Raw genomic sequence first — 56382 nt, 5'->3', positions numbered from 1 at the left:
AAGAAGACCTACCGGATTTATTGCGAGGAAGGTTTGAACTTGCGGCGCAAGCGGAGGGTGGCAGCCGCGCATCGACAAATCCGGCCGGCCGCCTCCAATTTGAATGCGTGTTGGAGTATGGTTTTCGTTGTCGATCAGCTGTTCAACAGCCGGCAAATCCGGGCCTTAACTGTTGTGGATAATTTTAGCCGGGAGAGCCTGGCGATCACGGTGGATTGCGCGCTGAAAGCCGTGGACGTGGTCGCTACGATGCGGCATGTGCAAGCCTTGCGCGGGACGCCGCAACGGATTCAGGTCGACAATGGCAGCGAGTTTATATCGATGGCGCTAGATCAATGGGCATACGAACAAGGTGTCACGCTGGACTTCTCGCGGCCAGGCAAACCCACGGATAATGCTTTTATCGAGTCGTTTAACGGCAGTCTGCGGGATGAGTGCCTGAATATGCATTGGTTTCTGTCGCTGGATGACGCACGTGACAAAATCGAGTGCTGGCGACAGGATTACAACGAATTCAGGCCTCACAGTTCGCTGGGCGACCAGATTCCGAGCGAGTTCCGACTTGCTCACCTTGAAGCCGGAAATCGCTAGACTAGACCGCTCGGTTAGTCGGGAGGAGGTCAATAGATAGGGAGGGGGTAAGTGGAATTGTAATTGGAAAGGCTGGGTATTATCTCCCAGTTTTTGCCTTTTGTGCTGCGTGAGGTTAAATTAAAAATTATCGCCAGATGCCCCTGAGAGAGCGATGTGTTGAAAGGTTGATTTTTCTTGTTTTTGAACAGGAAAGTCTCTCCAGGGTGCATGCATAGACTTTAAAACATCTGCTTGATTCCAACCAGTAGCTGGCTTGAAATTTATCTGATGCCCTTCATTCCCTCGATATGTATCTTCTACTGAGAATGCCGTGCTATGAGTCAAAATAGAAGATACGGTATTTTTGCAGATTTGAATGTCGCTAACTTTTCGATTTCCAATGCATATTGATAGGGAAATGCTTTGGTTTTCGCAAGAAAGAGCATCTAGCAAAGAGTTGTCAAATACGAGTTGAAAAGATTGTGACATTTCAGGTCTGCCTAGTAGTGTTTGGATTAGGGTAAATGTACAACCTAAGAGAAGGGATGTCCAGTTAGTAACTCTTACTAAATCTTACTAAGCGTTATTTGTTATTGTTGGCCCTTAATGGATATGGTTTAAGTTTCCTCTTGCGTGCTTGTGGTGTCTTGCCTGGAAGTATGTGGAAGTGCAGGCATATTTATGAATGAGAGTAAGAGCGAAGTTTTGTAGGAAATCAATTCTAGTTGAGAATGGAAATTGTTAATAAGTCGTCGTATCTTTAATTAAACATGCTAACTGTTTGTCTTTATGTGAAGTTGATTGTTTGGGTTGTTTGGTACAAAATGGCTGCCCCAAAAAATATAGTACCATCGGGCGGGAGTTTTGACAGGGGGTGTTTGCATTTTGGAGTAAGGGGTGAATTATAATCTATAATGAATACGAGATGATGTTGAATTGGGTGCTGGTCAATTTGGCTGATTAATAGAATGTGAGGAATTGTAGAATGACACCTGGGAAGTGGTTAATTGAGAGTAAGGTTATTTACGATTGTTCTGATGGCTATTTGCAAGCAGAGAGTGGGGAGCGTATTGAGTTGAAGTATAATGAAAATCTTCTTCTTGCTCAATTGATTAGAGGAGTATTTGAAAAGGCTAGTCTCATAGATGCTATTTGGGGAAAAATAATTGTAACTGATTCAAGCTATCATAAGCTAATATTTGAACTGAGAGGTCAGTTCGAAAAGGTTGGCTTGGACCCAAAACTGATTAAAACAGTTCCTAGACGTGGATGCGTGTTCACTGGGGTTTGCGAGCTTAAGGGTGATTCGTCTATTGGCCATATAGAGTCTGTACCTCAGAAGTCAGATGAGAGTCAATTGGTTGAGGATGTGTTAGAAGGTGAAAATGATAAAGTAAAAGTGCACGAGGAATTAAAGGGGGCTAGGAATGTTGGTGGCCTAGTTTATATGGTGAGTCAGTTTATACTTGGTTGGAAAGATAGTGCTGCACTGGCTAATTTTTTTGTTTTTATTATTGTTGGGAGCTTGGGGTTTGCTCTGGGATGGCAGATTTCTAACTTCATGCCTAGTTTTTATGTGCATAAAATCAATTTGGGGAGTAGTAGCTTTTATACAGTAGGCGTTGTTTATAAAGATGTGCCGAAGATAGTCAAGTCAAGTGGTGATGTATTTTATATAAAAAGTCGACGTAGTACGGCTGTATATCTTTGTGATAAAAAAGATAGGAGTGATTTGAATTGCAAAAATCAAATAACCTTTTAATTGCTTTGATTTCATTTTTGTCTTTCATTTTTGTGGGATATGCTGCCAATAATTATCTATTCGATAGTAGTGTTGTTTGTACGGCTAAAATATCTGAAATGAAATTTCCCCGTAAAAATGGGATGGAGGCCATGGTAAGCGGTTTTATTGACTTGGACATGAAGAATGGAACTGCACATTTTTTCTTTCAATCTAAAACGGGAGATTTTGTTAATAGGATATTGCAGTTTTCGCCAAGCTACGCCATGAATGGTGAGGCCGTGTCATTAGTTATTGAGAGAAAAAATATTTCTAGATCAGAGTATGGTGGGTTGGCTGATGAATATCATCTTTTTGATGTTGGAACGAAGCATTTGATGAATTTTATCCCTGTGACAGATCATGTCACTCAAGTTAATTTTGGTCCTTTAAGTTTTTTTTGTGAGAATGAAGAGCGTTTGTAGAATATTGTTGGATTTTATATTTCAACTTTAAAGTTGCTATTGCTAAAGTGGCTTTTAATGCTCTGGCTAATCATTTTTCCATAATGCGCAAATGTCATTCATGTGATCTATCTGCTTTTATATATACGGTGAACTATTCATCACTTTATTGGGATGAATGTTAGCCTTGCTTGAGCTGCTTTTCTCATTGATCTGTCTGCGCTTAATAGATGGGTCTGAACGTTTTCGTCAAATACGACCGTAGGTATGATTTTTCTGCGTATATGCCTTTTTCATAAATGCGGCAGCTACCTTTACGGGGTGAGTGACCTGGCGATAGGGAGCTTTTGGCGCGCGACTGGAGGCAGATATAGAGCATTTAGCGATGTATGCATGGTTTAGCAAAAAAAGATAAACTTATAAAATTTGCTAAAAATGACATTTGCTTAAAACATTTAATTATTAAGTGTCATAAATTGATTAATTTTGATAACCAGCACCAGATGGTTGTTGGGTTGCTATGCTCGGCTGTCGTTAGCTTGCTTTGCTACTTTAGCTGTACAGCTAAATAAATGAAAAAGCCTAAAGTAACACGCCCACATGTGCTAAAAATAGCATGCCTTCCTGCCTACCTTAATGTTTGATAGCTCTGGCTGGCGGGCTGTTCAATTCGCGAGCATTGAGGACTGCGAGGGTGTGTTCGATGGCAGGACGTCTTGCCTCCACTCTGATGGTGAGCTGCGGATCCAATGCATGTGCCGAGTCAGTCCAGTGAGGCTCTTGAGGTGTCTAGGAAAGGAGGGGCGATTCAGTGGGTTCCATTGGCTGACGTCTCTAGCCTTGGCCCTGTCGTTGCTTTCAAAATGTCTTCTTTTCTAAAAACATAGCAACAGTGCTTGTGAATCCAAGGACCTGCGACAGGTTTGGCACCTTGGTGTATCAGGTTGGCCGCTGCATGGAGACGGTCAATCCCAGTGGCTTGTGCCAATCTCTCTCCCCACAAGTATTGCCTCTGTAAATCGACCAAGGTGGCTCTTCGAAGCCCCGGAATATGTTTTCCAAAGCGATAAAGCCGATGTTCATCCAAGGCCAGTAGACCTGCTTGGACAAAGTAGTAAATGGTGCAGTCGTCGATATGCAGAAATCGGGCTGCATCCGGGATGCTCATGAGTTCTTGTTCGGCGTGTAGATGGTCGAACCAGGCACGAAATTCGAGGCGATGGAGTAGTAATGCTCGGATTCCAAATTGATCAGGATCTCTGCCTGCAGCCTTCAACTCCCCGCGGGTCAGAGCAGTGATCAGATGTAGGAAATTTTCGTCGCCGCGCAGCCACTGCTTCCCAATTCGCCATACGCTGATCAGGTCCGTGCTCTCGGCATATTGATGGCATTCATCATGGCTGAGCAGAGCCAGGAACGTGTTGATGTCCTTACCGTAAAGGGTGAGGTGTTTCGACAGATGCCCTCTGCCTGGGTACGCAGGGCGCAGCAGCCCTTCCTTAACCAATAACCGTATGCGGGGAGGGCTGATTCTTAAGATTTTGGCTGCTTTTCTGAGAGGGATCTCTTCTCCTTTGTACTGCTTGAGGGCAAGGACACTTGTACGGTCGACAACTAGTTGCTTGCGGCCATGTGAGCTGGTTGTCCCTGTGGCTTGGAGCTCTCCTTCGGCGATGAGCCGTTTGAGGTAGCGAATATCGACTCCGAGAATCTTTGCGGCCTCTGCTCCCGATATCATAGGGTGCTCGTGTTTGAGCCCTTCGGCGTAGAGGAAAGCCTCCCCCCAGCGCTCGTGGACATAGCGTTCAAATTCGATCTGTAAAAAGTGTAGTTCAGGGTGTTTCAACAGTTGGAATAGGGCTTGATGGATCACCCCTAGATGGACGCGCAAAGATGCGGTGCAGCCCTGGACGGGTTTGCTAAAGCGATCAATGAATGCATGGAAGTGATGGGGCCAGTCCTCCAGGATTGACATTGACATGGTTACTAGTGGTAGGACGACCGAGATGCTTCCATGCTGTGTGATCTTCTGGGGTTTGATGGCACGAGGGTGATATAGATAGGCGCCGAAAAACCAGAGCAGCGAGCAAAGCTGGCCCAGATGGATTGCTGCCAACAGGCTGTGGTCACGAAGGGTCGTCGATTCCGATTGAGAGTCTGCAGTACTGGCGGTTTGGTTGAGTGCTCGGCGTAAATGATGGGAGCTTTGCAGAGCGGGGGGAGTTGCCGAAGATGTTTGGATGCAACGGAGATCCTGCCCACATTGGCAGTGCGTCAGGTCGCCGGCAGTCCATGGAACATGCTTTCGGCAGCTAGGGCATATGTCAATCAGCAATGCATTATGCGTTTCACAGGCAGTAGCAAGAGCCAGCGCCCAGTAAGCTCGCCAAAACGGCTGCTCACAGAGGCATTGGGGGCACCAACGGCGATGGGACTTAATCCAGAAGGTGACAGTGAGCCCTTGCTCCCAGGCTTCTTGATGTTCGAGCCAAGCAGGGGCGGGGCCGCGCAGATGGGAGAGGGCCTGTGCGGTGTGGCCGGTGATGATTGTGAGATTAGGCATTTGTTGCTGGGAGGCAGCGTAGCGATGAAGTCCACGGAGTCCTCGTAAGCCGTTCACCTGAGACAGGCGTAAGCAATACCCATAGACGCTTTCTTCTGGAAGAGCGGTTGGATGTAGTAGCAACCGGTGAGGCATGTTTTCTCCTACGATTCGCGTAGGTTTCGAGCCAGTCATTACCTGGCAGGGATAACCCGTGTGATCGAGTGCCAACGATTGATGGGAATAGAGGGCCCATCCTTGATGGCAGGCCCTCTATGGGTTCCTGTTAAGTCGCCGTAGTAAAGATACCTTTGCGCGTAAACCTAGTCGGCTCGAAGGGTTCGCCTGCCTGGTTTAAACGCCGGAAGGTAAATGCAGGGTTAAACGGATTCATCTCACCACGGCCCTCGTTCCAGACATAACGGATGAAGGACTGCTCGAGCATGTCATCGCTAAGCTCCGTGGCACCTGAGCGAATCATGAGCTCTAAGGCTCCAATAATGACTTTGGATGCATATCCCAGGCGCCCATTGCTGGCATAGTGCATCCGTCGCACACGTTCCCACTCTGCGAGTCCCCATATCGTACGGCCTTGGTTGATTTGCGTATCCCAGGCGTGAAGTACGTCGCGGAACAGCATCTTGTCTTCGGTTTTCGAAAAATCGATTGGGGGCAAGGTGACCCGTGCAGCAAACCGCCGGCGGAGCTGCTCATTCGATCGCAAAATCAGTTCGCACTCGGGCAGCCCAGACAGAACGGTCGGGATCGACATTGCGTCGATCAGGATTTTTAGCCACTCGGTAACCTCCTCAAAGGTACGGCGACCCGAATCGACAAAGTGATGAAACTCATCCAGAAACAACATTTCGGTCCGACAGCCGCGGATAAGCTGAATCACCTGATTTGTCTTTTCTTGGGCACTGCTCCGCATTTGCTGGCTTGCCCCCAGAGCAATGAGGATCGCTTCGGCTAGGCCCTTTACCGTCGGATTGGCTGGTACCCGCACATACACGGTTGGAAGATACTGTCCCTCCATGGTCGGTCTGTTGGGGTGTTGACTGGCAAAGGTCTTTAGCACAGAGGTTTTGCCTGTCCCCGAGTCTCCGACTAATAGCAGATTCCTGGGGGCAGATCCCGCAAGCCATAGGGTGTGAAAATCGGTCAATCGCTCGAGAGCAGCGGCAAACTCAGCATGCATGACCTGGATGTTTTCAGCCCTGCGCAGGTCGGCGATGGTGTAGGGGCGATTATTCATGACTGTCCTCCCTATCCAAGGTAATTACTGCAAGTTCTGCTGGCGGGATATCGGGCATGAAGGGGGCATCCCAATTCGTTTCAGGCAGGGTGTAGGGGCGAGGGTGAAGTGTTTTCAGGCTCGAGTTAGATCCCTTCGCCTTGGCACCTTTCTTGCGATCGTTTAGTTTGTTGCTGCGAAGCAGGTTGCCGACGATGTCCTGCATGTGTTGTTTGGCCTTCGCCAGCGCTAGCGGGTCGGTTACCCGCAGACCCTCGCGGCGAATAGCCTTCTGTATCAATTGGTGCTGATACAAACGCAAGCCATTGGCGTACTCGGGTGTGAGGCAGGGGACCGGGATAGGTTCTTTGGTGAGAGGATGAAGAACGTTCACCAGGCCCAGATCCTCTGGGTCAAATCGCACTTGGATCTTGAGGCGATGACCCAATTGCTTGCGTAGAACGAGCATGTCCTCATTGTTATATCGGAGGCCGTGAAGCTCGATGCCTGCGTGGCCAAGAACCCGATTTGCTTGCTGAGAAAGCGCCAGAGTCAGCCGCTCAGTCGCAATCTTTCTTGGGGTGCAGAGTTCTTCACCCTTTTTCCAGGCCGCATAAGGCGTCTGCTTGATTCCTCGGTGATAAGTCTGCGCGTAGACGTCAATGATCCATACATGTAGGGCGTGAACCAGCTCGGGCATGGTCACCACGCCCTCTTTGAGCGGGTCGTAGCCATAACGGTCGAACCAATTTGCGAAGCTGGTGCCTGGCATCAGGTGGGCGAATTGCTCTGCCAGCGATCTCAAAGAACGCTCAACTATTGGCTTAAACCAAGGCGTGCGTGGTGGGCAGAACTGGTAGTCGATCTTTAATTCAAATGTGGCTCTACGCAGGTCTTTTGAATGAAATTCAAGGCCGTTGTCGACCACCACCAGTTTTGGTATTCCATAGCATGGCCAGTCATGGTTGATATCTGGATAATGCTCCCGCGCATACCTTTTGTTTTCGAATCCATGTTTCATGCATCGAAACACGGCATCAATGCTTGGTGGTGCGAAAGAGATGTAAAAGCCCAGAATCATTCGGCTATAGCAGTCGATCATCCAGGTCACATAGGGCCTCCCTAGGGCCAGGAAGGTCTCCTCATCAATCACGAATAAATTCAGAGGAGTGTGATCGATCTCGACTCGCTCGAGCAGATAGGTGGCCAGCGGACTAATGCTGCTATGTCGGTATTTTTTCCGGGCGTATTCCCGACCGTAACGAGCCAAATCAACATCGTATTTTGGTAGGGATCGGATGTACCGTTTAATGGTTGCGTAGGAGGGTAGGGTTAGCTGGCGATTGCTGGACCTTGTCGTATTTTCTTGTGCCACTCGGATTCGCAATGCCTCCATCACCGAGGTCATCGGGCGCCTCTGTAGCGTGAGGTAAAGCCGGCTGATAACATCATCCAGCAACGCCAATATCTCATCACTCATGCGATGCCCATGACCGCCTCGCGCATCGAATCGTGGAATCAATACTCGCAGATCATCTGGGTTTTTAACGAGGGCCCTATGCCAGCGATAAAGCGAACTGGCAGAAGGCGGGCGTGAGTCTCCGATGGTTTGAGCCACTCGCTGGATAATCACCTCCAGTCTTGATGTGGTGTAACTGACAGATGCCTGGGCGCAGAGCGCGTCGACGTAGGCTCGGCGTCGCATTGCCTCTTCCTGTGTGCTAACAGGGTAGGAGTCGAACGGGCGACTAGAACTAACAGCGATTGTTTGCTGTAGCGCTTCAGTTGGGGAGCCCTGAGGCTCCCTGAGAAAATTCGGGAGCCTCATAATTAGACCCTCCTCATCAGAGAGTTATCAGTGAGTTCGGCTGAGCGAAAATCTGTTGTTATATGGCCCTGGGCGATGGTTGCCATCACTGTAGCGCGGCACCCAATTAAATCAACCAACAGGCCGAGCCGGATGCTGCCATGGCGTAAGTGTCCCAAAATTTGACTCAATGCGACGGCAGGAACGTCCAAGTGATTGTGGCGTTCTACAAGAGACATGTTCCGTTGAAGGATTGGGGAGCAAAGAGACTCCTCCGTGAGGACAGCAAAAATTACTCCAGCGGCCTCAAGGACTTCCTGAATCGCCTCGAAACGACGGCGGTTGAAATCATAATTGGCCGCCTTTAGGCTCTTGATCTCAACTACGGAGCGTCGATCGTCGCGTAGATGCAACAGGTAATCTGGAGTATAGCGGTAGACTTTTCCGTCCAGGATGTATTCCATGGTGAACGGCTCGCTGACGATAAAGACTACCTCTGGCGCCAGTTCGAACAGTCTGAGTGCCTGTCTGGCTAAACCAGATTCGAATGGGATGGCGCCTCCAACTCCCTTGTTTGATGGGTTTAGTCCACGAAACGAGCTCCCATGCGAGTGGTATGCGTCACGCACGGAACTGCGTGAGTTAAGTTGCTCGAGGACTTTCGCGACCAGTAGTTGAAAGAGGGTTGGTTTGTTCATCTTGACTCCCGCTCGGTCGTTTTTAGGGCGCATGTACCCCTCTCGCGACCGAGAAAATTGAAAAAGGGCATGGGGATGGCTTGACCGGCGGGAGCCCGCGAACGATACTGACTATGTCAACAGTTGTATCGTGTGGTCTCCCCACGCTGCCGGCAGGGCATCCCCCCAGGATGCCCTGTTTGCTATCTGGCGTTCGCAATAGTGCGATCTTGCTTTGCGGTGCTTACGTCATGACGATCCTTTCTTTTCTATTCCTCTGTTTCATATTGATTTTCCTCATTTATCAGATTAGTTCTAAAGGTTGTCCCTTTCTATGCGGGTAGGGCCGCGCGCGCCCAAATTCCGATTATTGTCGGCAGTGAAAAATCTCCTTTGGGGTGATAAGTACATGATCTATTTGGCTGTTTGTAAAAATTCTGATGGCTGCTTTATGTTTCTCCTTTCGCTGACGAAAAATCGATACTGGATTCTAGGCGAGAGTCCAAATAAAGTTTCTCTGTGAATCAGGGGTTTTTTGGGCTAATTCCGAGGTTTTGAGTTGCCGTACGTGGGGAAAAGAGGAGGGGGCTTGAAGCTTTAAAGGGATGTGAGATGCTGATCAAAAGAAAAAGGGCCGCAACCGAAAGCGGTCGAGGCCCTGATTAGAAATTTATGAGCTAAATATTTAAAAAACAAAAAGCCCTTACCAAAATCAGGAGAGGTTTTCAGAATTCTGAAATCCCTTAAGATTTAGTAATGAAGAGACTTACTACGACAGCATTGAGGCTGTGTAAAAGTCAGGTTATGGCTTTAGTGCTCGACGTTGGTCTTGGGCTAAATAGCTAGCCTTAATTCAAAGTCCTTCAGTTGTTCTTGGTATGCACCACTATGGTGCGTTTTCATTAACTTTGACCAAAGCCTTCAGTTACTCTGACCGCCTACACGTCTGGAACGCGGAAGCGCTTATTCTTCCGGCACGTTCAAGGCATTGACGCTGTAGCCGGCGTCGACGTAGGTGATCTCGCCGGTGATGCCGGAAGCCAGGTCGGACAGCATGAAGGCGGCGGCGTTGCCCACTTCTTCCGTGGTCACGTTGCGGCGCAGGCAGGCCTGGCTGGAGGCCATGTTCAGCAGCTTGGAGAAGCCGGAGATGCCCGCGGCGGCCAGGGTCTTGATCGGACCGGCGGAGATGCCGTTGACGCGGATGCCTTCCTTGCCCAGGCTGGCGGCCATGAAGCGCACCGACGCTTCCAGGCTGGCCTTGGCCAGACCCATCACGTTGTAGTTCGGGATCGCGCGCACCGCGCCCAGGTAGGACAGCGTCAGCAGCGCGGCCTTGCGGCCCTGCATCATCGGCCGCGCGGCCTTGGCCAGCGCCGGGAAGCTGTAGGACGACACGTCGTGGGCGATCTGGAACGCTTCGCGGCTCAGAGAATCCAGGAAGTCGCCTTCCAGCGCTTCGCGCGGGGCGAAGCCGATCGAGTGCACCAGGCCGTCCAGGCCGTCCCATTGCTTGGCAAGGTCGGCGAACAGCTGGTTGATCTCGTCGTCGTTCTGCACGTCGCAGCGGTAAACCAGCTTGGAGCCGAAGTCGGCCGCCATTTCACGGACGCGGTCTTCCAGTTTGTCCACCACGTAGGTGAACGCCAGCTCGGCGCCTTCGCGATGACAGGCCTGGGCGATGCCATAGGCGATCGAGCGGTTGGAGATCATGCCGGTGATCAGGATTTTCTTGCCTTGCAGAAAGCCCATTTGGTGTCCTTCTCATGTAAACAGCCGGTCATTATACCGAATGCCGGCGATTTGCAGCAGCGTCGTCGAAGTCAGGCGCTCGTTTATGCGAGGATAACCCCTTGAACGAAGGGGGAAGGGAACTTTGTGCCGCAGGTTGCCGCCCGCTCCGCCGCTTGCTACCATCCCGAATTAAGCACACCCAATTTTGACGAGGAAGCCATGAGCGATCTGATCCTGCACGTAACCGACGATTCTTTTGAAAACGATGTCCTGAAGGCCGACAGCCCGGTGCTGGTCGACTACTGGGCCGAATGGTGCGGTCCGTGCAAGATGATCGCTCCGATCCTGGACGAAGTGGCCAAGGAATACGAAGGCAAGCTGAAAGTCGCCAAGCTGAACATCGACCAGAACGAGCAGACTCCGCCCAAATTCGGCATCCGCGGCATCCCGACTCTGATGCTGTTCAAGGACGGCCAAGTCGCCGCCACCAAGGTGGGAGCGCTGTCCAAGAGTCAGCTGACCGCCTTCATTGACAGTCAACTGTAAAGCGTCTATTCTCCACGCACAATCTTTCATGACGGGTGGCATAAACAAGCCGCCCGTTTCGTTTACGCTTCCACACCCCCGATAGGCGCTCCGCCTCATTACTACCGAGTCGACCTCACGACCGCTATGCACTTATCTGATCTCAAACATCTCCACGTATCCGAGCTCGTTGAAATGGCCATTTCCAACGAGATCGACGGCGCCAACCGGTTGCGCAAGCAGGATCTGATCTTTGCGCTTTTGAAGAACCAGGCCAAGAAGGGCGAGAGCATTTTCGGCGAGGGTACGCTGGAAGTGTTGCCGGATGGCTTCGGTTTCCTGCGCAGCCCGGATACCTCCTATCTGGCGGGCCCTGACGACATTTACGTCAGTCCCTCGCAGATCCGCCGCTTCAATCTGCATACCGGCGATTCGATCGAGGGCGAGATCCGCACGCCGAAGGATGGCGAGCGCTATTTCGCGCTGGTGAAAGTGGATAAGGTAAACGGCGAGGCGCCGGAGAATTCCAAGCACAAGATTCTGTTCGAGAATCTGACGCCGCTGTTCCCGACCGAGCAGTTCAAGCTGGAGCGCGACATCCGCGCCGAAGAAAACATCACCGGCCGCATCATCGACCTGATCGCGCCCATCGGCCGCGGCCAGCGCGCGCTGCTGGTGGCGCCGCCGAAGTCCGGCAAGACCGTGATGCTGCAGCACATCGCCCACGCCATCACCGCCAACCACCCCGACGCGGTGCTGATCGTGCTGCTGATCGACGAGCGTCCGGAAGAAGTGACGGAAATGCAACGCTCGGTGCGCGGCGAAGTGGTGTCGTCCACCTTCGACGAGCCGGCCACCCGCCACGTGCAGGTCGCCGAGATGGTGATCGAAAAAGCCAAGCGCCTGGTCGAGCACAAGAAGGACGTGGTCATCCTGCTGGACTCCGTCACCCGTCTGGCCCGCGCCTACAACACCGTGGTGCCGGCTTCCGGCAAGGTGCTGACCGGCGGCGTGGACGCCAACGCGCTGCAGCGTCCCAAGCGCTTCTTCGGCGCCGCGCGCAATGTGGAGGAGGGCGGCAGCCTGACCATCATCGCCACCGCGCTGATCGACACCGGCAGCCGCATGGACGATGTGATCTACGAGGAATTCAAGGGCACCGGCAACTGCGAAATCCATCTGGACCGCAAGATGGCCGAAAAGCGCATCTTCCCGGCGATGAACATCAACCGCTCCGGCACCCGCCGCGAAGAGCTGCTGATTCCGCAGGACCAGCTGCAGCGCATCTGGGTGCTGCGCAAGCTGCTGTACCCGATGGACGACCTGGAGGCGATGGAATTCCTGCAGGACAAGATCAAGGCCACCAAGTCGAACCAGGCTTTCTTCGACTCGATGCGCCGCTGAGCGATATCCGCCAGCCAAGATGCCAGACCATGCCGGTCTGGCATTTTTTTTGGTACATTGGAGACATGTCCGCCGCAAGAGCGGGCGCCGGGAGACAAAAGGATAACGATATGTGGTCCATGGAGGCAGACGAGGCCGCCGCGATGATCGCCGGACGGCTGCAATCCTACGATTTCACCGGCAGGGTGGCCGATTTGCCCTATCGGGCGGCATCGCCCGGCTTGAAGGCTGCCGCGGTGTTGGTGCCGCTGGTGTGGCACGCGGACGGCGCCACGGTGCTGTTCACCCGCCGCACCGACCACCTGTCCAGCCATCCAGGCCAGGTCAGTTTTCCCGGCGGCAAGCTGGAGAGCGGCGACGCGTCGGCCCAGGCGGCCGCGCTGCGCGAGGCGCGCGAGGAGACCGGCCTGCCGGAATCGTCGGTGCGGGTGCTGGGAAGCTTGCCGGAATACGTGACGGTGACTGGTTATCTGGTCACGCCGGTGGTGGGGCTGCTGCATCCGCCGCTGGCGCTGGCGCCGGCGCCGGACGAGGTGGCGGAGGTGTTCGAAGTGCCGCTGCCGCTGCTGCTGGATCGGCAGGCGTACAGCCGCCACGACTATGTCCGCGATGGGGTGGCCGGCCAGTATCTGTCGCTGCAATGGGACCGGCACACCATCTGGGGCGCAACCGCGGCGATGATGTGGATGCTGGCGGACGCGCTGGGCGGCGCGTCTTTCTAACGCCGGATTCGCCGGCTCAAGCTTCTTCCTGATCCGACAGCACCACGTTGCGGCCCGACTGTTTGGCGTCGTACAGCAGCTTGTCGGCGCGCGACATCATCAGCGCCGGGTTGTCGCCTGGCCGCCAGTCGGTGACGCCGCCGCTGAAGGTGATGCGTTGTTCGACAAAGGGGAAGGTGGTGTGGGTCAGCGCGATCTGCAGCCGGCTCATCACTTTTTGCGCGTCGCGCAGCCGCGTGTAGGGGAAGATCACCATGAACTCTTCGCCGCCGATGCGCGCGTTGATGTCGGTGTTGCGGGTGGTGTCGCGCAGCGCGTTGGCGACGGCCACCAGCACGTCGTCGCCGGCCTGGTGGCCATATTGGTCGTTGAAGCGCTTGAAGTGGTCGATGTCGAACACCGCGATGGCCATGGTCTGGCCGTAGCGCTCGCAGCGGCTGATCTCGTCGCGCAGCACCATGTCGGCGTGGCGGCGGTTGTACAGGCGGGTCAGGGGGTCGGTGACCGCCATCTCGGCCAGTTGTTGATTGCTTTCGTGCAACTGCTGTTCCAGCAGCTTGCGGCCGGAGATGTCATACAACGCGATCAGCGCCGACGGCTGGCTGTCGTGCCCCAGCCGGCGCAGAGAGGCGATCGCCCACAGCCGGCTCTTGTCCTCCAGCTCCAGCTCCACCTCTTGCTGCAACGCGTCCTCTCCCTCGCGCAGCCATTGCTCCACCGGCTGCAGCTTCAAGGGCAGGTTCAATTCATTGTCGGCGGCCTGCTCGGGATCGCGCGGCGGCAGGCCCAGCATTTCCCGCGCCGGTGAGTTGGCGTGGCGGATGCGGATGGTCTGGGGGTTCACCAGCAGCAGCGCCAGCGGAGCGGTGTCCAGGATCAGCCTGGCCTGCTCCTCGCTGGCGCGTATGCGCTCGTTGCCTTGCAGCAGCAGCTGGTGCTGGCGCAGATTGGACAGATGCTTGCGCAGCGCCAGCAGGGTCAGCGCGGAGAGGAACAGCCAGCCCGGGATCGCCAGCCAGGCCTTGTCCCAGACGTAGCGCGTGAAGTCGCGCCGCGACAGGCCCACCGCCACCTGGAACGGGTAGTTGCCGGTCTGGCGCATGCTGTACAGCCGTTCGCGGCCGTCGAAGCTGGATGGCGCGTCGAACAGCATCTGCCCGGGGTCGTGGGACAGGATTTCGCGTGGCTGCAGCGGCCGGTAGCTTTGCGGATCGTTGCCGCTGGTTTGAGGCCAGCGCGTCACCGTCAGCTGGCGCTGGTCCAGCACCAGGATCTCGCCGTGCTCCCCAACCGTCAGCCGGCTGACCTCGTCCTGGATGAAGTTGTGCTTGATCAGGCCGGTGGCCATGCCGATCAGGTTGCCTTCGCCGTCGTACAGCTTGTTGGCCAGCACGATGCCGCCGTCGGTGGGGCTGTGTATCACCGTGGTGTAGTTGCTTTCCTTGGGGTCGATCCGGTGCAGCCAGCGGCAGAATTCGTTGTGGTGCGGGGGGGATGCGCTGTCGCGCTTGCTGCTGAACACCGTCTGGCAGGCGGTGTCCACGATTTCGACGCGGCTGAGGTAGGGCGCCAGCTGCAGCAGCTGCAGCAGTTTCTGTGTCAGGTTCTGGCGCGTGCCGGGCTCCAACGTGCCGCTGCGCAGCAGGCGCTGGATTTCGGGAATCTGGTTGCTGCTCTGCAGGATCAGGCCGGCCTCGTGTATGCCGGAGCTCAGTCTTTCCGCCAGCAGCTGGCTGAGGCCGCTCGCTTGCCGGCCGGCCTCGGTTTCCAGCTGGCGGTAGCTGGTGGACAGGTCCACCGCCAGCAACGCGAGGGTCACCAGCAACAATAGCGCGGCCCCCCATTTGGCGTGGCGGGCGGAGCGGGAGCCGAATCTGGGCGGAGTCATGTCCATGAACGGTGAGGGCTATGCTTTGCTTATAGTAGGCATGTCCCCAGTATGACAGCTCTGCCCATGGCTGCGTAGCGCGTTACAGGGTGAAGCGCATGGACAGATCCAGCGCGCGCACGTCCTTGGTCAGCTTGCCCACGGAGATGCGGTCGACGCCGGTGGCGGCGATGGCGCGCACGCTGTCGAGGTCGATGCCGCCCGAGGCCTCAAGCTCGGCGCGGCCGGCGCTGATCTCCACCGCGCGGCGCATGTCGTCCAGCGACATATTGTCCAGCAGCACCAGTTTGGCGCCGTGGTTCAGCGCTTCCTCCAGTTGCGGCAGCGACTCCACTTCGATCTGCAGCGTGACGCCCGGCGGCAGGCCGGTCTGCGCCTTGGCCATCGCCTGGGCGACGCCGCCGGCGGCCATGATGTGGTTTTCCTTGATCAGGATGCCGTCGAACAGGCCGATGCGCTGATTGGCGCCGCCGCCTACGGTGACTGCGTACTTTTGCGCCAGGCGCAGGCCGGGCACGGTCTTGCGGGTATCCAGGATGCGGGCGCGATGGCCGGCCGCCGCGTCGACGTAGCGGCGGGTCTCGCTGGCGACGCCGGACAGCAGCTGCAGGAAATTGAGCGCGCTGCGCTCGGCGGTGAGCAGCGCGCGGGCCGGGCCGCTGATCCGGCAAAGCTCGCGGCCCGCTTCCACGCGTTCGCCTTCGGCCGCCAGCCATTCCACCGCGCAGCCCGCGTCCACCTGGCGGAAGCACTCGTCGAACCAGGCCTGGCCGCAGATCACCGCGTCTTCGCGGGCGATCACGCGGGCGGCGCCGGTTTTGTCTGCGGCTATCAGCCGGGCGGTCCAGTCGCAGGAACCGATGTCTTCGGCCAGGGCCAGGGATACGTGTTGGGCGATCAGGTGGTGGGCGGGCAGGGGCATGAAGGTCTCCATCCAAAAGCGTATTGTAACGGCAGGAGCCGGAGTTGGCGCGTCCGCTGGCGGCGAAAGTCCCGGAGGGCGCGCGGGCATCTGTTATGCTGAAGCCCGGTTTCTTTTGATTTGAACGTCATGGATTTGTCCGCATTGCTGTTTGCCGGCTGGGCGCCGTGGCTGGCCGGCGCGCTCGCGGCCGGGGCGCTGGCTTTCGCCGCGTTCCGGGTGCGATGGCGCATGTTGGATCCGGCCGCGCTGAATGCCTGGATGGGGGCCTGCGTGCTGGATCTGGCGCTATGGCTGCTGCGCGGCGGCCTGCAGCCGGGTTTGTCCTTCCATTTGCTGGGAGCGGCCTTGTTCACCTTGCTGATGGGGCCGTGGCTGGCGATGCTGGCATTGGCGGTGGTGCAGCTGGCCTTGGCCGCGGCCGGCCACGCCGACTGGCGGGCGCTGGGGCTCAATTGGCTATTGACGGCTCTGCCCGCGGTGGCGGTGACATCCGGCATGCTGGAGCTGGCGCGGCGGCGCTTGCCCGCGCATTTTTTCATCTACGTCTTCGTCAACGGCTTCCTGGCTGGCGGAGCCAGCCTGCTGGCGGCGGCCTTGTGCGGCGTGCTGGCGCTGGGCCTGGCCGGCGCCTATCCCTGGGACGCGCTGTTGGAGGAAGCATTGCCTTATTACTTCTTGCTGTCGTGGTCGGAAGCCTTCACCACCGGCTTGCTGCTCGCGGTGCTGGTGGTGTACAAGCCGCGCTGGGTGGCGACCTTTGACGACGGGCGCTATCTTGGAGGCAAGCCGGGCCCCGGCTGAGCGCTGTCAAGACAAGGAGAAGTCGATGCCGTTCGTACTATGGAGTCTGTTGTTGGCCGCGGTGCTGCCGCTGATCTGGGCTGGCGTGGCCAAGGCCGGGGTGCGTTACGACAACCATCGTCCGCGGGAGTGGGCGGCGCAGCTGGCGGGTTACCGCCAGCGCGCCAACTGGGCGCAGCAGAACGCCTGGGAGGCGCTGCCCACCTATCTGGCGGCCGTAACGGCCGCCTGGCTGATGAAGGTGCCGGTGGCTGAGATGAACGCCGCCGCCGCCGTGTTCGCGCTGGCGCGCGTCGCGCATGGCCTGCTGTACGTGGCGGACAAGGCGGCGCTGCGCTCGCTGGCCTGGCTGATCGGCCTGCTGGCCGTGCTTTACCTGTTTCTGCGCGCCGGCGGCGTCATCGCCTTATAGCCAGCCCTGCGCCTGCAGCGCGGCGCGGACCTGGGGCAGGCCCGCGGTGTGGAAGGCTTGCCAGCCCTGAGCGCGCGCGGCTTCCACGCATTCGATGTTGTCGTCGAAGAAGGCGATGGCTTCCGGTGCGACGCCCAGGGTTTGCTGGACGTGCTGGTAAACGGCGGCATCCGGCTTGCGCAGATGCAGCAGGTGGGAGGCGAAGGTGTGCCGGAAGTGCGGCAGCAAGCCGAATTCGCGGTCTATCTTGTCCCAGTGCAGCGCGTTGTTGTTGCTGAGCGCAGCCAGCGGGAAGCGGGTGGACAGGTCGGCCAGCAGTTCGCGGGCGCCGGGGTAGGCGCCGGCCAGCCAGTCTGACAGCTGCCGCAGCATCGCATCGGCGTCCACGCCCAGCTGCAGGGTGTCGGTCATCGCGGCGGCAAACTCCCGCGGCTCGCATTCGCCCAGATCCAGCTTGGCCACCCAGGGGCTGTTGATCCAGAACAGGCGCGCCTGTTCGCGCTCCAGTTTGCCGCCGGACAGCCGCACCAGCGGATCGATGCCGTTCCAGTCCACCAAGACGCCGCCCAGATCGAATACCAATACTTCCGCTTGCTTGCTCATTTGCTCTCCAAGGATATTGCGTTGTCGGGACGGCCGCGGGGCTTACAGAATCAGCGGCTCAGGCTCCAGCTCCACGCCGAATCTTTCTTTGACCGCATCCTGCACTTTGCGCGCCAGCGCGCGCATTTGAGCGCCGCTGGCCGCGCCGTGGTTGACCAGCACCAGCGCTTGTCTGTTGTGCACGCCGGCGTCGCCGTCGCGGTAGCCCTTCAGGCCGCATTGGTCGATCAGCCAGCCGGCGGCCAGTTTGACGCGGCCGTCGGCGGCGGGGTAGTGCGGCAACTGCGGATGGCGCTCCAGCAGCGCGGCGGCTAGTCCGGCGGCGATCACCGGATTCTTGAAGAAGCTGCCGGCGTTGCCCAGCACGGCGGGATCGGGCAGCTTGCTTTGGCGGATGGCGACCACGGCGCGGCTGACGTCCAGCGGCGTGGGTTGCTCCACGCCGTCGGCCTGCAGCTGTTTCTGGATATCGCCATAGCCGGTGCGCAGTTCGGCGCGGCGGGGCAGCCGGAAACGGACCGCCGTCACCAGCAGCCGGCCGGCGGCCTCATGCTTGAACACGCTGTCGCGGTAGCCGAAGCGGCACTCGGCGTTCGACAGCGTCAGCGCCTCGCCGTTCCGGTCCAGCTGCGCGCAGACCACTTCCAGCAGGCGGTCCTTCACTTCGACGCCGTAGGCGCCGATGTTCTGCACCGGGCTCGCGCCGACGGTACCCGGTATCAGGCTGAGATTTTCCAGGCCGAACCAGCCTTGGGCCAGCGCGTGCTGGACGAAGCCATGCCAGTTCTCGCCGGCCGCGGCCTCGACGATCACGTCATCGCCGTCCTCGCCCAGCAGACGGATACCGGCCAGCGCCACCTTGATGACCAGGCCGGGATAGTCGCGGGTGAGGAGCAGATTGCTGCCGCCGCCCAGCCACAGCACCGGGCCTTGTCGGTACAGCGGATGCGCGAGCAGGGCCGGCAGGTCGCTCGCATCGTCCAACTGGCAGAAATGCGCGGCGCGGACGGCCATGCCGAAGGTGTTGTGGGGGCGCAGGTCGACATCCGCGCGAAACTGCAGGGTCATAACAGGATTCCTTGGTCGCGGTGCAGCCGCTTGCGGCTGGCGCGGGCCAGATAATAGGTCAGAAGCAGGCCGGCCACGGTCAGGCTGATCACCAGCGCGGTCCAGAAGCCATAGATGCCCATCTGCGGCACGATCCAGTCGGTCAGCCCCAGCAGCATGCCCAGGCCCAGGCCCACCATCCAGAACGAGGTGATGTGGATCAGCATCGGCACCGCGGTCAGCTTGTAGCCGCGCAGCGCGCCGGAGGCGATGGTCTGGGCGGCGTCGGTCAGTTGATAGACGGCGGCGAACAGCAGCAGCGAGGTGCCCATCGCGATCACTCTGGGATCGGTACTGTACATCCACATGATGGGTTCGCGCAGCAGCAGCACCAGCAGCATCGCGCCGCCGGCCATCGCCAGCCCCATCAGCATGCCGACGCCGGAGATGAAGCGGGCGGCCTTGTAGTCGCCGGCGCCGGCGTGATGGCCGACCCGCACCGACAGCGCGGTGGCCACGCTTTGCGGCAGCATGTAGATCAGGCTGGAGAAGTTCAGCACCGACTGGTGGGTGGCCACGACCACGGTGCCCAGCTCGGCGATCAGCAGCGCGATGAAGGAGAACAGGCTCACTTCGACGAAGAAGGACAGGCCGATGGGCACGCCCAGCCTCAAGAAGGCAAGGAAGCGGCGCCAGTCCGGCGCGGCCAGTCCGGCCAGGATGCGGTTGTCGCGGAAATTGCGATGCCAGCTGACATAGGCGAGCAGCGCCAGGCAGTTGAACCAGAACGCGATGCCGGTGGCCCAGCCGCAGCCGGCGCCGCCCATCTTGGGCATGCCGAACAGGCCGTGGATCAGGATGTAGTTGAGTGGGACGTTCAGAGCCAGCGCCAAGAGGCTGACCACCATGATGGCCTTGGGGTGGCCCAGGCTGGAGGCGTAGGCGTGCAGCGCGCGGTGGATCATCGCCGCCGGCATGCCGATGGCCGCGCCGGTGATGAACAGCATCACCTTGTCGGTGACCTCGGGCGGCAGGTGCAGCCAGTGGCGCAGCGGCGCTTCCAGCGCCAGCATCAGGCCGCCGCCTAGGATGCCGAGGATGAGGCCGAACCACAAACCCTGGGCCGCGTCGTGGCCGAAGGCGCGCTGGTCGCGGGAGCCCAGGTGGTGGGACAGGATGGGATTGAGCGCGGCGACCACGCCCATCAGCGTCACGTAGGCGGTGATGAACACGCTGGCGCCCAGCGACACGGCGGCCAGGTCGTCGGTGCCGACGCGGCCGGCCATCACGGTGTCGACGAAGCTGGTGGCCACCTGGGCGATCTGGGCCACCATCATCGGCAGCGCGAGGCCGGCGATCTGGCGCGCTTCGGCCAGGATTTCGGCGCGCGAGGCGCGGTTGAGTTCGAACAGCATGCGGTCCTGCGGATTTGGGGCAGAAACTGCCGATTATAGCCGCCCCGCCCGCATACTGTCTGCATAAGGACGGCCAAGCCCCGTGGACATGCGCCACGTTGCGCTACGGAGTATAGACCCAGGCGCTTGGCAGGACGCGCTTAGAACCGTACCGGCGGATCGCGCCGCAGATCGCAGCTGATGATCAGCTCGCCGCCGAAGCGGGTGTTGATCGCCAGCGCGTCGGCCAGGCTGATGTCGCGGACGGTCAGTTGCCGTTCGCAGCGGTCTATCTCATAGCCCTGGTCGCGGGCGAAGGCGGCGAGGTCGTGCAGGGCGCTGTCGTCGCCAGACGGCAGCGGTGTGGCGCTCAGGCTGCCACAGAGGGGGCGAGGTCTTCCCACGGCATCAAAAATCGCAAAAGAGAAATCGGTATAGCTGTCTTGCAGGCAGTCGTACATTTTTGGCTCTCCCAGGTTCGGTCGCGCTGCGCGTGCCGGGCCTGGATGGCCGGCGACGCTTTAGCAGGATTTTTCGGCGCCCTGCAAGTTGTCATTAACTCGGCGCCTGAACCGATCCGAAACCGCCTGCGGGAGAGCATGCCCCGGCCAGCCATGAAAAAACCCGCTGGCCATTAAGCGCAAGCGGGTTGATCCGAATACGCTTTAGCTGGCATTTATCAAGCGCCCGCAAGCTGTGTCAAATCGGCGCATGAGCATTAGATTATGCCGATGGCAGCGGGCTGTCAACACCGCTTTTCCGCTAGCCCCGCTCCGGCAGCGCGCGGACGGTCGGCGGGATTTCATCGGGTATCGGCAGGCTGGAAGGCTCTTCCCTAGGCCCCTTCAGCCGCGTGGACAGCGCCAGGCCGCCCAGGCTGCCGCCCAGCGCCACGTAGAGGATTGCGGGCAGGCCGAAGCGGGTGGCGACGAGGCCGGCCAGCGCCGGCGCCGCGCCGCCGCCCAACACCTCGCCCAGTCCCACCACGATGCCGGTGGCGGCCGGCAGCAGCGCGGCGGGCACCGACTCCCCGGTCAGCGGGCCCACGGTCAGGCAGGTGAGGCTGCAGTTGAAGAAGGAAATGCCGAACAGCAGGATGAACAGCAGCCAGGGCTGGGCCGGCGCCATCTTGAGCAGCAGCACCAGCGCCGCGCTGGCGGCGAACGACAGCATCACCGCTGGTTTGCGGCCGTAGAGGTCGGACAGGCCCGGCACGATCAACTGGCCGATGAAGCCGCCGATGCCGATGGCGGAAATCACCGACGCCATTTCCATCGTCGACAGCCGCAGGTGGTCGGTCAGATAGTTGGGCAGCATCGCGCACAGCACGAACTGGCAGGCCAGGATGCAGAACATCAGCAGCACGTTCAGGCGGATATTGCCCAGCCGCAGCAACTGCCGCCATGGCAGGGGAGCGCCGGCGGGTTGGCCGGACGCGGGGGGCAGGTGGCCAAGCTCCGGCCGGTAATGGCGGTGGATCAGCCAGGCCAGCAGGAAGCCGGGCAGCGCCACCACGGCGAACACGCCGCGCCAGGAGCGCAGCGTTTCCAGCAGCCAGACGGCGATCAGCGGCCCCAGCGCCAGCCCCAGCACCGGAAACAACGCTTGCTGCACGCCCAGATTGAAGCCGCGCCGGTCCGGGTGGGACACCTCGGTGGCGACGGTGATGCCGGCGGGCGTGAACAAGCCCTCGCACACGCCCATCAGCGCGCGCAGCGCCAGCAGACCGAATAGGCCGCCCGCCAGCGCGGATAGGCCGGACAGCGCCGAAACCAGCAGCAGCGAGCCGACCAGCACCGCCTTGCGTCCCAGGCGGTCCACCATGCCGCCCACGGTCAGCGCGGCTAGGCCCCAGGCCATGGCCAGCGCGGCGGACAGGTTGCCCAGGTCCTGATAGTTCATCTGCAGATCCCGCATGATGACCGGGAACAAGGGCAGGATGATGAAGCGGTCCAGCCCCACCAGGCCGAAGCCCAGCGACAGCAGCGCCACCATGATGGTTTCGTGTCGCCCGGCGCCGGGGCCGGGCAGCGTTTGCTTGTTCATCGCGTTTTCCTGAGGCGTCGCCGACGGGCGAGCCTGCCCGCGGCCGCCCGCATGAATCGGGAGCCGATGGCCGGCGGCTGGCCGCGGCGGGAGTGGCGAAAGGGAAGGAGACGACGGGAGAGGGCAGGCGCGCCGTTCTGGCGCGCCTGTCAGGCGGATGGCCTCAGGCCGCCCACTGGCCCACCGCCATTTCGGCGGTGAAGCCCGGGCCGAAGGCGGCCAGCATGCCGATCGAGCCCTCTTCGGTGTTGGCGGCGAAGCGGCGGCTCAGCACGTCGAACACCACCACGCTGGCGATGTTGCCGGCTTCGGAAAGGCTGTTGCGGGAGTGGGCCACCTTCTCGGCCGGCAGCTCCAGCTTGTTGACCAGTTCGTCCAGAATCTTGCGGCCGCCGGTGTGGAACACGAAGAAGTCGTTGTACGAGCACTGCTGGTTGTATACCTGCTGGTTCAGCTCCTCCATCACCGGCGCCACGTCCTTGATCGAGTTCATCACCGCCTTGTCCAGCGTGAAGTGGAAGCCGGTGTCCTTGACGTCGTAGCGGATGAAGTGCTCGCTCTTGGGCAGGAAGAAGGAGCGGGTGCCCTTGATGTGGAAGCCGGCGGCGTCGTCGTCGGCGCGCACCACGCATGCCGACACCGCGTCGCCGAACAGCGCGGACGAGATGAAGGCGTGCAGCTTGGTGTCGTCCGGCTGGTAGCACAGCGACGAAAATTCCAGCGACACGATCAGCACGTGGTTGCGGCCGCCCAGGCTGGCGAAGTCGTGGGCGCGGTTGATGGCGGCGGCGCCGGCCACGCAGCCGAGCTGGGCGATAGGCAGCTGGATCGTCGATTGCGCCATGTTCAGGTCGTTGATCAGGTGGGCGGTCAGCGACGGCATCATGAAGCCGGTGCACGAGGTGACGATCACCATGCGGATGTCCTGCGGCGTCAGGCCGGCGCTTTCCAGCGCCTGCAGCGCGGCCTTGGACGACATCGCCCGCGCCTCGCGTTCGTAGACGATGCTGCGGTGGGTGAAGCCGGTGTGCACCGACAATTCGTCGATCGGCAGCACCAGGTGGCGGGTGTTCACCTCGGTGTTCTGGATCATCCTGCGCGCCAGCGGCAGGCGCGGATGATCGCCGTGCAGTTCTTCCAGGTGCTCGATCATCTGGGCCTGGGTGATCTTGTATTGCGGGAACAGCACGGACGGTTGGCAGAGCGTGGACATGGTTCAGACCTTTATATCAGTGAGTGGCTAAGATTCGGGGGCGTCGTTTTCATCCAGCGCGCTGGGCGGGGCGACGGGTCCCGCCCGGCCGCGATCAATCTTCCAGCACGAATTTGTAGGCGTATTGCCAGGCCAGGTTGCTCTCGCGCACATGCTTGCGCAGCACCATGCGCACGCGGGCGCCGATCTTCAGCCGGGACGGGTCGAGCACGTCCACGACTTCGGACGCGAGGCCGATGCCGTCGTCCAGCTTCAGCATCGCCATGTGGCGCGGCACGGTCTCGCCGTAGCCCATGCCGGCGAGAATGGGATTGGCGGCTTCCGACAGCGCGACGATGACGCCGGCGCGGGCGCAGCGGTAGGTTTCCACGCTCTGCGAGTTGCAGGCGCCGCACACGCTGCGGCGCGGAAAGAAGATTTCGCCGCACGCCTTGCAGCGCGTGCCTTCCAGGCGGTACTTGCCGCCATGCTCGCGCCATTCGCGCAGCATGCTGGCGGTGGTCATGCGGTGGATGTGTTCCGGATACAGGGACATGCTGACGCTCCTTATTCGTTGCCCAGTACGATGACCGAGTTGTGGGCGGCGTAGCCGCCGAGGTTCTGCGATACCGCGATGCGCGCGTTCTTCACCTGGTTGTCGGACTCGCCGCGCAGCTGGCGGAACAGCTCGGTGATGTGCAGGATGCCGTCGCAGCCGGAGGCGTGGCCGCGGCCGATGTTGCCGCCGTCGGTGTTCAAGGGCACTTCGCCGTCGATGGCGATGCCGCCTTCCAGTACGAAATGGCCGGCCTGGCCGGGCTTGCAGATGCCCATCGATTCCATCTGGATCAGGCCGGCGCCCAAGAGGTCGTAGACCTGGGCCACGTCGATGTCCTTGGCGCTGATGCCGGCTTTCTTGTAGGCGATCTCGGCGCAGGCGACCGAGTTGGCCGACAGCGCCATTCCGGTGTCGGTGGCGAGGCCTGGGTGGCGCAGCGTCGGATTGTGGTAGCGGGTGCCGAAGTAGTGCGACACGCCGGTGTAGGCGCAGCCTTTGATGAATACCGGCTTGTCGGTGTACTTGTGCGCCAGGTGCTCGGCCACCAGGATCGCGCAGCCGCTGGCCTCGCCCCAGGCGAGCATCGAGCCGTGCGCCTCGCTCTTTTTCAGCTCGTCCAGCGAGGGGATGGGCTGGCCGAAGCGGGTGGCGGTCGGCGTGTTGTGGGCATAGACGCGCATCTGGCGGCCGAAGGCGGCCAGCACGTCGGCTTCGCGGCCGGCGTAGCCGTAGCGATGGAAGTATTCCGAGGTGGCCAGCGCGAAGGCGTCGGTGTGCGAGATGCCCAGGAAGTAGTCGTACTCGCACTCGGTGCTGGAGCCGATGTATTCGGCGTAGTTGAAGTGGTCGGTCATCTTCTCGAAGCCGCCGCACAACACGATGTCGTACTCGCCGGACGCGACCATCTGGTGGCCCATCTGGAACGATACCGAGCTGCTGGTGCAGTTCGAGCTGGTGATGAAGGTGGGGGCGGGGCTGACGCCCAGCGTGTCGGAAATGGTCGGGCCCAGGCCGCCGTATTCCGAGATGCCCTCGCCGTGGTAGCCATAGGCCACGCCCTGGATTTCGCGGGCATCCATGCCGGCGTTGGCCAAGGCCTGGTAGGACGACTCGACGATCATTTCCTTGAAAGTCTGGCGGACCCGGCTGCTGCCCGGCTTGGGCGTGTAGGCCGCGGCCACGATGGCGACGCGTCGTGCGCTCATGATTATTCTCCTGTTGCTCGATCTCAGAGGTAGGCGGTCAGGGCGTAGTCCGGACGCAGGTACTTGAACTCGTACTTGATCGCGGTGCCGTAATCGATATGGCGCTTGGCGGCCAGTTGCGCGGCCAGCGGCTTGGCGCGGCGCTGGTGTTCGACGATTCCGTCTGTCACCGTCAGTGCCACGGCGTCGCTGCCTGCGCCGAAGCCGTAGGAGGCGAGCAGGATGCGTTGGCCGGGCTGGGCCTGGTCCAGCACCTGGATCAGGCCCAGCAGCGGGCTGGCCGCCCCGGTGTCGCCGACGCTGCCGGCGAACAGCGCCGCTTCCACTTGCTCGGCGGCGAAGCCCAGCTGCCGGCCCAGCGAGCGCGGCGTGGAGGCCACGTTCTGCTGGAACACCGCGTAGTCGAAGTCCGACGGCGAAGCCTTCAGTTTGTCCAGCAGGCCGCGCACCGAGCGGCGGGTCTGCTCTTCCAGGCCGATGCCGTTCTTGTCCGAGCCCAGGCCCATGCCGGAGCGGATGTAGCGCTCGCCTTGCGGGCGGATGTTGTCGGCGACGTCGGCGGCGCAGGAGAAGGTGGCGTCGATCTCGGCGATGACCTTGCCGCTGCCCAGCACCAGCGCGGCGGCGCCGGCTCCGGCGTAGGACTCGGTCAGATCGCCCGGCGCGGTGTGGCGGCCGATGGCGTCGGCGGCGACGATCAACGCGTGTTCCGCCATGCCGGCGCTCACCAGGGCCTGGCCGATCTGCAGCGCGGAGGTGCCGGATTTGCCGGCGAACTGGATGTCGGCGCAGTACAGGTCATAGCCTTGGCCCAGCATTTCCAGGATCACGGCGGCGGAGGCGCGGGATTCGTACGGGTTGGTGCAGGTGCCCAGGTACAGCGCGTCCAGCCTGGGGTGCCCGCCGTGTTCCAGCGCGCGCTGAGCGGCCAGCACGCCCAGCGTGATCACGTCTTCGTCGGGCTGCAGCACCGCGCGTTCGCTGACGCCCAGATGGTCGCGCACCAACGCGGCTTCAGTGTTTTTCCAGACGTCGACGACATCTTCTATCTTGAGCCGGCAAACCGGGATGGCGCTGCCATAGCTCACTATGCCTGCCTTCTTCATGGCGCTTCCTCTTCGCTAAACAGGATTGTGCGTGGGCGGTCGCAGCCCGTTTGGCGCCGAAGATTTTGGCGTGATGGACGGGCATGCCGCTAAAAAATACGAAACGTACCGTTTCCTTTTTTTAGTTAGCATGCCATTGGCATTTCGTGTCAATGGTAAATTTCGTGAACTTATAATTTCAGCCGAGCATGAATTATTTTCTTAATGAACAAAATGGACTAATTGAAATGTTATTTGAGATGATGGTTTGAATGAATCGACGGCGCGCGGCAGGTATGGAGTCTGCGTGAATGTCTGTTCTAGTTTGGTTTTTCTTGATGATTCATCAATCGAGACTAAGCAAAGTGAGATTTTTTTGCTGCGCAATTGATGAAAAGTGGACAATTTTTGCTTGAGCTGGAAATTTTCTTTAGCGCTTATGCGGTTTTGTTGTTTGAGGACAAGGTTTTTTTACTGGCGGTATTGTTGGCTGGCAGAACTTGGCGCAGGCAGCCGGATGGAGTGATATTTGTTTGTTTTGATATTGTTTTTTATAAGAATTTTATCTTTGGAATGAATTTCTGGTCTGAAGGATTCATTGGTTTGTTGTTGTTTTTTTACAAAGCAAGACACGGTGGCGGCGGCGATGAGTGTCGCGGCGAGGCGGTTCGGTGATATGTTGCCGCACACGATATTTTTGATTTCGGCGCAGTTGTCCTGCATGCATGCGCCGATGCCTTTGCTTGTTTGGAAAAGATAAGAATGTCGGCTCGGTTGGCGTTTATGGTCTGCGGGCATTTTGTTTCAGCAGAGTCTTGACGCATGATAATAAAACGAAACGTTTCGTTTTTTCTCTGTCACGCAGGCCGCCAGGATTAGCCTCGCCATCATGCCCGCGCGGCTTTCCGCGCAGCGCCGAGACCCGCTGGAGAGGCGCACCGCTCGCCGGCGGCATTTTAATCATGAATGGAATAGGAGGATGGATTCCCATGTCGCAGAACACCATAAGAAGCTCGACCGGAGCCGCGCGCAATCCGCAGACGCATCAGGCGATCCTGGCTTCGACGATAGAAATCCTCAAGGAAGTCGGCTATTGCGGCATCAGCATCGAGTCGGTGGCGCGGCGGGCCGGCGCCAGCAAGCCGACCATCTATCGCTGGTGGCCGAACAAGGCGGCGCTGATCGCCGAGGTGTATGAAAGCGAAAGCGGGCAGGTGAGGCAGTTTCCGGAATGCGGTTCGCTGAGGGAGGACCTGTCCTTCCTGTTGCACAATCTATGGCGGGTGTGGCGCTCTTCGATCTGCGGCGAGGCGTTCCGCAGCGTGATCGCCGAGGCGCAGCTGGACCCGCAGACCCTGATGCAGATGAAGAACGAATTCATGGGCCGCCGGCGAGAGTTGCCGCGCCAGCTGCTGGAAAGCGCCGAGCGGCGCGGCGAGCTGGCGGCGGACGCCGATCTGGAGCTGCTGCTGGACATGATATTCGGCTTCTGTTGGTATCGGCTGTTGACCGATCAACTGGACGCCGAGCGCGACATCGACGCCTTCATCGGCATGCTGCTGTCCGGCGCCGCCGCGCGCTGAAAGGCTTTCAATCCGCCGGCTGGCGCAGCTCCTGCTCCACCAGCCGGTAGCCGACGCCGGTTTCGGTGACGATGTGGCGCGGCATCGCCGGATTGTCTTCCAGCTTCTGCCGCAGATGGCCCATGTAGACGCGCAGATATTGGTTGTGTTCGGAGAATGACGGCCCCCATACCGCCAGCAGCAGCTCGCGGTGGGTGATGACCTTGCCGGCGTTGCGGATCAGCGTGGACAGCAAGCGGTATTCGATGGGCGTCAGATGCACCGGCGTTTCGCCCTTGTGCACCAGGCGGTTGACCAGATCCACCTTGATGTCGCCGAACTGGAAAGTTTGCTGAGCCGCCGCGCTGCCGTGGATGCGGCGGCGCAGCAGCACCCGGATCCGGGCCAGGCATTCGGCGACGCCGAAGGGCTTGGTCAGGTAGTCGTCGGCGCCGGCGTCCAGCGCCGCCACTTTCTCGGTCTCCTGGGTGCGGGCCGACAGCACCAGGATGGGGATGTCGCTCCACTCGCGCAGGCTCTTGATCACGTCTATGCCGTTCATGTCCGGCAGGCCCAGGTCCAGGATGACGAGATCGGGCTTGCGGGTCGCAGCCTCTATCTGTCCCTGCTTGCCGGTCTCGGCCTCGTAGACGGTAAGATTCTCCTCTTCCAGCGCCGCCGACAGGAAGCGGCGGATCGGCTTTTCGTCTTCGATGATCACTACGGAAATGGGTGCGTCGTTCATGTCTTGTCGCTCTTGTGGTATCAGGCGTCGTCCGGCGGCAGCGCGGGAGGCGCGCCCGCCGGCAGCGTGAAGCAGAAGCGGGCGCCGTGCGGACGGACATTGCCGGCTTCTATCGTTCCGCCGTGGTTTTCAATGATGGCGCGGCAGATGGCCAGGCCCAGGCCGACGCCGGGCGTGGTGGATTCCGGCGCGCCGCGCGTGAATTTGTCGAAAGCGCGGTGTTCCATGCTGGCGGGCAGGCCCGGACCGTCGTCGGTGACGGTGATGCGGACCTTGTCGCCGTCGTGGCGGGCGGCCAGCTCGATGCGCGATCCGGCCGGCGTGTACTTGCCGGCGTTCTCCAGCAGGTTGACCAGCACGCGCTCGATCAGCACCGCGTCGTATTCCAGCACCGGCAGGTCGCGGCTGAGATCCAGCTCCAGCTTGTGGCGGCGCAGGCTGCGCTCGCAGGCGCGCACGGCGCTGCCGACCACTTCGTCCAGCAGTTGCCATTCCTTGTTCAGTTTGACGCCGGACTGCAGCTTGGCCATATCCAGCAGATTGGTCACCAGCTTGGTCATCCGCAGCGCCTCGTCCTGGATGGACTGGGCGATCTCGGCTTGCTGGCCCGGCGGCAGGGTGGGGGCGTTCAGCATATTGGCCATGCCCAGCATATTGGTCAGCGGCGTGCGCAGGTCGTGGGACACCACCGACAGCACGCTGTTGCGCAGCCGCTCCGATTCCATCGCCACGATGGCGTCCTGCGCCACTTCCACGTAATGCACCCGCTCCAGCGCCAGCGCGATCTGGGCGGCGCAGGTCTCCAGCAGCCGCTGTTGCTCCGGCAGGAAGGGATGGACAGTTTCCTCCGGCAGCAGCGCGATGACGCCGCGCACCCGCATCGGCGCTTTCAGCGGCACGTAGAGCGCGGCGTTGGACGGCAGCGTGTTGGTGCCGAGTCCGGCCGGCTGCTGGTTGTCGAACACCCATTGCGCGACGCCGGCGTCGGCGTCGTTGCCGGTGTCGGTGGCGGCGCGCAGGCGGTCCTCGCTGTCGGGAATGAACAGCATCACCTTGGCGCGGAACAGCGGCTCCAGCCGGCCGACCGCGGTTTCGATGATTTGCGAGGCGGTCAGCGCGCCGGCCAGTTCGCGGCCCAGGTCGTACAGCGCGCGGGTGCGGCGCTCGCGGTAGGTGGCGATGGTGGCTTCGAAGCGGAAGCGGGCGGTCAGCTGGCTGATGATCAGCGCCACCACCAGCATCACGATGAAGGTCAGCAGGTATTGGGTGTCGGACACCGCGAACGACAGCTGCGGCGGCACGAAGAAGAAATCGAACGCCGCCACCGACAGGAAGGACGCCAGCACGCCGGGGCCGCGGCCGTAGCGGGTGGCGATCAGCACCACCGCCAGCAGATGCACCATGATCACGTTGGACAGCGCGAAATAGGGTACCAGTAGGTGGTTGAGCTCGGTGGTGGCGAAGCAGATGGCGGCGGCGGCGAGGTAGCCGCGCGCGGCGTTGCCGGACTCGCTGTCGCTGAACAGCAGGCTGGGCACGCGCTTGCCGCGCTTGTCCGCGTCTTCCTCCAGCTCATGCGCCACCACGTAGACGTCGACGTCGCCGGACAGGCGGCTGAGCTCGGCGACCAGCGAGCCTTCCCACCGCCGGGCGATCCAGCCGCGGCTGGATTTTCCGACCACCAGCTTGGATACGTTGCGGGTGCGGGCGTAGGCCAGCAAGGTGGCGGCCAGCGAGCTGCCGCCCAGCACCGTGGTTTCGGCGCCCAGCTCCTGCGCCAGCCTCAGCCCCTTCAATATCCGCGCGCGCTGCTCTTCCGGCAGCCGCTGCAGCTTGGGCGTCTCCACGTAGACGGCGATCCAGTCGGCGTCCAGATTGGCGGCCAGCCGCTTGGCGCTGCGCACCAGCTTCTCGGTGCCCGGTCCGGGGCCGACGCAGACCAGCAGCCGCTCGCGCGCGTGCCAGACCGGTTTGATCGACTGATCGGCGCGGTAGGCGCGCATCTGCGCGTCGACGCGGTCGGCGGTGCGGCGCAGGGCCAGTTCGCGCAGCGCCAGCAGATTGCCCTTGCGGAAGAAATTCTTCACCGCGCGCTCGGCCTGCTGCGGCAGATAGACCTTGCCGGCGGCGAGGCGGGACAACAGCTCGTCCGGCGGCAAATCCACCAGCGAGACTTCGTCGGCCATGTCGAACACATGGTCGGGCAGCGTTTCCCTGACGATGATGCCGGTGATCTGGCCGACCACATCGTTAAGGCTCTCAAGGTGCTGCACATTGAGAGTGGTGTAGACATCGATGCCGGCGGCGAGCAACTCCTCCACGTCCTGCCAGCGCTTGGGGTGGCGAGAGCCGGGGGCGTTGGAGTGGGCGAACTCGTCGATCAGGATCAGTTGCGGATTGACGGCGAGCGCCGCGTCGATGTCGAATTCCGACAGCGCGCGGCCCTTGTACTCGATCCGGCTGGGCGGCAGCACTTCCAGGCCGTCCAGCTGGGCCGCGGTTTCCTTGCGGCCGTGGGTTTCCACCACCCCGACCAGCACCTTGACCCCCTCCTGTTGCTTGATCCTCGCGGCGGCCAGCATGGCGAAGGTCTTGCCGACGCCGGCGCAGGCGCCGAAGAAAATCTTCAGCCGTCCGCGCTGAGCCTCCAGCTCTTCGCGCTTCAGTTCATCCAGCAGGGCATCCGGGTCGGGGCGCTGATCGGTCATGCGGGTTTAAGCTTTCTTGGAGAGTTCGTCCAGCGCCAGATTCAGCTCCAGCACGTTGACGCGCGGCTCGCCCAGCAAGCCGAAGGTTTCGCCGACGACGCGGCCGTCGACCAGCTTGCGCACCGCGTCTGCCGGCAGTTTACGCGCGGCGGCCACGCGGTCAACCTGGTAATAGGCGGAGGCCAGCGAGATTTCCGGGTCCAGGCCGCTGGCCGACGCGGTCACCAAGTCCACCGGCACCGGGCCGGTCTGGGTCGGGTGCGCCTTGCGGATGGCTTCCACATTGCCTTTCACCGCGGCCAGCTGCGCCGGATTGGTCGGGCCCAGGTTGGAGCCGCCGGAACTGCCGGCGTTGTACGGCATCGGGCTGGTGGCCGACGGGCGGCCCCAGAAGTATTGCTCGCCGGTGAAGCTCTGGCCAATCAGCCGCGAGCCCACCACCTTGCCGTCTTTCTCGATCAGGCTGCCGTTGGCCTGCGACGGGAACGCCGCCTGGGCGATGCCGGTGGTGACGAGCGGGTAGGCGAGGCCGGTGATCAGCGACAGGCCGCCGAAGATCACCAGCAGGGGACGAATGACTTTCATGATAATCCTTTCCATTCTATTGGCGCGGAGCGCGCCGCGCTCCGCATCGCCGGGTTCCCGGCATGCCGGGAACCGCGGCCGCCGCTTACACCAGGCCCATCGCGCCCAGCAGCATGTCGATCAGCTTGATGCCGGCGAAGGGCACCAAGAGGCCGCCCAGGCCGTAGACCAGCAGGTTGCCGCGCAGCAGCTCGGCCGCGCTTCGGGCATGGTATTTCACGCCTTTCAGCGCCAGCGGAATCAGCGCCACGATAATGACGGCGTTGAAGATCACCGCCGACATGATGGCCGAGGCCGGGCTGTTCAGGCCCATCACGTTCAGCGCGTTCAACTGCGGGTAGGTGCTGGCGAACGCCGCCGGGATGATGGCGAAGTACTTGGCCACGTCGTTGGCGATGGAGAAGGTGGTCAGGGAGCCCCGCGTCATCAGCATCTGCTTGCCGATTTCGACGATCTCGATCAGCTTGGTGGGATTGGAGTCCAGATCCACCATATTGCCGGCTTCCTTGGCCGCCTGGGTGCCGGTGTTCATCGCCACCGCCACATCGGCCTGGGCCAGCGCCGGGGCGTCGTTGGTGCCGTCGCCGGTCATCGCCACCAGCTTGCCTTCGGCCTGATGGCTGCGGATCAGCTTGAGCTTGGCTTCCGGCGTGGCCTCGGCCAGGTAGTCGTCCACGCCGGCCTCGGCGGCGATGGCGGCGGCGGTCAGCGGGTTGTCGCCGGTGATCATCACCGTCTTGATGCCCATCTGGCGCAGCTCGGCGAAACGCTCCTTGATGCCGCCCTTGACGATGTCCTTCAGCTCGATCACGCCCAGCGCGCGGTTGCCTTCGGCCACCAACAGCGGGGTGGAGCCGCGGCGGGCCACGTCCTCGGCGCTTTTCGCCAGCGCGTCCGGGAACTGGCCGCTTTGTTCCGCGATGTGGCGGCGGATGGCGTCGATGGCGCCCTTGCGGATCTGGCGGCCGTCGTAGTCGATGCCGGACATCCGGGTTTGCGCGGTGAACGGGATGAACACGGCTTCATGGCTGGCCAGCTGGCGTTCGCGCAGGTTGAACTTCTGCTTGGCCAGCACCACCACGCTGCGGCCTTCCGGCGTTTCGTCGGCCAGGGAGGCCAGTTGGGCGGCGTCGGCCAGGTCTTTCTCGGACACGCCCGGCGCCGGGATGAAGGCCGATGCCTGGCGGTTGCCCAACGTGATGGTGCCGGTCTTGTCCAGTAGCAGCACGTCCACGTCGCCGGCGGCCTCAACGGCGCGGCCGGAGGTGGCGATCACATTGGCGCCCATCATGCGGCTCATGCCGGCCACGCCGATGGCCGACAGCAGGCCGCCGATGGTGGTCGGAATCAGGCAGACCAGCAGCGCCACCAGGGTGGTGATGCTGATCGGCGTGCCGGCCTTGGCCGCGTCCACGCTGAACAGCGAAAACGGCAGCAGCGTCACGGTGACGATCAGGAACACGATGGTCAGCGCCACCAGCAGAATGGTCAGCGCGATCTCGTTCGGCGTCTTCTGGCGCTTGGCGCCTTCCACCATCGCGATCATGCGGTCGAGGAAGGTTTCGCCCGGATTGGCGGTGATCTTCACCACGATCCAGTCGGACAGCACGCGGGTGCCGCCGGTGACCGAGGAGAAGTCGCCACCTGACTCGCGGATCACCGGCGCCGATTCGCCGGTGATGGCCGACTCGTCCACCGAGGCCACGCCTTCGATCACGTCGCCGTCCACCGGGATCACGTCGCCGGCTTCCACCAGCACGTAGTCGCCCTTGCGCAGGGATGTGCCGTCGACGATGCTCTTGGCGGCGCCATGATTGCCGCCGGCCAGCTTCTTGGCCACCACATTCTTCTTGGCGGAGCGCAGGCTGGCGGCCTGGGCCTTGCTGCGGCCCTCGGCCAGCGCCTCGGCGAAGTTGGCGAACAGCACGGTGAACCACAGCCACAGCGCCACGGCCAGGATGAAGCCGGACGGGGCCTCGCCATGGCCGCCCAGCGACTGGATCCATAGCGCGGTGGTCAGGATGCTGCCCGCGTACACCACGAACATCACCGGATTGCGCCACTGGGTGCGCGGCGACAGCTTCCTGAACGAGTCGACGATGGCCGGCTTCATCAGCGCCGGATCGAGCAGCGACTTGCTCGCGCTCTTGTGGCTGGCGGCGGGGGCCGCCAGCTGCTTGGAATGATTATGGTCGTTCATATCGAGTTTCCTTGACTGACGCGCTTAGCGGGCGGCGAGCATTTGCAGGTGCTCGACCACCGGGCCCAGCGCCAGGGCCGGAACATAATTGAGGGCGCCCACCAGCAGCACGGTGCCGATCAACAGCGTCACGAACAGCGGGCCGTGGGTAGGCAGGGTGCCGCCGGTGACGGCCAGGCGCTTCTTGGCGGCCAGCGAGCCGGCGATGGCCAGGATGGGCACGATCATGAAGAAGCGGCCGAAGAACATCGCGAGGCCGGTCATGATGTTGTAGAACGGCGTGTTGGCGGACAGGCCGGCGAAGGCGCTGCCATTGTTGTTGGCGGCGGAGGTGAAGGCATACAGGATCTCGCTGAAGCCGTGCGCGGCCGGATTGGCGATGCCGGCTTTGCCCGCGGCCAGGCTGACGGCGATCGCGGTCAGCGCCAGCACCAGGGTCGGCGTCACCAGGATGGTGATCGCGGTCATCTTCATCTCGTAGGTTTCGATCTTCTTGCCCAGGTACTCCGGCGTGCGGCCCACCATCAGGCCGGCGATGAACACCGCCAGGATGGCGAAGATCAGCATGCCGTACAGGCCGGAGCCGACGCCGCCGAACACCACTTCGCCCAGCTGCATCAGGAACATCGGCACCAGGCCGCCGATCGGCGTCAGGGAATCATGCATCGCGTTGACCGCGCCGCAAGAAGCGGAGGTGGTCACGGCGACGAACAGCGAGGTGTCGATGATGCCGAAGCGGGCTTCCTTGCCTTCCATATTGCCGCCGGACTGCAACGCGCTGGCGCGCTGGTCTATGCCCAGCGAGCTGTACTGCGGCACGCCGGCTTGCTCGGCGCTGGTTTCCACCACCACCGCGGTGGCGAACATGATGGTCATCGCGGCGAGGATGGCCCAGCCCTGGCGGCGGTCGCCGACCATGCGGCCGAACAGGAAGCACAGCGCGGCCGGGATCAGGAAGATCGCGATGTCCTGCAGGAAGTTGGCCAGCGGCGTCGGGTTTTCATACGGGTGGGCGGAGTTGGCGTTGAAGAAGCCGCCGCCGTTGGTGCCCAGCATCTTGATCGCTTCCTGCGAGGCCACCGGGCCCATCGGCAGCGTCTGCGTCTGGCTGGTCTTGTCCTCCATCACCGGCTTGCCGTCCTTGCCCAGCACCGGGTTGCCCTTGGCGTCCTGCTTGGGCTGCTGGTATTTGACGGTTTCGACGGTATGAACGTCCTTGTAGGCGGACAGGTTCTGGATGGCGCCCTGCTGGGTGAAAACCAGCGCGAATACCACGGCCAGCGGCAGCAGCACGTACAGCGTCATCCGGGTGATGTCCACCCAGAAGTTGCCGATCTTGGCGCTGCTGTGGCGGGCGAAGCCGCGGATCAGCGCGATCACCACCGCGGCGCCGGTGGCTGCGGACACGAAGTTTTGCACCGTCAGTCCCAGCATCTGGGTCAGGTAGCTCATCGTGGTTTCGCCGCCGTAGCCTTGCCAGTTGGTGTTGGTGACGAAGGAAACGGCGGTGTTGAACGAGGAGTCCGGCGATACCGCGGCCATCGCCTGCGGATTGAACGGCAGCATGCCCTGCAGCCGTTGCAGCGCGTAGACGGCGACGACGCCCAGCACGTTGAACAGGATCAGCGCCACCGCGTAGCCGCGCCAGCCCATCTCTTCATCCTGCTTGATGCCGGCCAGGCGGTAGAACGCGCGCTCCAGCGGCGCGAAGAAGCGGACCGGCCCGACATTTTCCCCCTGCATGACGCGCGTCATGTAAGCGCCCAGCGGCCAGGCCAGCGCGATCAGCACAACCAGGAACAAGCCCAGTTGCAGCATGGCGGGTGTGCTCATGATTAGAAATTCTCCGGTTTGACCAATGCGTAGATCAGGTAGACGAACAGTCCCAGCGCCAGCAAGGCGCTGATCAGATACCAGGCAGTCATTGCTTGCCTCCCAAACGGTCGCAGGCTGCGATCAAGAGCCAAGTCAGCGCGCCGAACAGCGCGATGAGGCCCAGGTAGAGCAGATCCATAACGAAAATCTCCATACGTAATGTGCGATGTGGAAGGTAATCAAACCGGCGTCAAAAACATGATAAAAGCGCGCCAATGGACATAAAGAAAATATAAAAATTATCTTTATTGGCAATTTTTTGATTGATTAATTAGCGGTTTGGCTATTTTTTGGTATTTTCTTTAGCTGGAGAGCCGGGATGTCGGCGAGTTTGAAGGCTTTGTCCGTCGGGCATCAACGGGCCGTTAGGGCGGGAGAGGGAGATGTAAAGAAAAACAGGAGACGCTCAGCCTTGGGCGGGGAAAGGCTGCAGGGGGCCAGCGGCCCCGGGCGGAGAGTTCAGAACAGATCGTCGCAGCGATCTGCCAGGAAGCGGGCGTCATCGCGGTCGTGCGCGCGCTGGCGAACCTTCTGTTGGCGGGATCGTTCCTCGTCGCTCAGCTGGGGCTTGGCTACTGCGTAGAGAAAGCTTTCATGTTGGTCACGGGCTTGTTTTCTGCGAACGCTCAGGGGGATACGAGAAATCATCCTGCACCTTTCGATCTCGAAACGTGGGCTTCTCAGGGGGGCCTGGCGGCTGGCGTGCTATTGGGTGTCGCAAGCGGTCAGGCTGCGCCCTGACAGTATCAAGTTGACTCGATTTGCCTGGTTTGTAAAGCACTTGGGTGTAAATCGGGAAGGGGTTGTGGCGTTCCTTGTCGTTTTGTTCATATCGAAACATAGTCGAGCCGTGTTACGCCGGCTTGACGCTGCGATGAAACCTGCATGGAAGCATGGGTTAGTGTTGTTGATCATAAAGTTGTAGCTAATAGGTCTAAATTGTTATAAGCAAAGCGCGTAGGATCAACGACATCTTGCAGCATGAATGGGGGCTCCCATGGATTTGGGATATACGGTGGCGGGATTGGCCGTCGGTTTCATCGTCGGCTTGACCGGGGTGGGCGGCGGCTCGCTGATGACGCCCATCCTGCTGTGGTTCGGCATTTCGCCGGCAACCGCCGTCGGCACCGACCTGCTGTACGCCGCGGTGACCAAGGCCGGCGGCGTGGTGGTTCATCACAAGCAGCGCCACATCGATTGGCGCATCACCTGGCATCTGTCGCTGGGCAGCGTGCCGGCTGCCTTGCTGACGCTTGGCCTGCTGTCCTGGCTGCACGTGCCGGCCCAGGTGATGGACGCGCTGTTCCGCTTCGTGCTGGGACTGGCGCTGCTGCTGACGGCCTTCGCCATCCTGTTCAAGCCCTGGCTGCTGAAGGTCGGAGGCCATCATGCGGCCAAGCTGGGCGCCGATGGCCGCTGGTGGCCGACGGCGCTGGTCGGGGGCGTGCTGGGCGTGCTGGTGACGCTGAGCTCGATCGGCGCCGGGGCGCTGGGCACTTTGGCGCTGTTCATGCTGTATCCGGCGCTGCCCACCACGAGGCTGGTCGGCACCGAGATCGCCCACGCGGTGCCGCTGACGCTGGTGGCTGGCCTAGGTCACGCCGGCATGGGCCACCTGGACTGGGTGCTGCTGTTGAAGCTGCTCAGCGGTTCCTTGCCGGGCATCTGGCTGGGCAGCCGCTTGGCCGGCCGCCTGTCTGACCACTGGCTGCGGCCGGCGCTGGCGGTGATGTTGGCGCTGGCGGGCGGCAAGCTGGTTTTGTAGCTTTTTGCGCCGCTGACAAAAGCCCCGACCCCACGTTGCGCCCCTGTGCCCGATGGTTTTTTCTGCCTGGGCCGCGGCGCGCCTTGGCTTGGGGCTTTTGTCCGCGGTGGCGTCGTTTGGGGAGGCCCGATCCTGCGCCGCGTTTCCTTCCGCTTATTTCCTATGGATGGTTGTAACGCTTCAACAGCGCGGCGTAGCGGCCATCCTGCTTGATCCTGTCCAGCGCCGCCTGCAACCGGGCGACGTATTCCGGCTTGCTGTCTTTTTGCAACGCGAAATAGAAGCGGGTGCGGTCGTCCAGCACCAGCACCGGCTCCAGCTGTTCCGGATTTTGCCCTTGCTGGCGCGCGGCGTAGCGCTGAAACAGGCCGACGCCGGCGCTGAATTGCACGCGGCGCGCGTACAGCAGTCTGGCGGACTGGGCCTCGTCGTTGGTCAGCACCAGGGTGTCGCTGGCGGCGAGGCCCTTTTCCTCCAGTATCTTCTCTCCCGGCGTGTCGCGAGCCACCGCGATCTTGGCTCGCCGGATTTCGTCTGGCGATGGCGGCGGCGCATGCGGTCCGGCCAGCCGGAATACCTCGATCGGCAGCGGCAGCGCCGGGCCTATCCATTTGAACCATGCCTCGCGTTCCGGCGTCCTGACCGTCAGATAGAGCAGGGTATTGGGCGTTTGCTGAGCCTCCCTCAGCGCCCGGCTCCACGGCTTGACTTCAATCACGGCGCGCAGGCCGCTGTCGCGCAGCATCATCTGCAGCAACTCGTTGGAAAAGCCTTTGTGTTCGCCTCCCTCCTCATAGCTGAGAGGGGGCAGGGATTCGGTCAGGGCGAGCAGCTCGGGAGGCGGCGCTTCCGCGCGGGCGGACAGGGCCAGCAATTGGCAGAGCAGGGCGATGACGGCGACGCGCATGGATGTCTCCGGTGCGGCAGCATGTTTTCATTTCCCACTATAAGCGCGGCGGACAAAAAAAGAGCCCCGGGGGTACCGGGGCATCAAAGCAAACAACAAAGGAGAAGCCATAAGAAGCATGGTTATATTAGTAATTTATGATTTCATGCGCTTTGATTTGAAACAAACTTACAGATTTTGTTGGTTTGGATAGTTGTGACTATTACAAGATGCTCAGGCTGCCGCCAGCGTCTTGCTCAGTTCGATGCGCTCGTCGTCGATGCCGGCCGGGTAAGGCTGGGTCGCGCTCTGGCTGTAGCCCAGCCGCTGGTAGAAGCGCAGGTTGTCGGGCAGCCGGCGGCGAGTGGACAGTTTCACCCTTTGCACGCCTTGCAGGCTGAGTTGCCGCTCCGCGTGGCTCATCAGCGCCGACCCCAGGCCATGGCCTTGCCAATCGGGGTGGGTGCAGACGCGTTTGACTTCGGCGCAGCCGTCGTCGGGCGGCAGCACCAGCAGGCAGGAGACGGGCAGCCCTTGTCGCTCGGCGACGAAAATCTGGCTGCCGCTGGCCAGGTGTCCGGTCAGACTGCCTATGGTTTCGTCCAGTGCGGTGGGGCGGCTGGGCAATATCTCTTGCAAGGGAGTGAAGGCTTGCTGCAACAGCAGGCGGATGGCGGGAAGATCGTCCCAGCCGGCAAGGCGAAATGCGGTATCGCTCATGGCGTGTTCCTGAGGATGGGCCGCTGTCGAGTGTAACCAGAAATTATGAACATATGAAAAACGGCCACATGGAATCCATGCGGCCGTTTGTTCTGCGCAACAGGGGATGGCTTACAGCTTGCCGGCCACCCAGCCTTGCACGCCTTTCAGCGCGGCGTCCAGGTTCTCCGGCTGGGTGCCGCCGGCCTGGGCCATGTCGGGACGGCCGCCGCCCTTGCCGCCCACTTGCTGGGCGACGAAGTTGACCAGCTCGCCGGCTTTGAGCTTGCCGGTCAGGTCGGCGGTGACACCGGCCACCAGCGCCACCTTGCCGTCGCCCTTGGCGGCCAGCACGATGGCGGCGGTGCCGAGCTTGTCCTTCAGCTTGTCCAGCGTCTCGCGCAGCGCGGTGTTGTCGGCGCCAGGGAGCTCGGCCGCCAGCACCTTGACGCCGTTCACGTCGGCAGCGGCCTCGGACAGGCTGTCGCCGGCGGAGGAGGCCAGCTGGCCCTTCAGCTTGGCCAGTTCCTTCTCCAGCGCCTTGGCGTTGTCCTGCAGCGCGGTGATCTTGGCCAGCACTTCGTCGCTGGTCTGTGCCTTCAGCGCGCCGGCGGCTTCCTTGATCAAGGCGTCTTGCGCCTGGATATGAGCCAGCGCGCCTTCGCCGGTGACGGCTTCGATCCGGCGCACGCCGGCGGCTACGCCGCCCTCGGCCACGATCTTGAACAGGCCGATGTCGCCGGTGCGCTTGACGTGGGTGCCGCCGCACAGTTCGGCGGAGAAGTCGCCCATGGTCAGCACGCGGACTTCGTCGCCGTATTTCTCGCCGAACAGCATCATCGCGCCGGACTTCTGCGCGTCTTCCATGCTCATCAGCTCGGCCTTGACCTCGTAGTTGGCGGCGATCACATGGTTGACCACGCGTTCCAGCTCGGCGATTTGCTCGGCGCTGACGGCTTCGCCGTGGGCGAAGTCGAAGCGGGTACGTTCCGGGTTGACCAGCGAACCCTTTTGCGCCACATGGCTGCCCAGCACGTGGCGCAGTGCCGCGTGCAGCAGGTGGGTGGCGGAGTGGTTGCGGGCGCTGGCCTGGCGCTGGTGCAGGTCGATGGTGGCGGTGACAGCGTCGCCCACTTTCAGCTCGCCGCGGGCGAGCTTGCCCTTGTGGCCGAAGGCTGCGCCCTGGATTTTCTGGGTGTCGGCCACGTCGAACAGCGCGGCGATGCCGCCGGCGGCGGAAATTTCGCCGACGTCGCCCACCTGGCCGCCGCCTTCTGCGTAGAACGCGGTGTGGTCGAGGACCACGATGCCTTCGTCGCCGGCGGACAGGCTGTCTACAGCCTCGGTGCCTTTGTACAACGCCAGAACCTTGGCGTCGACGCTGGACTTGTCATAGCCGTGGAAGCGGGTGTCGTCGCCGTCGTAGGCGATCTTGCCGCTCATCTTGAAGTTGGAGCCGGCGCGGCCGCGCTCGCGCTGAGCCTCCATCGCGCGCTCGAAGCCTTCGAGGTCGGCGTGGATGCCGCGTTCGCGGCAGATGTCGGCGGTCAGGTCCACCGGGAAACCGAAGGTGTCGTACAGCTTGAAGATGGTGTCGCCGTCCAGCGTTTCTGAGGCGATTTTGATCGTTCCATCAAAAGCTACATCTGCAAGGGTGCGACTGCCTTCAACAAGGTAATTAAATTCACCCTTATGTTCGGAGTACGTTTTTCTGGCTTCATTGTCGTCGTCAGTAAAACTAAAAACAGATACGTGATGTGTTGAGCCTGACGTGCTGGTAACAAAAGATCCGAAGGCAGTATGTTTGCCGCCAATGGTTGAGCCTGAGGATGTGAATCTCCAGTTGTTCTCACGTACGAGCTTAAAGAAAGCAAGGCGTGCAATCGTGTCTTCAAGAATTCGCATGCCGCTATCCAGCGTTTCGGCGAACTTGATTTCCTCGGCGCGGATGGCGTCTTCGATATGCGCCTGCTTCTCGCGCAGGTCCGGATAGGCTTCGCCCATCTCGGCCACCAGGTCGGCGACGATCTTGTGGAAGAACAGGCCCTTCTGGCCCAGCTTGTAGCCGTGGCGGATTGCGCGGCGGGCGATGCGGCGCAACACGTAGCCGCGGCCCTCGTTGGACGGCAGGATGCCGTCGGCCACCATGAAGGAGCAGGCGCGGATGTGGTCGGCGATCACTTTCAGCGACGGCACGTCCTGGCTGTAGGCCACGCCGGTTTCGCGGGCGGCGGCGCGCACCAGACAGGCCAGCGCGTCGGTCTCGTAGTTGGACTTCACGTGCTGCAGCACGGTGGACAAGCGCTCCAGGCCCATGCCGGTGTCGACCGACGGCTTCGGCAGCGGGTGCAGCGTGCCGGCGTCGTCGCGGTTGAACTGCATGAAGACGTTGTTCCAGATCTCCATGAAGCGGTCGCCGTCTTCGTCCGGGCTGCCCGGAGGGCCGCCGGCGACGGACGGGCCGTGGTCGAAGAAGATCTCGGTGCACGGGCCGCAGGGGCCGGTGTCGCCCATGGTCCAGAAGTTGTCGGACGCGTACGGCGCGCCCTTGTTGTCGCCGATGCGGACGATCTTGTCGGCCGGCACGCCGACGGTCTTGTGCCAGATGTCGTAGGCTTCGTCGTCGGTGGCGTACACCGTCACCATCAGCTTGTCCTTCGGCAGCGCCAGCCATTGTTCGCCGGTGAGGAATTCCCAGGCGAAGGTGATGGCGTCGCGTTTGAAGTAGTCGCCGAAGCTGAAGTTGCCCAGCATTTCGAAGAAGGTGTGGTGGCGCGCGGTGTAGCCGACGTTTTCCAGGTCGTTGTGCTTGCCGCCCGCGCGCAGGCATTTCTGGCTGGTGGTGGCGCGGGTGTAATCGCGCTTCTCGAAGCCCAGGAACACGTCCTTGAACTGCACCATGCCGGCGACGGTGAACATCAGCGTCGGGTCGTTGCCGGGGATCAGGCTGCTGGAGGGAACTACCTGGTGGCCTTTGGAGGCGAAGAAATCCAGGAATTTCTTGCGAATTTCAGAAGTTTTCATGATTTTCGGTCAATTTTCAAAATCTGGTCCGGGCGCCGTGCCAGGACGAATCCATCGATTGTGTCAAGCCGGGGCCTGGCTGGCAAGCGCTTCGCAGCGCCGCTTCAACGCCTGGTTCATCTGCAGGAAGCCCTGGCGGGCGCGCTCCAGCAGTCCGTCGCCGATCAGCGGCAGCAAGAGGCCGGAGAAATCCTCGACGTGATGCAGGCGGGTGCCGCCGCCATCCAGCGCTTCCAGCCGGAAGCGGTGCTCGCCGTCCAATAGGCCGGCAACGAGCAATTTGTCGCGCCAGGCCATCAGGCTGCCGGCGGAGAATTCGCTCAGCCGCGGACGGAAAGTCAGGCGGCGTCCGCCTGGCGGATGGAGAGTCGTCACCAGCCGGGCGCCGGCTTCGTGGCGGCCATGCAGGCCGACGATGAACGGGTTCCATTCCGGGTAGCGCCGCCAGTCGGTCAGCACCTGCCACACCCGCTCCGGGCTGGCGGCGATGTCGATTTCGGTGGCGATGCTGCGCGTTGCCATGGCTCAGTCCTCGTAGAAGTCGTCGTCTGCGCCGCCCGCCAATACCTGGCGGATCACGTCGGCGGGAAAGCCGCGTTGCGCCAGGAAACGGTATTGCTTGGCTTTTTCCGCCGCGTCGGCCGGCAGCCGGCCGAATTTCTTGCGCCACTGCTCGCGCGCGCTGGCGAGGTCGTCCTGGCCGGACAGCGCCTCGCGTATGGTTTCGCTGTCCACCCCGCGCTGGCGCATTTCCTGCGCGAGGCGGCGGCTGCCGAACTTGGCGCCTTTGCTGCTGGCGAACTGGCGGGCGAAGCGGTCGTCAGACTGCCAGTCGGCGGCGGCCAGCTCGTCCAGCGCCGCGTTCAACTCGTCCTCGCTGTCGGCAAAAGGCGCGAGCCGCCGAACCAGTTCCTGCCGGGTGTACTCCCGGCGGGACAATAGTTCGGCGGCCCGCGCCTTCAGGCTTTTGCCTGTCGCCGCCATCAGGCGTCGAAGGCGTCGTCGGCGAACTCTTCGTCGCCCTGGGCTTCATTGATCTCGATCTTGATGCCCACCGCTTCGCGGATCTTGCGCTCGATCTCCTCGGCGATGGCCGGGTTGGACTTCAGCCATTCGCGGGTGTTGTCCTTGCCTTGGCCGATCTTCTGGCCGTTGTAGGCGTACCAGGCGCCGGACTTGTCGACGAAGCCGTGCTTGACGCCCAGCTCGATGATTTCGCCCTGGCGGGAGATGCCTTCGCCGTACAGGATTTCGAAATCGGCCTGGCGGAACGGCGGGGATACCTTGTTCTTCACCACTTTGACGCGGGTGTCGTTGCCGATCACTTCCTCGCCCTTCTTGATGCCGCCGGTGCGGCGGATGTCCAGGCGCACGGAGGCGTAGAACTTCAGCGCGTTGCCGCCGGTGGTGGTTTCCGGGTTGCCGAACATCACGCCGATCTTCATGCGGATCTGGTTGATGAAGATCACCAGGGTGTTGGTGCGCTTGATGTTGCCGGTCAGCTTGCGCAGCGCCTGGCTCATCAGGCGGGCTTGCAGGCCGACGTGGCTGTCGCCCATCTCGCCTTCGATTTCAGCCTTCGGCACCAGCGCGGCCACCGAGTCGATCACGATCAGATCGACGCCGCTGGAGCGCACCAGCATGTCGCAGATTTCCAGCGCCTGCTCGCCGGTGTCCGGCTGCGAGATCAGCAGGTCGTCGACCTTGACGCCCAGCTTTTGCGCATATTGCGGGTCCAGCGCGTTTTCCGCGTCGATGTAGGCGCAGGTGCCGCCCAATTTTTGCATCTCGGCCACGGCTTGCAGACACAGGGTGGTCTTGCCGGACGACTCCGGGCCGTAGATTTCCACCACGCGGCCGCGCGGCAGGCCGCCGACGCCCAGCGCCAGGTCCAGGGTCAGCGAGCCGGTGGAGACCACCTGCAGGTTTTCGTTGATCTGGTTGTCGCTCATGCGCATGATCGAACCCTTGCCAAACTGTTTTTCAATCTGGGAAAGGGCCGCGGCCAGCGCCTTGCTCTTGTCTTCGGAAGCCATGCTGTCTCCAATGGGGTAGGTCGGACCAATGATGGGGGCGATTATCGCAGAAAAAAGCTGGGCCAACAGCAGCTTGCTGCCGCCGTTTTCGTGCCATGGTCGTAAAGCCCCGCCGCGCCCCCTTTTGGCGCGGTGCAGGATGTGTACAATGGGGACATGATGAACGAACGCGCCCAACATTTGCTGAAGGCGCTGATCGAACGGTACATCGCCGACGGTCAGCCGGTCGCCTCCAAGACCCTGTCGCTGCTGCCCGGGGTGGAGCTGTCGTCGGCCACGGTCCGCAACGTGCTGGCCGATCTGGAGAACATGGGCCTGATCGCCTCGCCGCACACTTCGGCGGGGCGGATTCCCACCGCGCGCGGCTATCGCTTGTTCGTCGACCGGCTGTTGACGATACGGCCGCTGGACGAGCTGTCGCGCCACGAGCTGGAGGCCAATCTGCAGCCGAACAGCCCGCAGCGGATCGCCCAGGCGGCGTCGTCCTTGCTGTCCGAGCTGACCAGCTTCGCCGGCGTGGTGCTGACGCCGCAGCTCAGCGACGTCGCCTTCCGCCAGATCGAATTCCTGCGCCTGTCCGAACGGCGGGTGTTGATGATATTGGTGACCCTGGACGGCGATGTGCAGAACCACCTGTTGAACACCGAGCGCGACTACACGCCGTCGGAACTGGTGGAGGCCGGCAACTTCATCAACCAGCATTACGCCGGGCAGGGGTTGAGCGCCGTTACGCTGCGGGTGGAGGGCGAGCTCAGGCAGCTGCAGGGCGACATCGCCGAATTGATGGCCGCCGCGGTGAAACTGGGCCAGCAGACGCTGGCCAAGCGCAACGAGGACGTGGTGGTCAGCGGCGGCTCAAGGCTGCTGCAGGTGCATGATCTGTCGGATGATCTGTCGCGGCTGCGGGAGCTGTTCGGCGTGTTCGAGCGCAAGACCGAACTCCTGAAATTGCTGGCGCAGGGACGGGAGGCGCAGGGGGTGAACATTTTCATCGGCGAGGAGTCTGGAGTCATGACGCTGGACGAATGCTCGGTGGTGACCGCGCCCTACTGCATCAACGGCCAGGTGGTCGGCACGCTGGGCGTGGTCGGCCCCACCCGCATGGCCTACGAGCGGGTGATCCCCATCGTCGACATCACCGCCCGCCTAGTCAGCAACGCCTTGTCCTTCCGCGAATGAACTCGAGCCATACCAAAAAAGAAAGCAGAATCATGAAATCGATGTTGAAACTGGCCATCGCCGCCGCTTTGGCCGGCGCGGCCTTCACCGCTCCGCAAGCCCAGGCCGACGCAGCCTTTCTGGCGCGCCCCGACGTGCAGCGCTACATCGACGAGCAGGTGGCCACAGGCCAGTTCAACCGCCCCGAGCTGGAGGCGGTGTTTGCCAATGTGGAGCTGAAGCCCAACATCATCCGCATCCTCGACAAGCCGTCCACCTCGCGGCCGTGGTATCAATTCCGCGCGACGACCGTCAACGACAAGCTGATCGTGGACGGAACCGCGTTCTGGCAAGGCAACGCCGACGCCCTGGCGCGCGCCGAGCGCGAGTACGGCGTGGCGCCGGAGGTGATCGTCGCCATCCTGGGCGTGGAAACCCATTACGGCCGTAACACCGGCAGCTTCCGGCTGGTGGACTCGCTGTCCACCATCGGCTTCGACTACCCGCGCCGCGCCGAGTACTTCCGCGGCGAACTGACCCAGTTCCTGTTGCTGGCCAAGGAAGAGGGCAAGGACCCGCTGACGCTGAAGGGGTCCTACGCCGGCGCGATGGGCCTGCCGCAATTCATGCCGTCCAGCTACCGCAAGTGGGCGGTTGATTTCGACGGCAGCGGCCACCGCGACATCTGGAGCAACCCGCACGACGCCATCGGCAGTGTCGCCCATTACTTCCAGCTGCACGGCTGGAAGCGCGGCGACGACATCGTGGCGCCGGCCAGCGTGGCGCCGGAAGCCCAGGTCGACAAGCTGCTGGCCGACAAATTCAACCTGCACTACACGGTGGGCGATCTGCGCAAGATGGGCGTGGCGCCGCAAACGCCGCTGGCCGACAACGTGCCGGCGGTGCTGTTTTCGCTGGAAACCGCGCCCGGCGTCACCGAATACTGGCTGGGCCTGAACAATTTCTACGCGATCACCCGCTACAACCGCAGCACGCTGTACGCCAAGGCGGTGCAGGAAATCGCCGACCAGCTGCGGCAGCGCTACTACGCGTCGCTGGCGCAGCGGCCGGACCAGGCCTCCGCCGCGCAGTAAGGCGCGGGCTTCCGCAACAAGACGCCGGCGCCGCCAGGGAGGCCGCGCCGGTGAAACCTGTCGCCTTGCGCGGCAATTGCCATTAAAATCCGCCCCCATGAGCTATCAAGTCCTTGCCCGCAAGTGGCGCCCCAAACGCTTCGCCGACCTGGTCGGCCAGGAGCACGTGGTGCGCGCCCTCTCCAACGCCCTGAAAGAGCAGAGGCTTCATCACGCCTATCTGCTGACCGGCACCCGGGGCGTCGGCAAGACCACCATCGCCCGGATTCTGGCCAAGAGCCTGAACTGCGAAACCGGCACCACGGCCGAGCCCTGCGGCGAATGCCAGGCTTGCCGCCAGATCGACACCGGCCGCTTCGTCGACCTGTTGGAGATCGACGCCGCGTCCAACACCGGCATCGACAATATCCGCGAAGTGCTGGAAAACGCCCAGTACGCGCCGACGATGGGCCGTTTCAAGGTCTACATCATCGACGAAGTGCACATGCTGTCGAAGAGCGCGTTCAACGCGATGCTGAAGACGCTGGAAGAGCCGCCGGGCCACGTCAAGTTCATCCTGGCCACCACCGATCCGCAGAAGGTGCCGGTGACGGTGCTGTCCCGCTGCCTGCAGTTTTCCTTGCGCAACATGACGCCGCAGCAGGTGTCCAGCCATCTGGCCCACATGCTGGACGTCGAGGGCATCCAGTACGAGGCTCCGGCGTTGGCCTTGCTGGGCCGCGCCGCGTCCGGCTCGATGCGCGACGCGCAGTCGCTGCTGGATCAGGCCATCGCCTACGGACTGGGCGAGGTCAAGGAAGACGGCGTGCGTGCGATGCTGGGCGCGGTGGACCGCCGCTACCTGTTCACCCTGCTGCAGGCGTTGGCCGTTGCTGACGGTCCGGCGCTGATGGCCGAGGCCGACCGCCTGGCTGAACGCGGAATCAGCTTTGATTCGGCGCTGTCCGAGCTGGCAGTGTTGCTGCAGCAGCTGGCATTGGCGCAGACGGTGCCGGCGGCGCTGGCCGCCGACGAGCCCGAGCGCGATACCTTGTTCGCATTGGCCGGCGCCATCGCGCCGCAGGATGTGCAGCTTTACTATCAGATCGCCATCCATGGCCGCAAGGATCTGGCGCTGGCGCCGGACGAGCATGCCGGCTTCAATATGACGCTGTTGCGGATGCTGGCCTTCCATCCGGCCGTCGCGCCGGCGGAGAGCGCCGCGCCCGCGCGTCCGGCCGCTCCGTCGCAGCCGCGCCCAGCGCCGGCATCGGCGTCGGCGTCGGCGGCATCGATCGCCAGCGCTTCGGTGCCGGCGGAGCGGGGCATGTCGCCGGCCGCGCGCGCGCTGCAGGCAGCCGGTCTCGGCGGGCAGCCGCAAGGCAAGCCCCGCGCGGCGGAGCCTACCCCGGCCGCCGAGCCGGAACCCGAGCCCGCGCCCCGGCCGCAGCCGGTTGCGGCGGAGCCCAAGCCGGAAATCCAGCCTGAGCCGCGTTTGCAGCCGGCGCCGGTTCGAGTTGCGTCCGCGCCCGAGGCCGCCGTTCAGGAGGCGGATGACGAGCGCGACGAGGAAGAGATCGTCGACGCGCCGTGGTCCGACGACGACGCGATGCCGGCCTATATGCAGCAACCGCCGCTGGAGGACGAGCCGTCCAGTTTTGTTTTCGATGGCGATTGGCAGCGGCTGGTCGCCGACCTGGGCGCCAAGCTCGGCGCCGCGCGGATGCTGGCGCATAACGCCGTGCTGAAGAGTTGGAGCCAGGACCGCCTGGAGCTGGCGGTGCCGGAGAGCTTCCGCCACATGAGCGGACGCGATTATCAGGAAAAACTCAAAGCCGCGCTGGCCGAACGCTTCGGCCACGCGGTGGATCTCGCGGTGACGGTGGAAGAGCTGGGGATGGAAACCCCGGCGATGACCGACGCCAGGCTGCGCCAGGAGCAGCTGGCCGTCGCCCGCGAGTGCATGCAAAACGATCCGGTGGTGCAGCAGATGGTGCGCGAGTTCGGCGCCACGCTGCTCATCGAGACCATTCAACCCGTACAGGAGTGACCGCGATGTTCGGTAAAGCTGGTATCGCCGGCCTGATGAAACAGGCCCAGCAAATGCAGGAAAACATGAAGAAGGCCCAGGAAGAGCTGGCCCAGGTGGAAGTGGAAGGCCAGTCCGGCGCCGGCATGGTGAAGGTTCTGATGACCTGCTCCCACGACGTCAAGCGCGTCGCCATCGACGACAGCGTGCTGGACGACAAGGAAATGCTGGAAGACCTGATCGCCGCCGCGTTCAACGACGCGGTGCGCAAGGTCGAGTCCACCACCCAGGAGCGGATGTCCGGCTTCACCAACGGCCTGAACCTTCCGGCCGGGATGAAACTCCCGTTCTGATCCCAGGGCCCGGCGACGGGCCTTTTTTGTCGGAGCCGGGATGTTCGGCCATTTCACCGTGCGCAGCCGTCTGCCGCGGCCGCCGGAGGCTGTGTGGGCCGACGCGGTAAGCCGGCGCGGCATCAACGACGAGTTCTTCCCGTGGCTGCGCATGCGGCTGCCGCCGGGCGATCTGCCCGTGCGCCTGGATCAGCCGGCGCGCATCGGCCGCTGCTGGATGCTGTTGCTGGGCTGCCTGCCGGTGGAGTGCGACCAGCTGACGCTGCTGCGCCTTGAGCCCGGCGCCTTCGACGAGCGCTCAAGCATGCTGGGGCAGCGCGTCTGGTGGCATCGCCGCCGTGTGCTGGCGGCGGACGGCGGTTGCGAGGTGGTGGACCGGGTGGCCTTTTTGCCGCGCTGCCGCTGGATGCTGCCGGTGTGCCGGCCCTTGTTCCGGCTGGTGTTCGCCTGGCGCCATTACCGGCTGCGCCGGCGCTACCGTTGATTTCATGATTTCCGTCCGCGGCCGTCTGGCCGCTTTTCCCAGGTTGATGCCGTGTCGATGAAGAATCCTCCCGCGCTGGAGCAATTGATCTCCGCGTTGAAAGTATTGCCGGGCGTGGGGCCGAAAACCGCGCAGCGGATGGCTTTCCACTTGCTGCAGCGGGACAAGCAGGGCGCCGACAAGCTGGCGCGCGCGCTGGACCGGGCGCTGATCCACCTGACCCACTGCCAGCGCTGCAATACCTTCAGCGAGGCCGAGCTGTGCGCCATCTGCGCCGACGAGGCGCGCCGGCAGGACCAGCTGTGCATCGTCGAGATGCCGGCCGACCTGATGATGCTGGAGCAGGCCAAGTGCTTCGAAGGCCTGTATTTCGTGCTGATGGGGCGGATATCGCCGCTGGACAATATCGGCCCCAAGGACCTGCACCTGGACAAGCTGCTGACGCGGGCGCTGGACGGGCGGGTGAGCGAGATCGTGATCGCCACCAACTTCACCGCCGAAGGCGAGGTGACGTCCCACATGCTCAGCGAGCTATTCAAGGAGCGCGGCCTGACGGTGACCCGCATCGCGCGCGGCATGCCGGTGGGGGGCGAGCTAGAGTATGTCGATCTGGGCACGCTGGCGCAGGCGGTGTACGAACGCCGCGGCGTGTAAGCCGGCATTGTCTTGTCATGGCCGCTTCGCTAGAATCGGCTCTTCCCGTCCCGTTTCATTCCTAGGAGTCCTGTCGAAATGAACAAGTGATGCCCGGATGCCCATGGCGTCCCCGATTCGTTCCGCCGTCCGGCGCGTGCGAGTATGCGCATTGCTTGTGTTCGACAATCAGTTCCGAATCGTTTCCGTGCCTGCCGTTTTGACCCGGCATGGACGATTCCCGCGCAGCGCGTGCGTCGGCGTTGATTTTCCTTTTCTAAACGGAGGACAAGATGCCCGATGCCGTTCAACAACACGATGTTTTCCATTACAACCAGGTCGCCTGGGATCGCCAGGCGCGCGCCGACTGCGAGTGGTCGCGGCCGGTGGATGCCGCCGCCATCGCCGAGGCCAGGCAGGGCCGCGTGCTGGCCAAATTGACGCCGGGGCCGTTGCCGGCCGGTTGGCTGGACGATGCGCTCGGCCTGGACATCCTGTGCCTGGCGTCCGGCGGCGGGCAGCAAGGGCCGCTGCTGGCCGCCGCGGGCGCGCGGACGACGGTGCTGGACGCGTCGGTCGAACAGCTGGCGCGCGACCGCGAGGTGGCCGAGCGCGAGGGGCTGGCGCTGCGGCTGGAGCACGGCGACATGCGTGATCTGTCGCGTTTCGCCGACGCCAGCTTCGACTGCGTGTTCCACCCGATCTCCAATCTTTACGTGCCGGACGTGACGCCGGTGTGGCGCGAGTGTTTCCGCGTCCTGCATCCCGGCGGCCGGCTGCTGGCCAGCTTCTACAATCCGGCGGTGTTCGTCGCCGACCGCGATCCAGCGCTGGTGGAGCAGGGCCTGATCCGGCCGCGATTCGCCATCCCGTATGCCGATCCCGCGCATTTGTCCGAGGCCGAGCTGGCGGCGAAGCGAACGAGGGGCGAGGCGCTGGTGTTCGGCCATAGCTTGGCCGACTTGATCGGCGGACAGATGGCGGCCGGCTTTCTGATCGCCGGTTTCCACGAGGACTGGCAGCCGCGGCCGCGTTTTCTGATCGATCGCTATCTGCCCACCTTCATCGCCACCCAGGCGCTCAAGCCGGCGTGAGGCGCGAAAAAAGCCCGCCGGAAACGGCGGGCTTTTTTACGAGGGGCGCGGGATCAGTCGCCGCTGACCACATCCACGCCCTTGGGCGGAACGAAGGCGAAGCGGGAGGCAGGCAGCGCGGCGTTCTGCTGCGGCTTGCTGAACACGATGCGGGTGTCGTTGCCGAAGCTGTCGGTCAGCTGCATTTCCACCAGCATATTGTTCTTGAAGCCCATGCGGATGGCGCTGAAGGTGTTGTCCTGCTTTTTCGGGCTGGCGGCCAGCCATTCCAGCTCGCCCTGCTTGCCAGCCTCGTTCAGCTTGTAGCTGCGCTCGATTTCGTTGCTGCCGGCCAAGAGCGCGGCCGGGCTGGAGCCCAGCGCGGTGCCCTGGGCCTTGCGCGTGGCCTGGGCCAGGTCCTGGTCGTAGATCCACAGCGTCTTGCCGTCGCCGACGATCAGCTGCGAGTAGGGTTTGCTGTATTCCCAGCGGAATTTGCCGGGGCGGGCGATTTCCAGCCGGCCGCTGGCTTCCTCGCGCTTGCCCTTGTTGCTTACGGTCTGGCTGAAGTCTGCGGACAGCGTCTTGCTGCCGGAGACGAAGGCCTTGAGCTGGGCGACGGCCGAAGCCTGGGCCGGCACGGCCAGGGAGGCTGCGATGGCGGCGGCGGCCAGCATAGTGAAAAACGGTTTCATGGCGTCAATGTCCTCGCGGGCGGTGCGGGCCGGAATCAAAAACAGTAGGACCGGAACGGAGCCGGCCCGGTTCATCGCCGGGCCGGGCGATTGTGTTGGCGATTATTGCGTGCGGCGGGCCTTGCGCTTCTTCTTGGACTTGGCCTGGGGTTGGGCCGCTTGAGCCTGAGGCTCGGCCGCCGCCGCGGCCGCCGGGGCTTCGGCATGCTCGCCGGGCAGCAGCTTGTCGGTGTCCTTCAGCCAGTCAGGCATGTCGAGCTTGTCGAAGTCGACGATGTCGTTTTCGCTCAGCTGATAGACGAATTGAGGCTTGCCGTAATGGCTGTAGCGCACATTGACGTAGGCGTCGCCGCTGAACTCGGGCGCTTCGACGTGGACTTTCTGGCGCAGGGCCAGCAGGTCGCCGCCGCGGCTGGCGTAGATGTCGCTGACGGTGCGGCTCTTGTCGCCGCTGACCGGGTCAAGCTTGACCAGGCTCTGCACCAGGCGAATCATCGCCTCGGCGCCGGACTTGTCGTCAGGCTGCTTGGCCTGTTCGCGCGCCACTTTGGCCAGACCGTCCAGCATCTGCAGAGTCAGCTTCTGCTCCTGCTGGCGGCTCAGCTCCATCCGCAGTTTGTAATGCGCGCCGATTTCGCCGGCGTAGGCATCCAGCGGCTGGAAGCTGAACGCCTGCTTGTCCGCCTGGGCGTAGGCATCGTCGATGATTTTCGGCATCGCCTGGTACATGGCCTTCAGCGGAATCTGGCTGGCCATCTCGGCCGGCAGCTTGGCGCGGATGAATTTGCCGGATTGCTTGCGCAGCGAGGGCAGGAACAGGTCGACGGCGGACGGGTCCACCAGCAGCGACATGTCCTGAGCGTGGAATTGCAGCGGGACCTTGATGCTGGCCAGCAGGTTGCGCCGCTCGAAGCGCAGCTCCGGAATGGCTTCCACTCTGCCGTTCGGCGCGTCGACCGCGCCGCTGACGTTGACGCGCACGGCGCGGCCCACCTGATCTATGGTGTCGGCGATGTCGGGCTGGGCCAGCTTGGAGTCGCGGTCGGTGAAGACCAGCTTGTCGAAGCCGATCTGGGCGTCGAAGTTGTAGCTGGCGTTCTGCCAGTTCTGCAGCATCACCTTGCGGGTAGCTTCGTCGGGCGTCTTGCCGGCCAGCGGCGTGGCGCAACCTGTGAGCAGGGCGAGGGAGGAAAGGGCGGCGGTTGCGGCCAGTTTCAAGCGAGTCATTGTCGTCAAGGTCCTGTTAATGTCCATGGTGCGCGATCCTGGCGGATCGTCTGGGTATCCCGGGATTATATCGCAGCTGCAATGGCTATGCGTTTGACCTTTTCGGTCGGCGATGGGCGGCGGCCAGGCGGCCGCCCGGGCGAGAGTCAGCTGAATTTGTTGGTGATCGGATAGCGCCAGTCTTTGCCGAAGCCGCGCGGGGTGACGCGCGGTCCCACCGGCGCCTGGCGGCGCTTGTATTCGTTGATCTTCAACAGCCGCACCACGCGGTTCACGTCCGCCTCGGCGTAGCCGGCGGCGATGATGTCGGCGGCAGACTGGTTGTCCTCGACGTAGCGCGCCATGATGGCGTCCAGAATCTCGTACGGCGGCAGGCTGTCCTGGTCCTTCTGGTCGGGACGCAGCTCGGCCGATGGCGGGCGGGTGATGATGCGTTCCGGGATCACGTCGGACACGGTGTTGCGCCAGCGGCAGAGCTCGAACACCAGGGTCTTGGCCACGTCCTTCAGCACGGCGAAGCCGCCGGCCATGTCGCCGTACAGCGTGCAGTAGCCGGTGGTCATCTCGGACTTGTTGCCGGTCGTCAGCACCAGCTTGCCGCTCTTGTTGGACAGCGCCATCAGCAGCGTGCCGCGGATGCGGGCCTGCAGGTTCTCCTCGGTGGTGTCCATCTCCAGACCCTGGAACGACGGCGCGAGCGCGGCCATGAAGCTCTCGTACATCGGCCAGATCTCGATTTCGTCGTATTTCACGCCCAGGCGGGCGATCATGTCGCGGCTGTCGGTCACGGAAATGTCGGCGGTGTAGCGCGAGGGCATCATCACCGCGTGCACCTTGTCGGCGCCCAGCGCGTCCACCGCCACCGCCAGCGTCAGCGCGGAGTCGATGCCGCCGGACAGGCCCAAGAGCGCGCCAGGGAAGCCGTTCTTGCCGATGTAGTCGCGCACGCCGACCACCAGCGCGCGGTAGACGCTTTCCAGCATGTCCGGCAGCGCGGCGAGCTTGCCGGGCTGGAAGTCGCCGTCGGCGTAATCGACCAGCAACAGCTCCTCGTCGTAGGCCGCGGCCTGGGCGGCCACTTCGCCCGCCTTGTTCAGCGCGAACGAGGCGCCGTCGAACACCAGTTCGTCCTGGCCGCCCACCAGTTGGACATAGGCCATCGGCAGGCCGGTTTCCTCGACGCGGAAGCGCGCCATCTGCTGACGGGTTTCGATCTTGTCGCGGTGGAAGGGGGAGGCGTTGAGGGCCAGAATCAGTTCGGCGCCGGCATCGGCGGTTTCCGCGGCGGGCTCCAGATGCCAGATGTCCTCGCAGATCAGCACGCCCACCTTGACGCCGTTCTGCTCGAATACCAGCGGCGCGGCGCCCGGGGTGAAGTAGCGGCATTCGTCGAATACTTCATTATTGGGCAGCTGCATCTTGTGATACTGGCCCAGCCGGTGGCCGTCGCGCAGCACGGTGGCGGCGTTGAAACGCTCGTTGCCTATCCGGGCTGGATGGCCGACGATCACGGTGATGCCGTCCAGCTGCTCGATGACATCCAGGCCCTTGGCCACCTCGCGGTAGAAACTGTCGCGCAGCAGGAGGTCTTCCGGGCTGTAACCGGTCAGCGCCAGCTCCGGCGTCAGCAGGATGTCCGCGCCCTGGGCCATGGCCGCGTTGGCCAGGTCGACGATTTTTTTGGCATTGCCGGCGATGTCGCCGACCACGGGGTTGAACTGGGCGAGTGCGATACGCATCTTGAGAGGGCACCGATGATTCTTGATCGTTCGATTTTACCTGAAGATGGCGTCCGCCCAGAAAGGAAAAGCATTGCAGCTGCAACTGTATGACGGCGTGGCCGCCATCGCGCAACCAGCGTGGCCGGCCGGCGAGGGGGCGGGCGTGTTTGTCGGCCGCGAATGGCTGGCGGCGCTGGAGGAAACCGGCTGTGTCGGCGGCGAGACGGGCTGGCGGCCGCTGCCGCTGGCCTTGGAGCGCGATGGGCGGACGGTAGGGTTGGCGCCGGCTTATCTGAAGCAGCACAACCGCGGCGAGTACGTGTTCGATTGGTCCTGGTCCGAGGCGTACGCCCGCGCCGGGCTGGACTATTACCCGAAGCTGGTGGTGGCCTCGCCGTTCACGCCGGTGACCGGCAGCCGGCTGCTGGGCGGCGCGGACGAGCAGGCGCATTTGATTGCTGGCCTGCAACAGCTGGTGGACGATAACGGCTTGTCGTCGGCCCATGTGTTGTTTCCGACGGCGGACGAGGCGAGCCGGCTGCGGGAGGCGGGCTGGCTGCTGCGCGATGGCGTGCAGTTCCATTGGCGCAACCGCGGCTACGCCGACTTCGACGATTTCCTCGCCACGCTCAGCCGCGACAAACGCAAGAAAATACGCCAGGAGCGGCGCAAAGTGGCGGATGCAGGCGTGGAGGTGCGCGCGGTGGACGGCGCGGCGATAGGGAGTGCGGACTGGGAGCTGTTTTACGGTTGTTACCGGCAGACTTATCTGGAGCATCATTCCGCGCCCTATCTGAACCTGGATTTCTTCCAGCGGATAGGCGAAAGGCTGCCCGGCCATTGCGTGATGTTCATCGCCAGCCGGGAAGGGCGCGACATCGCCGCCAGCCTGTGCGTGCGGGACGGCGACGCGCTGTACGGCCGCTACTGGGGCGCGCTGGAGGAGGTGCCCTGCCTGCATTTCGAGCTGTGCTATTACCAAGGGCTGGAGTACGCCATTCGCCAGGGGCTGGGGGCATTCGAGGGCGGCGCCCAGGGCGAGCACAAGCAGGCCCGCGGATTCGAGCCGGAGCGGACGGTTTCCGCCCACTATATCGCCGATCCGCGCTTTCGCTCCGCCATCGCCGATTGGCTGCGGCGCGAACGCGAAGGCGTGGCAGATTATGTCGATCAGTTATTTTCCCATTCGGCTTATAAAACACTTGCGCGGGATGTGTAGGGCTTATATACTGCGCAGCCTCTGTGAACGAAACGCCCAGCGTATCGATCCAGGGTCTGGAGAGGTGGATGAG

General features: G+C 62.2%; 53 protein-coding genes and 1 tRNA gene (2 of these 54 running past the window's edge). 21 read left to right on the top strand and 33 right to left on the bottom strand.

Annotated features, from left to right (window positions below; all coding sequences use genetic code 11):
* Positions 1-591, top strand: a protein-coding gene (locus tag VA599_RS10410; protein WP_429838634.1) for an IS3 family transposase; it begins 536 nt to the left of the window's first position. Within the gene, positions 1-591 belong to an annotated coding region that runs on past the window's edge; the region does not span the whole gene.
* A gap of 120 nt (positions 592-711) precedes the next feature.
* Here VA599_RS10410 and VA599_RS10405 read toward each other — a convergent pair.
* Positions 712-1062 (bottom strand): hypothetical protein, encoded by a 351-nt coding sequence (locus VA599_RS10405; protein ID WP_346788499.1) that lies wholly within the window; start codon positions 1060-1062, stop codon positions 712-714.
* Positions 1063-1558: 496 nt separating this feature from the next.
* Between VA599_RS10405 and VA599_RS10400 the strand changes: the two genes are divergently transcribed.
* Entirely contained in the window at positions 1559-2335 is a 777-nt protein-coding gene (locus VA599_RS10400; RefSeq protein WP_346788498.1) for a winged helix-turn-helix domain-containing protein, read from the top strand.
* Entirely contained in the window at positions 2311-2778 is a 468-nt protein-coding gene (locus VA599_RS10395) for a hypothetical protein (protein ID WP_346788497.1), read from the top strand. The genes VA599_RS10400 and VA599_RS10395 overlap by 25 nt, the downstream gene beginning before the upstream one ends.
* A gap of 787 nt (positions 2779-3565) precedes the next feature.
* Here the strand turns inward: VA599_RS10395 and VA599_RS10390 are convergent.
* The 5 genes from VA599_RS10390 to fabI all read right to left on the bottom strand — a co-directional run bounded on the left by VA599_RS10390 (position 3566) and on the right by fabI (position 10769).
* Complete coding sequence (locus tag VA599_RS10390) at positions 3566-5455, bottom strand: TniQ family protein (RefSeq protein ID WP_346788496.1); 1890 nt, start codon at positions 5453-5455, stop codon at positions 3566-3568.
* A gap of 130 nt (positions 5456-5585) precedes the next feature.
* Positions 5586-6554 carry a TniB family NTP-binding protein gene (locus VA599_RS10385; protein WP_346788495.1) on the bottom strand — a complete coding sequence of 323 codons (969 nt, stop codon included), beginning with the start codon at positions 6552-6554 and terminating at the stop codon, positions 5586-5588.
* Positions 6547-8238 (bottom strand): Mu transposase C-terminal domain-containing protein, encoded by a 1692-nt coding sequence (locus VA599_RS10380; RefSeq protein ID WP_346788494.1) that lies wholly within the window; start codon positions 8236-8238, stop codon positions 6547-6549. Before VA599_RS10380 ends, VA599_RS10385 begins: the two co-directional genes overlap by 8 nt.
* A 125-nt stretch (positions 8239-8363) precedes the next feature.
* Positions 8364-9038, bottom strand: a complete 675-nt coding sequence (locus VA599_RS10375; RefSeq protein ID WP_346788493.1) for a TnsA endonuclease N-terminal domain-containing protein — start codon at positions 9036-9038, stop codon at positions 8364-8366.
* 942 nt (positions 9039-9980) lie between these two features.
* Positions 9981-10769, bottom strand: a complete 789-nt coding sequence (gene fabI / locus VA599_RS10370) for an enoyl-ACP reductase FabI (protein WP_021476379.1) — start codon at positions 10767-10769, stop codon at positions 9981-9983.
* A gap of 201 nt (positions 10770-10970) precedes the next feature.
* Here fabI and trxA point away from each other — a divergent pair, with 201 nt between their 5' ends.
* The 3 genes from trxA (at position 10971) to VA599_RS10355 (ending at position 13402) form a co-directional block, all read left to right on the top strand.
* Entirely contained in the window at positions 10971-11297 is a 327-nt protein-coding gene (trxA, locus tag VA599_RS10365) for a thioredoxin TrxA (RefSeq protein WP_021476378.1), read from the top strand.
* A gap of 126 nt (positions 11298-11423) precedes the next feature.
* Positions 11424-12680: a transcription termination factor Rho gene (rho, locus tag VA599_RS10360; protein WP_021476377.1), complete on the top strand. Its 1257-nt coding sequence runs from the start codon at positions 11424-11426 to the stop codon at positions 12678-12680.
* A gap of 110 nt (positions 12681-12790) precedes the next feature.
* The gene (locus VA599_RS10355) at positions 12791-13402 is read left to right on the top strand and encodes a CoA pyrophosphatase (RefSeq protein WP_046158203.1); all 612 of its coding nucleotides are present in this window, start codon (positions 12791-12793) and stop codon (positions 13400-13402) included.
* A gap of 16 nt (positions 13403-13418) precedes the next feature.
* Here the strand turns inward: VA599_RS10355 and VA599_RS10350 are convergent, their stop codons facing one another.
* On the bottom strand, positions 13419-15290 hold the full coding sequence (locus VA599_RS10350; protein WP_158677559.1) for a sensor domain-containing diguanylate cyclase: 1872 nt from the start codon (positions 15288-15290) through the stop codon (positions 13419-13421).
* Between the two features lie 82 nt (positions 15291-15372).
* On the bottom strand, positions 15373-16212 hold the full coding sequence (nadC, locus tag VA599_RS10345; protein ID WP_346788492.1) for a carboxylating nicotinate-nucleotide diphosphorylase: 840 nt from the start codon (positions 16210-16212) through the stop codon (positions 15373-15375).
* A 129-nt stretch (positions 16213-16341) separates the two neighbouring features.
* On the opposite strand from nadC, the gene VA599_RS10340 reads away from it, so the two are divergent.
* Both VA599_RS10340 and VA599_RS10335 read left to right on the top strand, forming a co-directional pair.
* On the top strand, positions 16342-17016 hold the full coding sequence (locus VA599_RS10340; RefSeq protein WP_346788491.1) for an energy-coupling factor ABC transporter permease: 675 nt from the start codon (positions 16342-16344) through the stop codon (positions 17014-17016).
* 25 nt (positions 17017-17041) lie between these two features.
* A complete protein-coding gene (locus VA599_RS10335; RefSeq protein ID WP_346788490.1) occupies positions 17042-17428 on the top strand; it encodes an MAPEG family protein in 387 nt (128 codons plus the stop codon).
* Here the strand turns inward: VA599_RS10335 and VA599_RS10330 are convergent.
* The 9 genes from VA599_RS10330 to VA599_RS10290 form a co-directional block, all read right to left on the bottom strand.
* Complete coding sequence (locus VA599_RS10330) at positions 17423-18031, bottom strand: HAD family hydrolase (RefSeq protein ID WP_346788489.1); 609 nt, start codon at positions 18029-18031, stop codon at positions 17423-17425. The genes VA599_RS10335 and VA599_RS10330 overlap by 6 nt on opposite strands.
* Positions 18032-18073: 42 nt before the next feature.
* Positions 18074-19099, bottom strand: a complete 1026-nt coding sequence (murB, locus tag VA599_RS10325; protein ID WP_346788488.1) for a UDP-N-acetylmuramate dehydrogenase — start codon at positions 19097-19099, stop codon at positions 18074-18076.
* Complete coding sequence (locus VA599_RS10320) at positions 19096-20493, bottom strand: MATE family efflux transporter (RefSeq protein WP_346788487.1); 1398 nt, start codon at positions 20491-20493, stop codon at positions 19096-19098. Before VA599_RS10320 ends, murB begins: the two co-directional genes overlap by 4 nt.
* A gap of 140 nt (positions 20494-20633) precedes the next feature.
* Entirely contained in the window at positions 20634-20933 is a 300-nt protein-coding gene (locus tag VA599_RS10315; RefSeq protein WP_346788486.1) for a hypothetical protein, read from the bottom strand.
* A 301-nt stretch (positions 20934-21234) separates the two neighbouring features.
* Entirely contained in the window at positions 21235-22518 is a 1284-nt protein-coding gene (locus VA599_RS10310; protein WP_346788485.1) for an MFS transporter, read from the bottom strand.
* Between the two features lie 163 nt (positions 22519-22681).
* Positions 22682-23731, bottom strand: coding sequence for a type III polyketide synthase (locus tag VA599_RS10305; protein ID WP_021476366.1), 1050 nt, complete (start codon positions 23729-23731; stop codon positions 22682-22684).
* 94 nt (positions 23732-23825) lie between these two features.
* Complete coding sequence (locus tag VA599_RS10300) at positions 23826-24266, bottom strand: Zn-ribbon domain-containing OB-fold protein (RefSeq protein ID WP_346788484.1); 441 nt, start codon at positions 24264-24266, stop codon at positions 23826-23828.
* Between the two features lie 11 nt (positions 24267-24277).
* Positions 24278-25474, bottom strand: a complete 1197-nt coding sequence (locus VA599_RS10295) for a thiolase family protein (RefSeq protein ID WP_021476364.1) — start codon at positions 25472-25474, stop codon at positions 24278-24280.
* 23 nt (positions 25475-25497) lie between these two features.
* Positions 25498-26580: a hydroxymethylglutaryl-CoA synthase gene (locus VA599_RS10290; protein WP_346788483.1), complete on the bottom strand. Its 1083-nt coding sequence runs from the start codon at positions 26578-26580 to the stop codon at positions 25498-25500.
* 31 nt (positions 26581-26611) lie between these two features.
* Here VA599_RS10290 and VA599_RS10285 point away from each other — a divergent pair, with 31 nt between their 5' ends.
* From VA599_RS10285 to VA599_RS10275, 3 genes are all read left to right on the top strand, one after another.
* Positions 26612-26785 carry a hypothetical protein gene (locus tag VA599_RS10285; protein ID WP_346788482.1) on the top strand — a complete coding sequence of 58 codons (174 nt, stop codon included), beginning with the start codon at positions 26612-26614 and terminating at the stop codon, positions 26783-26785.
* 182 nt (positions 26786-26967) lie between these two features.
* The gene (locus tag VA599_RS10280) at positions 26968-27234 is read left to right on the top strand and encodes a hypothetical protein (protein WP_346788481.1); all 267 of its coding nucleotides are present in this window, start codon (positions 26968-26970) and stop codon (positions 27232-27234) included.
* 314 nt (positions 27235-27548) lie between these two features.
* A complete protein-coding gene (locus VA599_RS10275) occupies positions 27549-28142 on the top strand; it encodes a TetR/AcrR family transcriptional regulator (protein ID WP_346788480.1) in 594 nt (197 codons plus the stop codon).
* 7 nt (positions 28143-28149) lie between these two features.
* On the opposite strand, the gene kdpE is transcribed toward VA599_RS10275, so the two are convergent.
* The 7 genes from kdpE to VA599_RS10240 form a co-directional block, all read right to left on the bottom strand.
* Positions 28150-28866: a two-component system response regulator KdpE gene (gene kdpE, locus VA599_RS10270; protein ID WP_021476360.1), complete on the bottom strand. Its 717-nt coding sequence runs from the start codon at positions 28864-28866 to the stop codon at positions 28150-28152.
* A 20-nt stretch (positions 28867-28886) separates the two neighbouring features.
* Positions 28887-31574 (bottom strand): DUF4118 domain-containing protein, encoded by a 2688-nt coding sequence (locus tag VA599_RS10265; protein ID WP_021476359.1) that lies wholly within the window; start codon positions 31572-31574, stop codon positions 28887-28889.
* Between the two features lie 6 nt (positions 31575-31580).
* Entirely contained in the window at positions 31581-32159 is a 579-nt protein-coding gene (kdpC, locus tag VA599_RS10260) for a potassium-transporting ATPase subunit KdpC (protein WP_021476358.1), read from the bottom strand.
* Positions 32160-32244: 85 nt separating this feature from the next.
* Positions 32245-34359, bottom strand: coding sequence for a potassium-transporting ATPase subunit KdpB (gene kdpB, locus VA599_RS10255; protein ID WP_021476357.1), 2115 nt, complete (start codon positions 34357-34359; stop codon positions 32245-32247).
* A gap of 24 nt (positions 34360-34383) precedes the next feature.
* Positions 34384-36192 (bottom strand): potassium-transporting ATPase subunit KdpA, encoded by a 1809-nt coding sequence (gene kdpA / locus VA599_RS10250; RefSeq protein WP_031296121.1) that lies wholly within the window; start codon positions 36190-36192, stop codon positions 34384-34386.
* Positions 36193-36194: 2 nt separating this feature from the next.
* Complete coding sequence (gene kdpF, locus VA599_RS10245) at positions 36195-36284, bottom strand: K(+)-transporting ATPase subunit F (RefSeq protein ID WP_021476355.1); 90 nt, start codon at positions 36282-36284, stop codon at positions 36195-36197.
* A gap of 409 nt (positions 36285-36693) precedes the next feature.
* Complete coding sequence (locus VA599_RS10240) at positions 36694-36882, bottom strand: hypothetical protein (RefSeq protein ID WP_011135152.1); 189 nt, start codon at positions 36880-36882, stop codon at positions 36694-36696.
* Positions 36883-37231: 349 nt separating this feature from the next.
* Between VA599_RS10240 and VA599_RS10235 the strand changes: the two genes are divergently transcribed.
* On the top strand, positions 37232-37999 hold the full coding sequence (locus VA599_RS10235; protein WP_346788479.1) for a sulfite exporter TauE/SafE family protein: 768 nt from the start codon (positions 37232-37234) through the stop codon (positions 37997-37999).
* Between the two features lie 160 nt (positions 38000-38159).
* Here the strand turns inward: VA599_RS10235 and VA599_RS10230 are convergent, their stop codons facing one another.
* From VA599_RS10230 to recA, 6 genes are all read right to left on the bottom strand, one after another.
* Positions 38160-38906, bottom strand: a complete 747-nt coding sequence (locus tag VA599_RS10230; protein WP_346788478.1) for a substrate-binding periplasmic protein — start codon at positions 38904-38906, stop codon at positions 38160-38162.
* A gap of 213 nt (positions 38907-39119) precedes the next feature.
* On the bottom strand, positions 39120-39605 hold the full coding sequence (locus VA599_RS10225) for a GNAT family N-acetyltransferase (protein WP_021476351.1): 486 nt from the start codon (positions 39603-39605) through the stop codon (positions 39120-39122).
* A 111-nt stretch (positions 39606-39716) separates the two neighbouring features.
* Positions 39717-42608, bottom strand: a complete 2892-nt coding sequence (alaS, locus tag VA599_RS10220) for an alanine--tRNA ligase (protein WP_346788477.1) — start codon at positions 42606-42608, stop codon at positions 39717-39719.
* Positions 42609-42671: 63 nt separating this feature from the next.
* Positions 42672-43130 carry an SRPBCC family protein gene (locus VA599_RS10215; protein WP_346788476.1) on the bottom strand — a complete coding sequence of 153 codons (459 nt, stop codon included), beginning with the start codon at positions 43128-43130 and terminating at the stop codon, positions 42672-42674.
* 3 nt (positions 43131-43133) lie between these two features.
* Entirely contained in the window at positions 43134-43592 is a 459-nt protein-coding gene (gene recX / locus VA599_RS10210) for a recombination regulator RecX (protein WP_346788475.1), read from the bottom strand.
* On the bottom strand, positions 43592-44644 hold the full coding sequence (gene recA / locus VA599_RS10205) for a recombinase RecA (protein ID WP_346788474.1): 1053 nt from the start codon (positions 44642-44644) through the stop codon (positions 43592-43594). The genes recX and recA overlap by 1 nt, the downstream gene beginning before the upstream one ends.
* 156 nt (positions 44645-44800) lie before the next feature.
* Here recA and hrcA point away from each other — a divergent pair, with 156 nt between their 5' ends.
* From hrcA to VA599_RS10170, 7 genes are all read left to right on the top strand, one after another.
* The gene (hrcA, locus tag VA599_RS10200; protein WP_346788473.1) at positions 44801-45823 is read left to right on the top strand and encodes a heat-inducible transcriptional repressor HrcA; all 1023 of its coding nucleotides are present in this window, start codon (positions 44801-44803) and stop codon (positions 45821-45823) included.
* A 32-nt stretch (positions 45824-45855) separates the two neighbouring features.
* On the top strand, positions 45856-46896 hold the full coding sequence (gene mltB / locus VA599_RS10195; RefSeq protein ID WP_346788472.1) for a lytic murein transglycosylase B: 1041 nt from the start codon (positions 45856-45858) through the stop codon (positions 46894-46896).
* Between the two features lie 97 nt (positions 46897-46993).
* Entirely contained in the window at positions 46994-48925 is a 1932-nt protein-coding gene (gene dnaX, locus VA599_RS10190) for a DNA polymerase III subunit gamma/tau (protein WP_346788471.1), read from the top strand.
* Positions 48926-48930: 5 nt separating this feature from the next.
* The gene (locus VA599_RS10185; RefSeq protein ID WP_346788470.1) at positions 48931-49257 is read left to right on the top strand and encodes a YbaB/EbfC family nucleoid-associated protein; all 327 of its coding nucleotides are present in this window, start codon (positions 48931-48933) and stop codon (positions 49255-49257) included.
* Between the two features lie 40 nt (positions 49258-49297).
* Positions 49298-49741, top strand: coding sequence for a hypothetical protein (locus tag VA599_RS10180; protein WP_346788469.1), 444 nt, complete (start codon positions 49298-49300; stop codon positions 49739-49741).
* Positions 49742-49798: 57 nt separating this feature from the next.
* Positions 49799-50395, top strand: coding sequence for a recombination mediator RecR (gene recR / locus VA599_RS10175; RefSeq protein WP_346788468.1), 597 nt, complete (start codon positions 49799-49801; stop codon positions 50393-50395).
* Between the two features lie 272 nt (positions 50396-50667).
* A complete protein-coding gene (locus tag VA599_RS10170; RefSeq protein WP_346788467.1) occupies positions 50668-51468 on the top strand; it encodes a class I SAM-dependent methyltransferase in 801 nt (266 codons plus the stop codon).
* 53 nt (positions 51469-51521) lie between these two features.
* On the opposite strand, the gene lolA is transcribed toward VA599_RS10170, so the two are convergent.
* The 3 genes from lolA to VA599_RS10155 form a co-directional block, all read right to left on the bottom strand.
* Complete coding sequence (lolA, locus tag VA599_RS10165; RefSeq protein WP_346788466.1) at positions 51522-52142, bottom strand: outer membrane lipoprotein periplasmic chaperone LolA; 621 nt, start codon at positions 52140-52142, stop codon at positions 51522-51524.
* Between the two features lie 102 nt (positions 52143-52244).
* Positions 52245-53369 (bottom strand): hypothetical protein, encoded by a 1125-nt coding sequence (locus tag VA599_RS10160; RefSeq protein ID WP_346788465.1) that lies wholly within the window; start codon positions 53367-53369, stop codon positions 52245-52247.
* A gap of 146 nt (positions 53370-53515) precedes the next feature.
* Positions 53516-55108 (bottom strand): NAD+ synthase, encoded by a 1593-nt coding sequence (locus VA599_RS10155; protein WP_346788464.1) that lies wholly within the window; start codon positions 55106-55108, stop codon positions 53516-53518.
* A gap of 73 nt (positions 55109-55181) precedes the next feature.
* Between VA599_RS10155 and VA599_RS10150 the strand changes: the two genes are divergently transcribed.
* Positions 55182-56309, top strand: coding sequence for a GNAT family N-acetyltransferase (locus VA599_RS10150; RefSeq protein WP_346788463.1), 1128 nt, complete (start codon positions 55182-55184; stop codon positions 56307-56309).
* A 58-nt stretch (positions 56310-56367) separates the two neighbouring features.
* Positions 56368-56382, top strand: a tRNA-Ser gene (locus tag VA599_RS10145); it runs 176 nt beyond the window's last position.

The organism is Chromobacterium indicum (assembly GCF_039708975.1).
Taxonomy (GTDB): Bacteria; Pseudomonadota; Gammaproteobacteria; order Burkholderiales; family Chromobacteriaceae; genus Chromobacterium; species Chromobacterium piscinae.
This window is presented reverse-complemented; position numbering and strand designations above follow the sequence as displayed.

Coding starts and splice junctions, on each gene's coding strand:
- VA599_RS10355 (WP_046158203.1), top strand. CDS start 12,791: ATGTGGTCCATGGAGGCAGACGAGGCCGCCGCGATGATCGCCGGACGG.
- VA599_RS10215 (WP_346788476.1), bottom strand. CDS start 43,130: ATGGCAACGCGCAGCATCGCCACCGAAATCGACATCGCCGCCAGCCCG.
- kdpA (WP_031296121.1), bottom strand. CDS start 36,192: ATGAGCACACCCGCCATGCTGCAACTGGGCTTGTTCCTGGTTGTGCTG.
- VA599_RS10180 (WP_346788469.1), top strand. CDS start 49,298: ATGTTCGGCCATTTCACCGTGCGCAGCCGTCTGCCGCGGCCGCCGGAG.
- kdpC (WP_021476358.1), bottom strand. CDS start 32,159: ATGAAAGTCATTCGTCCCCTGCTGGTGATCTTCGGCGGCCTGTCGCTG.
- VA599_RS10390 (WP_346788496.1), bottom strand. CDS start 5,455: ATGCCTCACCGGTTGCTACTACATCCAACCGCTCTTCCAGAAGAAAGC.
- kdpE (WP_021476360.1), bottom strand. CDS start 28,866: ATGAACGACGCACCCATTTCCGTAGTGATCATCGAAGACGAAAAGCCG.
- VA599_RS10340 (WP_346788491.1), top strand. CDS start 16,342: ATGGATTTGTCCGCATTGCTGTTTGCCGGCTGGGCGCCGTGGCTGGCC.
- VA599_RS10405 (WP_346788499.1), bottom strand. CDS start 1,062: ATGTCACAATCTTTTCAACTCGTATTTGACAACTCTTTGCTAGATGCT.
- VA599_RS10380 (WP_346788494.1), bottom strand. CDS start 8,238: ATGCGACGCCGAGCCTACGTCGACGCGCTCTGCGCCCAGGCATCTGTC.
- fabI (WP_021476379.1), bottom strand. CDS start 10,769: ATGGGCTTTCTGCAAGGCAAGAAAATCCTGATCACCGGCATGATCTCC.
- lolA (WP_346788466.1), bottom strand. CDS start 52,142: ATGAAACCGTTTTTCACTATGCTGGCCGCCGCCGCCATCGCAGCCTCC.
- dnaX (WP_346788471.1), top strand. CDS start 46,994: ATGAGCTATCAAGTCCTTGCCCGCAAGTGGCGCCCCAAACGCTTCGCC.
- VA599_RS10240 (WP_011135152.1), bottom strand. CDS start 36,882: ATGATTTCTCGTATCCCCCTGAGCGTTCGCAGAAAACAAGCCCGTGAC.
- VA599_RS10225 (WP_021476351.1), bottom strand. CDS start 39,605: ATGAGCGATACCGCATTTCGCCTTGCCGGCTGGGACGATCTTCCCGCC.
- VA599_RS10375 (WP_346788493.1), bottom strand. CDS start 9,038: ATGAACAAACCAACCCTCTTTCAACTACTGGTCGCGAAAGTCCTCGAG.
- VA599_RS10335 (WP_346788490.1), top strand. CDS start 17,042: ATGCCGTTCGTACTATGGAGTCTGTTGTTGGCCGCGGTGCTGCCGCTG.
- kdpB (WP_021476357.1), bottom strand. CDS start 34,359: ATGAACGACCATAATCATTCCAAGCAGCTGGCGGCCCCCGCCGCCAGC.
- kdpF (WP_021476355.1), bottom strand. CDS start 36,284: ATGACTGCCTGGTATCTGATCAGCGCCTTGCTGGCGCTGGGACTGTTC.
- VA599_RS10275 (WP_346788480.1), top strand. CDS start 27,549: ATGTCGCAGAACACCATAAGAAGCTCGACCGGAGCCGCGCGCAATCCG.
- trxA (WP_021476378.1), top strand. CDS start 10,971: ATGAGCGATCTGATCCTGCACGTAACCGACGATTCTTTTGAAAACGAT.
- VA599_RS10290 (WP_346788483.1), bottom strand. CDS start 26,580: ATGAAGAAGGCAGGCATAGTGAGCTATGGCAGCGCCATCCCGGTTTGC.
- VA599_RS10160 (WP_346788465.1), bottom strand. CDS start 53,369: ATGACTCGCTTGAAACTGGCCGCAACCGCCGCCCTTTCCTCCCTCGCC.
- murB (WP_346788488.1), bottom strand. CDS start 19,099: ATGACCCTGCAGTTTCGCGCGGATGTCGACCTGCGCCCCCACAACACC.
- VA599_RS10265 (WP_021476359.1), bottom strand. CDS start 31,574: ATGACCGATCAGCGCCCCGACCCGGATGCCCTGCTGGATGAACTGAAG.
- VA599_RS10315 (WP_346788486.1), bottom strand. CDS start 20,933: ATGTACGACTGCCTGCAAGACAGCTATACCGATTTCTCTTTTGCGATT.
- VA599_RS10235 (WP_346788479.1), top strand. CDS start 37,232: ATGGATTTGGGATATACGGTGGCGGGATTGGCCGTCGGTTTCATCGTC.
- VA599_RS10155 (WP_346788464.1), bottom strand. CDS start 55,108: ATGCGTATCGCACTCGCCCAGTTCAACCCCGTGGTCGGCGACATCGCC.
- recX (WP_346788475.1), bottom strand. CDS start 43,592: ATGGCGGCGACAGGCAAAAGCCTGAAGGCGCGGGCCGCCGAACTATTG.
- VA599_RS10170 (WP_346788467.1), top strand. CDS start 50,668: ATGCCCGATGCCGTTCAACAACACGATGTTTTCCATTACAACCAGGTC.
- nadC (WP_346788492.1), bottom strand. CDS start 16,212: ATGCCCCTGCCCGCCCACCACCTGATCGCCCAACACGTATCCCTGGCC.
- rho (WP_021476377.1), top strand. CDS start 11,424: ATGCACTTATCTGATCTCAAACATCTCCACGTATCCGAGCTCGTTGAA.
- VA599_RS10230 (WP_346788478.1), bottom strand. CDS start 38,906: ATGCGCGTCGCCGTCATCGCCCTGCTCTGCCAATTGCTGGCCCTGTCC.
- VA599_RS10295 (WP_021476364.1), bottom strand. CDS start 25,474: ATGAGCGCACGACGCGTCGCCATCGTGGCCGCGGCCTACACGCCCAAG.
- VA599_RS10350 (WP_158677559.1), bottom strand. CDS start 15,290: ATGACTCCGCCCAGATTCGGCTCCCGCTCCGCCCGCCACGCCAAATGG.
- VA599_RS10310 (WP_346788485.1), bottom strand. CDS start 22,518: ATGAACAAGCAAACGCTGCCCGGCCCCGGCGCCGGGCGACACGAAACC.
- recR (WP_346788468.1), top strand. CDS start 49,799: ATGAAGAATCCTCCCGCGCTGGAGCAATTGATCTCCGCGTTGAAAGTA.
- recA (WP_346788474.1), bottom strand. CDS start 44,644: ATGGCTTCCGAAGACAAGAGCAAGGCGCTGGCCGCGGCCCTTTCCCAG.
- hrcA (WP_346788473.1), top strand. CDS start 44,801: ATGATGAACGAACGCGCCCAACATTTGCTGAAGGCGCTGATCGAACGG.
- alaS (WP_346788477.1), bottom strand. CDS start 42,608: ATGAAAACTTCTGAAATTCGCAAGAAATTCCTGGATTTCTTCGCCTCC.
- VA599_RS10400 (WP_346788498.1), top strand. CDS start 1,559: ATGACACCTGGGAAGTGGTTAATTGAGAGTAAGGTTATTTACGATTGT.
- VA599_RS10305 (WP_021476366.1), bottom strand. CDS start 23,731: ATGTCCACGCTCTGCCAACCGTCCGTGCTGTTCCCGCAATACAAGATC.
- mltB (WP_346788472.1), top strand. CDS start 45,856: ATGAAATCGATGTTGAAACTGGCCATCGCCGCCGCTTTGGCCGGCGCG.
- VA599_RS10330 (WP_346788489.1), bottom strand. CDS start 18,031: ATGAGCAAGCAAGCGGAAGTATTGGTATTCGATCTGGGCGGCGTCTTG.
- VA599_RS10320 (WP_346788487.1), bottom strand. CDS start 20,493: ATGCTGTTCGAACTCAACCGCGCCTCGCGCGCCGAAATCCTGGCCGAA.
- VA599_RS10185 (WP_346788470.1), top strand. CDS start 48,931: ATGTTCGGTAAAGCTGGTATCGCCGGCCTGATGAAACAGGCCCAGCAA.
- VA599_RS10385 (WP_346788495.1), bottom strand. CDS start 6,554: ATGAATAATCGCCCCTACACCATCGCCGACCTGCGCAGGGCTGAAAAC.
- VA599_RS10300 (WP_346788484.1), bottom strand. CDS start 24,266: ATGTCCCTGTATCCGGAACACATCCACCGCATGACCACCGCCAGCATG.